Annotated in this window: 49 protein-coding genes (2 of these 49 cut by a window edge); 22 read left to right on the forward strand and 27 right to left on the reverse strand. The window is 67.7% G+C overall.

The annotated features are described in order from the left end of the window. The 3 genes in view from PQS31_RS14055 to PQS31_RS14065 are tightly spaced (at most 38 nt apart) and all read left to right on the forward strand, a layout consistent with a single transcriptional unit that may run on beyond the window. Nucleotides 1-418: the 3' portion of an ABC transporter permease gene (locus PQS31_RS14055; protein ID WP_272763359.1), read on the forward strand. It extends 413 nt beyond the left edge of the window; 418 of the gene's 831 nt are visible here — the last part of the coding sequence; its start codon lies off the left edge, out of view; it ends in the stop codon at nt 416-418. Continuing rightward, on the forward strand, nt 408-1,793 hold the full coding sequence (locus PQS31_RS14060) for an ABC transporter ATP-binding protein (protein ID WP_272763360.1): 1,386 nt from the start codon (nt 408-410) through the stop codon (nt 1,791-1,793). Before PQS31_RS14055 ends, PQS31_RS14060 begins: the two co-directional genes overlap by 11 nt. 38 nt (nt 1,794-1,831) lie before the next feature. Then, nucleotides 1,832-5,848: a glycosyltransferase gene (locus PQS31_RS14065; protein ID WP_272763361.1), complete on the forward strand. Its 4,017-nt coding sequence runs from the start codon at nt 1,832-1,834 to the stop codon at nt 5,846-5,848. 57 nt (nt 5,849-5,905) lie between these two features. Here PQS31_RS14065 and wecB read toward each other — a convergent pair whose 3' ends face one another. The 3 genes from wecB to PQS31_RS14080 form a co-directional block, all read right to left on the reverse strand. After that, nucleotides 5,906-7,039 (reverse strand): UDP-N-acetylglucosamine 2-epimerase (non-hydrolyzing), encoded by a 1,134-nt coding sequence (wecB, locus tag PQS31_RS14070; protein WP_272763363.1) that lies wholly within the window; start codon nt 7,037-7,039, stop codon nt 5,906-5,908. A 111-nt stretch (nt 7,040-7,150) separates the two neighbouring features. Then, a complete protein-coding gene (locus PQS31_RS14075; RefSeq protein ID WP_272763364.1) occupies nt 7,151-9,298 on the reverse strand; it encodes an LTA synthase family protein in 2,148 nt (715 codons plus the stop codon). Nucleotides 9,299-9,447: 149 nt separating this feature from the next. Next, on the reverse strand, nt 9,448-9,963 hold the full coding sequence (locus PQS31_RS14080; protein WP_272763365.1) for a hypothetical protein: 516 nt from the start codon (nt 9,961-9,963) through the stop codon (nt 9,448-9,450). Between the two features lie 78 nt (nt 9,964-10,041). On the opposite strand from PQS31_RS14080, the gene PQS31_RS14085 reads away from it, so the two are divergent. Next, the gene (locus tag PQS31_RS14085; RefSeq protein WP_272763366.1) at nt 10,042-10,506 is read left to right on the forward strand and encodes a hypothetical protein; all 465 of its coding nucleotides are present in this window, start codon (nt 10,042-10,044) and stop codon (nt 10,504-10,506) included. Here PQS31_RS14085 and PQS31_RS14090 read toward each other — a convergent pair. The 12 genes from PQS31_RS14090 to PQS31_RS14145 all read right to left on the reverse strand — a co-directional run bounded on the left by PQS31_RS14090 (nt 10,498) and on the right by PQS31_RS14145 (nt 21,955). Next, entirely contained in the window at nt 10,498-11,961 is a 1,464-nt protein-coding gene (locus tag PQS31_RS14090) for a hypothetical protein (RefSeq protein ID WP_272763367.1), read from the reverse strand. The two genes, PQS31_RS14085 and PQS31_RS14090, sit on opposite strands and share 9 nt — an antisense overlap. 40 nt (nt 11,962-12,001) lie before the next feature. Continuing rightward, complete coding sequence (gene rffA, locus PQS31_RS14095; RefSeq protein ID WP_336314356.1) at nt 12,002-13,192, reverse strand: dTDP-4-amino-4,6-dideoxygalactose transaminase; 1,191 nt, start codon at nt 13,190-13,192, stop codon at nt 12,002-12,004. Beyond that, nucleotides 13,161-13,526, reverse strand: a complete 366-nt coding sequence (locus PQS31_RS14100; RefSeq protein WP_272763369.1) for an EamA family transporter — start codon at nt 13,524-13,526, stop codon at nt 13,161-13,163. The genes rffA and PQS31_RS14100 overlap by 32 nt, the downstream gene beginning before the upstream one ends. 4 nt (nt 13,527-13,530) lie before the next feature. Then, nucleotides 13,531-14,754: an acyl-CoA reductase gene (locus PQS31_RS14105; protein WP_272763370.1), complete on the reverse strand. Its 1,224-nt coding sequence runs from the start codon at nt 14,752-14,754 to the stop codon at nt 13,531-13,533. Next, on the reverse strand, nt 14,751-15,827 hold the full coding sequence (locus tag PQS31_RS14110; RefSeq protein ID WP_272763371.1) for an acyl-protein synthetase: 1,077 nt from the start codon (nt 15,825-15,827) through the stop codon (nt 14,751-14,753). The genes PQS31_RS14105 and PQS31_RS14110 overlap by 4 nt, the downstream gene beginning before the upstream one ends. Before the next feature lie 23 nt (nt 15,828-15,850). Continuing rightward, complete coding sequence (locus PQS31_RS14115; RefSeq protein WP_272763372.1) at nt 15,851-17,212, reverse strand: AMP-binding protein; 1,362 nt, start codon at nt 17,210-17,212, stop codon at nt 15,851-15,853. A gap of 33 nt (nt 17,213-17,245) precedes the next feature. Beyond that, on the reverse strand, nt 17,246-17,992 hold the full coding sequence (locus PQS31_RS14120; RefSeq protein ID WP_272763373.1) for an SDR family NAD(P)-dependent oxidoreductase: 747 nt from the start codon (nt 17,990-17,992) through the stop codon (nt 17,246-17,248). A gap of 2 nt (nt 17,993-17,994) precedes the next feature. After that, a complete protein-coding gene (locus PQS31_RS14125; RefSeq protein WP_272763374.1) occupies nt 17,995-18,243 on the reverse strand; it encodes an acyl carrier protein in 249 nt (82 codons plus the stop codon). Beyond that, nucleotides 18,240-19,001, reverse strand: coding sequence for a hypothetical protein (locus tag PQS31_RS14130; protein ID WP_272763375.1), 762 nt, complete (start codon nt 18,999-19,001; stop codon nt 18,240-18,242). Before PQS31_RS14130 ends, PQS31_RS14125 begins: the two co-directional genes overlap by 4 nt. Next, nucleotides 18,998-19,969, reverse strand: a complete 972-nt coding sequence (locus tag PQS31_RS14135) for a glycosyltransferase family 2 protein (protein WP_272763377.1) — start codon at nt 19,967-19,969, stop codon at nt 18,998-19,000. Before PQS31_RS14135 ends, PQS31_RS14130 begins: the two co-directional genes overlap by 4 nt. A 230-nt stretch (nt 19,970-20,199) precedes the next feature. Next, complete coding sequence (locus PQS31_RS14140) at nt 20,200-21,141, reverse strand: electron transfer flavoprotein subunit alpha/FixB family protein (RefSeq protein ID WP_272763378.1); 942 nt, start codon at nt 21,139-21,141, stop codon at nt 20,200-20,202. A gap of 67 nt (nt 21,142-21,208) precedes the next feature. Beyond that, a complete protein-coding gene (locus tag PQS31_RS14145) occupies nt 21,209-21,955 on the reverse strand; it encodes an electron transfer flavoprotein subunit beta/FixA family protein (RefSeq protein ID WP_272763379.1) in 747 nt (248 codons plus the stop codon). A gap of 211 nt (nt 21,956-22,166) precedes the next feature. On the opposite strand from PQS31_RS14145, the gene rfbB reads away from it, so the two are divergent. Genes rfbB through rfbD form a run of 4 tightly spaced genes read left to right on the forward strand, consistent with a single transcriptional unit; the run spans nt 22,167 to nt 25,562 of the window. Then, nucleotides 22,167-23,222 (forward strand): dTDP-glucose 4,6-dehydratase, encoded by a 1,056-nt coding sequence (gene rfbB, locus PQS31_RS14150; protein ID WP_272763380.1) that lies wholly within the window; start codon nt 22,167-22,169, stop codon nt 23,220-23,222. Then, nucleotides 23,219-24,106 (forward strand): glucose-1-phosphate thymidylyltransferase RfbA, encoded by an 888-nt coding sequence (rfbA, locus tag PQS31_RS14155; protein ID WP_272763381.1) that lies wholly within the window; start codon nt 23,219-23,221, stop codon nt 24,104-24,106. Before rfbB ends, rfbA begins: the two co-directional genes overlap by 4 nt. Further along, nucleotides 24,103-24,660 carry a dTDP-4-dehydrorhamnose 3,5-epimerase gene (gene rfbC, locus PQS31_RS14160; protein WP_272763382.1) on the forward strand — a complete coding sequence of 186 codons (558 nt, stop codon included), beginning with the start codon at nt 24,103-24,105 and terminating at the stop codon, nt 24,658-24,660. Before rfbA ends, rfbC begins: the two co-directional genes overlap by 4 nt. Next, nucleotides 24,657-25,562: a dTDP-4-dehydrorhamnose reductase gene (rfbD, locus tag PQS31_RS14165; RefSeq protein ID WP_272763383.1), complete on the forward strand. Its 906-nt coding sequence runs from the start codon at nt 24,657-24,659 to the stop codon at nt 25,560-25,562. Before rfbC ends, rfbD begins: the two co-directional genes overlap by 4 nt. Before the next feature lie 69 nt (nt 25,563-25,631). Here rfbD and PQS31_RS14170 read toward each other — a convergent pair whose 3' ends face one another. Continuing rightward, nucleotides 25,632-27,044 (reverse strand): mannose-1-phosphate guanylyltransferase/mannose-6-phosphate isomerase, encoded by a 1,413-nt coding sequence (locus tag PQS31_RS14170; protein WP_272763384.1) that lies wholly within the window; start codon nt 27,042-27,044, stop codon nt 25,632-25,634. Between the two features lie 8 nt (nt 27,045-27,052). Then, entirely contained in the window at nt 27,053-28,408 is a 1,356-nt protein-coding gene (locus tag PQS31_RS14175) for a phosphomannomutase (protein ID WP_272763385.1), read from the reverse strand. 134 nt (nt 28,409-28,542) lie between these two features. Here PQS31_RS14175 and PQS31_RS14180 point away from each other — a divergent pair, with 134 nt between their 5' ends. From PQS31_RS14180 to PQS31_RS14190, 3 genes are all read left to right on the forward strand, one after another. Continuing rightward, nucleotides 28,543-29,277, forward strand: a complete 735-nt coding sequence (locus PQS31_RS14180) for a CoA transferase subunit A (RefSeq protein ID WP_272763386.1) — start codon at nt 28,543-28,545, stop codon at nt 29,275-29,277. After that, a complete protein-coding gene (locus PQS31_RS14185) occupies nt 29,277-29,912 on the forward strand; it encodes a CoA transferase subunit B (RefSeq protein ID WP_272763387.1) in 636 nt (211 codons plus the stop codon). The genes PQS31_RS14180 and PQS31_RS14185 overlap by 1 nt, the downstream gene beginning before the upstream one ends. Before the next feature lie 201 nt (nt 29,913-30,113). After that, nucleotides 30,114-30,704 carry an alpha-ketoglutarate-dependent dioxygenase AlkB gene (locus PQS31_RS14190; protein WP_272763431.1) on the forward strand — a complete coding sequence of 197 codons (591 nt, stop codon included), beginning with the start codon at nt 30,114-30,116 and terminating at the stop codon, nt 30,702-30,704. A gap of 301 nt (nt 30,705-31,005) precedes the next feature. Here the strand turns inward: PQS31_RS14190 and PQS31_RS14195 are convergent, their stop codons facing one another. The 4 genes from PQS31_RS14195 to PQS31_RS14210 form a co-directional block, all read right to left on the reverse strand. Continuing rightward, nucleotides 31,006-31,671 carry an ABC-type transport auxiliary lipoprotein family protein gene (locus tag PQS31_RS14195; protein WP_272763388.1) on the reverse strand — a complete coding sequence of 222 codons (666 nt, stop codon included), beginning with the start codon at nt 31,669-31,671 and terminating at the stop codon, nt 31,006-31,008. Further along, entirely contained in the window at nt 31,668-32,594 is a 927-nt protein-coding gene (locus tag PQS31_RS14200; protein WP_272763389.1) for an MlaD family protein, read from the reverse strand. Before PQS31_RS14200 ends, PQS31_RS14195 begins: the two co-directional genes overlap by 4 nt. Before the next feature lie 4 nt (nt 32,595-32,598). Continuing rightward, nucleotides 32,599-33,429: an ABC transporter ATP-binding protein gene (locus PQS31_RS14205; protein ID WP_272763390.1), complete on the reverse strand. Its 831-nt coding sequence runs from the start codon at nt 33,427-33,429 to the stop codon at nt 32,599-32,601. Between the two features lie 126 nt (nt 33,430-33,555). After that, entirely contained in the window at nt 33,556-34,665 is a 1,110-nt protein-coding gene (locus PQS31_RS14210) for an ABC transporter permease (RefSeq protein WP_272763391.1), read from the reverse strand. Nucleotides 34,666-34,783: 118 nt separating this feature from the next. Here PQS31_RS14210 and PQS31_RS14215 point away from each other — a divergent pair, with 118 nt between their 5' ends. After that, nucleotides 34,784-36,037, forward strand: coding sequence for a threonine/serine exporter family protein (locus PQS31_RS14215; RefSeq protein ID WP_272763392.1), 1,254 nt, complete (start codon nt 34,784-34,786; stop codon nt 36,035-36,037). 81 nt (nt 36,038-36,118) lie between these two features. Here the strand turns inward: PQS31_RS14215 and PQS31_RS14220 are convergent, their stop codons facing one another. The 3 genes from PQS31_RS14220 to PQS31_RS14230 all read right to left on the reverse strand — a co-directional run bounded on the left by PQS31_RS14220 (nt 36,119) and on the right by PQS31_RS14230 (nt 39,056). Then, complete coding sequence (locus PQS31_RS14220) at nt 36,119-36,496, reverse strand: H-NS histone family protein (protein WP_272763393.1); 378 nt, start codon at nt 36,494-36,496, stop codon at nt 36,119-36,121. A 179-nt stretch (nt 36,497-36,675) separates the two neighbouring features. Further along, nucleotides 36,676-38,370, reverse strand: coding sequence for a proline--tRNA ligase (locus tag PQS31_RS14225; RefSeq protein WP_272763394.1), 1,695 nt, complete (start codon nt 38,368-38,370; stop codon nt 36,676-36,678). 284 nt (nt 38,371-38,654) lie between these two features. After that, on the reverse strand, nt 38,655-39,056 hold the full coding sequence (locus PQS31_RS14230) for a DUF4124 domain-containing protein (protein ID WP_272763395.1): 402 nt from the start codon (nt 39,054-39,056) through the stop codon (nt 38,655-38,657). A gap of 93 nt (nt 39,057-39,149) precedes the next feature. Between PQS31_RS14230 and pssA the strand changes: the two genes are divergently transcribed. From pssA to PQS31_RS14250, 4 genes are all read left to right on the forward strand, one after another. Next, entirely contained in the window at nt 39,150-39,923 is a 774-nt protein-coding gene (pssA, locus tag PQS31_RS14235; protein ID WP_272763396.1) for a CDP-diacylglycerol--serine O-phosphatidyltransferase, read from the forward strand. Further along, on the forward strand, nt 39,920-40,168 hold the full coding sequence (locus tag PQS31_RS14240; RefSeq protein WP_272763397.1) for a hypothetical protein: 249 nt from the start codon (nt 39,920-39,922) through the stop codon (nt 40,166-40,168). Before pssA ends, PQS31_RS14240 begins: the two co-directional genes overlap by 4 nt. Nucleotides 40,169-40,171: 3 nt before the next feature. Further along, the gene (gene rimI / locus PQS31_RS14245; RefSeq protein ID WP_272763398.1) at nt 40,172-40,669 is read left to right on the forward strand and encodes a ribosomal protein S18-alanine N-acetyltransferase; all 498 of its coding nucleotides are present in this window, start codon (nt 40,172-40,174) and stop codon (nt 40,667-40,669) included. A gap of 70 nt (nt 40,670-40,739) precedes the next feature. Then, on the forward strand, nt 40,740-41,522 hold the full coding sequence (locus PQS31_RS14250; protein ID WP_272763399.1) for an NYN domain-containing protein: 783 nt from the start codon (nt 40,740-40,742) through the stop codon (nt 41,520-41,522). Nucleotides 41,523-41,691: 169 nt separating this feature from the next. Here PQS31_RS14250 and PQS31_RS14255 read toward each other — a convergent pair whose 3' ends face one another. Further along, nucleotides 41,692-43,920: a primosomal protein N' gene (locus PQS31_RS14255; protein WP_272763400.1), complete on the reverse strand. Its 2,229-nt coding sequence runs from the start codon at nt 43,918-43,920 to the stop codon at nt 41,692-41,694. Between the two features lie 516 nt (nt 43,921-44,436). On the opposite strand from PQS31_RS14255, the gene PQS31_RS14260 reads away from it, so the two are divergent. Further along, nucleotides 44,437-45,339, forward strand: a complete 903-nt coding sequence (locus tag PQS31_RS14260) for a hypothetical protein (protein WP_272763401.1) — start codon at nt 44,437-44,439, stop codon at nt 45,337-45,339. After that, nucleotides 45,326-45,955 (forward strand): DUF3106 domain-containing protein, encoded by a 630-nt coding sequence (locus tag PQS31_RS14265; RefSeq protein WP_272763402.1) that lies wholly within the window; start codon nt 45,326-45,328, stop codon nt 45,953-45,955. The genes PQS31_RS14260 and PQS31_RS14265 overlap by 14 nt, the downstream gene beginning before the upstream one ends. Nucleotides 45,956-46,070: 115 nt before the next feature. On the opposite strand, the gene PQS31_RS14270 is transcribed toward PQS31_RS14265, so the two are convergent. Further along, complete coding sequence (locus tag PQS31_RS14270) at nt 46,071-47,246, reverse strand: DUF3667 domain-containing protein (protein ID WP_272763403.1); 1,176 nt, start codon at nt 47,244-47,246, stop codon at nt 46,071-46,073. Between the two features lie 140 nt (nt 47,247-47,386). Between PQS31_RS14270 and PQS31_RS14275 the strand changes: the two genes are divergently transcribed. Beyond that, nucleotides 47,387-48,778 carry an MATE family efflux transporter gene (locus PQS31_RS14275; RefSeq protein WP_272763404.1) on the forward strand — a complete coding sequence of 464 codons (1,392 nt, stop codon included), beginning with the start codon at nt 47,387-47,389 and terminating at the stop codon, nt 48,776-48,778. A gap of 150 nt (nt 48,779-48,928) precedes the next feature. Continuing rightward, nucleotides 48,929-50,827, forward strand: coding sequence for a signal peptide peptidase SppA (sppA, locus tag PQS31_RS14280; protein ID WP_272763405.1), 1,899 nt, complete (start codon nt 48,929-48,931; stop codon nt 50,825-50,827). An 85-nt stretch (nt 50,828-50,912) separates the two neighbouring features. On the opposite strand, the gene PQS31_RS14285 is transcribed toward sppA, so the two are convergent. After that, nucleotides 50,913-51,935, reverse strand: coding sequence for a sugar kinase (locus PQS31_RS14285; RefSeq protein WP_272763406.1), 1,023 nt, complete (start codon nt 51,933-51,935; stop codon nt 50,913-50,915). A gap of 193 nt (nt 51,936-52,128) precedes the next feature. On the opposite strand from PQS31_RS14285, the gene PQS31_RS14290 reads away from it, so the two are divergent. Both PQS31_RS14290 and PQS31_RS14295 read left to right on the forward strand, forming a co-directional pair. Beyond that, nucleotides 52,129-54,939, forward strand: a complete 2,811-nt coding sequence (locus PQS31_RS14290) for a TonB-dependent receptor (RefSeq protein ID WP_272763407.1) — start codon at nt 52,129-52,131, stop codon at nt 54,937-54,939. A gap of 301 nt (nt 54,940-55,240) precedes the next feature. Beyond that, nucleotides 55,241-57,671 carry the 5' portion of a TonB-dependent receptor gene (locus PQS31_RS14295; RefSeq protein ID WP_272763408.1) on the forward strand. The gene runs 707 nt beyond the window's last position, so 2,431 of the gene's 3,138 nt are visible here — the first part of the coding sequence; it begins with the start codon at nt 55,241-55,243; its stop codon lies off the right edge, out of view.

The raw sequence follows: 57,671 nt of genomic DNA on the forward strand, positions 1-57,671 counted from the left end.
CTTCGCCGTATGGTTTGTATTCCACCTGATGATGATCGGCCTGCCGCCGGCGACCTTCCTGCTGACGCCGCTTGCGGTCCTGCCCCTGGTACTGATGGCGCTCGGCTTTTCCTGGCTGCTGGCGTCGTTGGGCGTTTACCTGCGCGATGTCGCCCAGGTGGTCGGTTCGCTGACGCTGGTGCTTCTGTATCTGTCGCCGATCTTCTACCCGATCTCGGTCATGCCGGAGCAGTACCAAGCCGTGATGCGGGTCAGCCCCCTGACGTCGACCGTCGAGCAGATGCGCGGCCTGATGATGTGGGGGCATGGATTTGACTGGCGTGCGTGGGGCATCTCAATGGGCGTTGCGCTGCTGATCGCGTGGCTGGGTTTCGCATGGTTCCAGAAGACGCGAAAGGGGTTTGCCGATGTCCTTTGAACCGGCGATCTCGATCTCGGGCGTGTCCAAGTGCTTCGAGATGTACAACTCGCCGCGCGATCGGCTCCGGCAGTTTTTCGCGCCTAGAGGTCGCAAGTACTACCGCGAGTTCTGGGCCCTGCGGGACATTTCCTTCGACGTGATGCCTGGCGAGACGATTGGCATCCTGGGGCGGAACGGCGGCGGGAAGAGCACATTGCTGCAGATAATTGCCGGCACGTTGACGCCTACGCATGGCGAGGTCCGCGTCAATGGCCTGCTTGCCGCGCTCCTTGAACTGGGCTCGGGTTTCAATGCCGAGTTCACCGGGCGGGAAAACGTGTTCCTGAATGGTGCGGTACTAGGGTTCAGCCAGGCGCAAATGAAGGAGAAGTTCGCGGAGATCGAAGCGTTCGCCGATATCGGCGAGCACATGGATCAGCCGGTCAGGACGTACTCCAGCGGCATGTATGTGCGACTGGCGTTCGCGGTGCAGGCGTGCGTAGACCCGCAGGTGCTGATCGTCGACGAAGCGCTCTCGGTGGGCGACGAGAAGTTCCAGCGCAAGTGTTACGAATACATCGAGGGGCTTCGGGCGCGCGGATGCGCGATCATCATCGTGACCCATGCGACGTCCACGGTGGAGAAGTTCTGTCAGCGCGCCGTGCTTCTGCACAAGGGACAACTGCACGGCATCGGCGACGCGAATGCGATCATCGATCAGTACCACGCCTTGCTGTACTCCGACGAGAAGGCCTATCTGCGCTACCTCAATGCCGAGGTGTCCAGCGACAATGCGGCCATCGAGTCGGTTGTCGTGGATACCACCACGGTGGACGCCGGGTCCGAAACCGACGCGCCGGAGCTGGCGGTGGAATCACTGGCGGCATCCGGCGAGCCGGACGGCGACGTTACCGATAACGCTGGATCGGCCCTTGAGGAGAAAGAGGCCGGCAGCGGCTTGCGCGCCTACATTGAAAGCTGGTCGGCTGAAGATATCCATGGCGAACGCTGCGAAGCGTTCATGGTCGGCGATTCGGCGGTCATCTCGGCGCGGGTCCGGGTGCTGGGCGACATTGATGAAATGCAGTTCGGCATCCTGCTCAGAACCGTCGAAGGCGTTTCAGCGTTCGGCAGCAGCACCATGTATCACGATGCGAACGTCAGGCCAGTCGTGACCGGCGGCACGTACGAGGTCAGGTTCAAGATCGATCTCTCGCTGTGCGAAGGCACCTATTTCGTGACCCTCGCGCTGGCAGAGGCCATCAGCCATGCCGATATGGCCTATCTGGACCGCAAGACCGACATCATCATCCTGAAGGTGCGCGCCCCACGCGCGAAAGGGACGGGCATCGCGGCTTTGCCGGTGTCGGTTGCCTTCACACAGCTGCGCTGAACGAGCCGTTCCCGGGCATACGCGGCGTCGGAGACATCATGGAAAAGTCGTTGTTGATCGTCACGGAAGCGTTCGAGCTCGGTGGCTTGGAAAGTTACATCCGGGGCGAGGTTGCGCAGTTGCAGCGGCTCGGCTGGAAGGTGCATCTCGCCTGCGGCCACCGCTTTTCCGAGGCGATGCTGCCCGAGGGACTGGCTTCGCTGACCACCGGCCTCGCGCTGGGGCCGGAGGCGGACATCGCGGCTTTTCTGGGGGCGGTCGATCATCTGGTCGAGCTTGCGCGACGGGAGCAGGTCTCCGCCGTCCATGCGCACCCCTTTACGGCCTTGCTGCCGGCCGTGGCGTGCGCATCGACCCTGGGATTGCGCTGCGCGATCACGCTGCATGGTCCCGATTCGATTTCCGGTAGCTACGGCGAAGCCTACGACTTCATGCTGACCTCGCTCGCATTGCCGTTTGCGAGTGCGGTCGTCGCGGTGTCGGAGGAGGTCGCCGATCTGGCCTGCCCCTACGTCGAGCCCCAGCGTTTGCGCGTGCTGGAGAATGCGATCGAGCCCGTAGAGGTGGTTGCAGGCGAGCGTCATGGGCGCTGGCTCGCGGTGAGCCGACTGGACAATGCAAAGATTGAAGGCGTCGCGGCCTTCATCCGCGCGGCGGCCGAGCTCGGTCTTGAAGGCGTCGACGTCTGTGGCGACGGTCCCGCGCGGGACGTGCTGGAGGCTTCTTTTACAGACATGATCGCCAGCGGCCAGCTCCGCATGCTCGGCGCACATGCGGACGCGAACGTACGCATGCGTGCTTATGCCGGTGTTGCCGGCATGGGGCGTGTCGCGCTCGAGGGGCTTGCCGCCGGTCTTCCCGTGGTCCTTGTTGGCTACAGCGGGGTCAAAGGGCTGCTGGACGACGCCCTGTACGCGACGGCGAGCCGCAGCAATCTGTCGGGACGAGGCCTTCCCGACGTTCCGGTCTCCGCACTGGCTAGGCAACTGCAGGCGCTTAGGCCTGGCGTGGTTCCGGAGATCTCGGTCCTTGCACGAAGCGAGCGCGACGCCGATGTGCTGTGGCGCCGGTTCACCGAGATGCTCGGCGATGCGGCGCCTGTGCGTTCGAGCGTCGTGGAGGATTACCTGCGCAGCCTCCGCACCCTGTATGCGGCCTCGGGCGCATCCGCGTACTGGTCGCGCGAAGTCATGGATGTGCTGTCGCGGCTGGTCGCGTCGCCCGCGCTTCACGGCACGTCCCTGGCGCAGGCATTCACGATCCATTCGGAGGCCTTCACACGCACGTTCGTCGAGCAACAGGTTCGTACGGTGCTGGATACCGTCGGGGCGTTGCCGGACGCGGTTGCGGAGCAGGCGGCTCTGCATTGCGGCTCGTCCGAATCACGCGACGAACTGGCGCGGATCGCCGGCATGATCGATGGCCTGGGCGAGGCCGTCGCGGCCTCCGGGGAATCGATGCGCCTCGAACTGCAGTCGCAGATGCAGTCTGCGCTTCAAGGCGTGGGATCGATGCGTCTCGAACTGCAATCGCAGATGCAGCATGCGCTTGAAGCTGCGGGATCGATGCACCTCGAACTGCAATCGCAGGTGCAGCATGCGATTGAGCGCGTGGAATCGATGCGCCTCGGGCTCCATTCCCAGATGCAGCATGTGCTTGAGGAGGTCGAGGCCAACGGGCGTGCTTCTAGGAGTGCCGAGCAGGCGCTCACGCATGCGCTGGACGCTCGCGAGCCACCGATTCTTCTGCGGCTCGACAGCATCGAGCGTTCGATCGGCGCGGTTGAAGCATGGATAGACGTCCAGGCGCAAAGCCGACAGGAGCTACAGGCGCTCCGCGCGCAGAGTGCAGCGCTTGAGGCGGAATTGCAGCGCGTCTACAGCAGTTCGTCTTGGACATTGACGCGGCCGATGCGCGCCGTGAAGCGCCTGCTGGTCGATCCGCGGGGCACCTCGCGTCATGTGCGGCGCATGATGGGGCCCGCCGCGAACGCACATCCCGAGCGACTGCCGAGGCGTAGCCGCGTTCGGCAGGCATGGAACTTCCTGCGCCGTACGGTAAGCACCGGCCAGATCAGCCCGGCGGACAAGGCCAGATTGCGCAGCATGTTCAGGGCTGGGTATGCGCGCCTGGGAGGCAAGCCGGGTCCGGGAGCCGATGCGCCTCCAGTGGCAGGTCCGGGCATGGAAGACGTCTTCGTCTGGTCGGTGATCGACTGGCACTTCCGGATGCAGCGGCCGCAGCATCTTGCCGCTGCGATGGCAGGCAAGGGGCATCGGGTCTTCTACATCTCGAACAATTTCGTGGATTCCCCCAAGGCAGGCTTTTCGGTCGAACCGCTGGACGACACCCAGCGGCTTTTCCAGGTCAATCTCAATGTCGCCGGCGCACCGGCCATCTACTTCGACATCGCAAGTCCCGCGCAGGTGGAGGCGATTCGTGCAAGCCTCGCCGAGCTGCTGGTATGGGCGGGCACGACGCGTTCGATCTCGCTCGTCCAGCATCCGTTCTGGCTGCAGCCGGCGCAGAGCCTGCCCAATATGCGGCTCGTCTACGACTGCATGGACCACCACGGCGGATTCGAGGACAACGCCGCCAGCGTGTTGGCCGGCGAACAGACGCTCGTCGAGAACACGGATCTGCTGATCGTCACCTCGCAGTGGCTTCACGACGAGATGGCAGACAAGTCGGCGAACCTGACGATGATCCGCAACGCGACCGAGTACGCGCATTTCTGCACGCGGCCGGCCGAGGTCTTCGTCGACGAAGCGCAGCGGCGGATCATCGGTTATTACGGCGCGATCGCAGAGTGGTTCGACGTCGACCTGGTGCGCCGTGTGGCGGTGGACCACCCAGACGCTCTGGTGCTGCTGGTCGGACGCGATACCGTTGGGGCGGAAGCGCGCCTGGAGGATCTGCCCAACGTGCGTTTCACCGGCGAGGTTGCCTACACGACCCTGCCTTACTGGCTGCATGCCTTCGACGTATGCCTGCTGCCGTTCCGGGTGATCCCGCTGACGCTGGCCACCAATCCGGTGAAGGTGTACGAGTACCTCAGCGCAGGCAAGCCGACCGTGTCGGTCGACCTGCCCGAGATGTCGCAGTTCGAGGACCTCGTGCTGCTGGCGGACACTGCGACCGGATTTTCGCAGCAGGTGTCGGCCGCCTTGGAACCCGCCAGCATGGAGCCCGCTGCGGTTGCGGCCCGCCAGGCATTCGCGCGCAACCAGACCTGGTCACACAGGGCGGCGGATCTCGACGCGGCGCTGGCGAAGATCGACGAACCCAGGGTCAGCGTGATCGTCCTGTGCTTCAACAATCTGGCCTTCACCCAGGCGTGCCTGGATAGCCTGGTGCGCTACAGCGATTATCCCAACCTGGAAATCATCGCCGTGGACAACGCCTCCTCGGACGGCAGCCAGGCCTATCTGGCGGAGTGGGCAGCGGCCGGAGAGAACCGTCGATTCATCGCCAACGAGGCCAATCTGGGGTTCTCGGCAGGCAACAACGTGGGTCTTCGCGCCGCCACGGGTGACTACCTCGTCATCCTCAACAACGACACCTATGTCACGCCCGGTTGGGTGCGCGGCATGCTGCGCCACCTGAAGCGGCATCCGGAGGCGGGCCTGGTGGGCCCGGTGACGAACAATATCGGCAACGAGGCGCGCATCGAGATCCACTACAGCTCGATGGAGGAGATGATCGAACGTGCCCGCGCCTATACCTTGCGTCATCCCGGGGTGTCGTTCGAGATGGCGACCGCAGCCTTCTTCTGCGTCATGATGCCCCGGCAGGCGTACGAGGCCGTCGGGCCGATGGACGAAGACTTCGGCGTCGGATTCTTCGAGGACGACGACTATTGCCGACGACTCGCGCTCAAGGGCTTCAAGGTGTTGTGCGCCGAAGACGTGTTCGTGCATCACCATCTGTCGGCGAGTTTCAACAAGCTCAAGAGCGAGGCCAAGCAGGTGCTGTTCGAACAGAACAAGGCGATCTACGAAGCGAAGTGGGGCCCCTGGTCGCCCCACGTGTACCGGGACCGCGGCACGCACTGAGTCCGCGGTTGACTTGGGCGGCGGCAGTCCTCCGGGAAGGCCGCCGGCCCGGCGGGTTCAGAGCTGCTGTCTGACCCGCTGCACGATCCGTGCGGATGCCTTGCCGTCGCCGTAGGGGTTGTGCGCACGCGACATCGCTGCATAGGCCTGGGCGTCGTCCAGAAGCCGTTCCGCTTCGGAGACGATGCGCCGGGTATCGGTGCCGACAAGGCGCACGGTGCCGGCTTCGACGGCCTCCGGGCGCTCGGTCGTGTCACGCATGACGAGAACGGGTTTGCCCAGCGACGGTGCTTCTTCCTGCACGCCACCGGAGTCGGTGATGATCAGGTACGCGCGCGACATCAGGTAGACGAACGGCAGGTAGTCCTGCGGTTCGATCAGCACCACGTTTCTGACCCCGGCGAGAATGCGGTTGACGGGCTCCTGCACATTAGGGTTCAGGTGTACCGGATACACCACTTGCACGTCACCGCGTTCGGCAAGCGCCTTCAGGGCGTGGCAGATCTGCTCGAAGCCTCCGCCGAAGCTTTCGCGGCGATGGCCGGTGACCAGCACCATGCGCAGGCCCGCGTCCAGGAAGGGCAGGCGCGCCTGCAGATCGGCGGACAGCGCGTGATCGCGTTCGATGCGTTCGGCGACGTCGAGCAGCGCATCGATGACGGTATTGCCGGTGACCTCGATGGTGCCTGCGCCGATGCCTTCAGCCAGCAGATTCGCGCGTGAGCGCTCCGTGGGGGCGAAATGCACGCTGCTCAGGGGCGCAGTGAGGCAGCGGTTCGCTTCCTCGGGCCACGGCGACCAGATGTTTCGCGTACGCAAGCCTGCCTCGACATGGCCGACCTGCACCTTGTTGTAGAAGGCCGCCAGCGCAGTCGCCAGCGTGGTGGAGGTATCGCCATGCACCAGCACGATGTCGGGGCGGTGTCGTGCGATCACCGCACTCATGCCGGTGAGGATGCGGGCAAACAGGTCGGGCAGCGTCTGCCCCTCCTTCATGACGTCCAAGTCTTCGTCGGGGACGATCTTGAACAAGTCCAGCACCTGGTCCAGCATCTCCCGGTGCTGGGCGGTCACGGCGACGATCGTGTCCAGCGACGTATCGGTCGAGAACGCCTTGACGACCGGCGCCATCTTGATGGCTTCGGGACGGGTGCCGAAGGCAATGAGGACTTTCTTTCGATCCACGGTCATCTCTCTGCGGCACGGCCGCGCTTGAAGAACAAGCGGCAGTCTAGTCGCTTGTGAGCGGACTCTTGATGTCGAACAGGTTTCTTGCGTCCTGGTCTGGGCTGCGGTCTGCCCCTAAGGGGAGGGCATTGCGTCCGGGGCCGCTGCCGCCATGATATGACCGATGGTCAATGGTGGTTTCTTCTCGCATTGGAGCGTGACAGGCAAGTCCCTGTCGATGGAACGCAAGAGATCGTCGTCGAACCTGGCGGTGATGACGCCGCTGCCGTACGTCGCTTCACCTTGAACGGTGCCGATGTGAACGGTGGGTCGCCCTCGCAGGCGCTTCATCGTGATCCAGATGTTGCTGGAGCCATCCGGCTGCAGGTTGTAGCCATCGCGTGCCGCTTGCTGTGGACCCCACTGATTGACTTCGAACAAGCAGCTTTCCCACGCCCCGTCGATGGTCATGTCGGTGTCCGCGCTGTGTACCAGCGTCAGGTGAGCATCCAGATTGCGAAGGAAGTAGCGGTTCCCCTGTATGGAGTCCGCACGCAACGTCCGAAGTTTCTCGAAGTGTGCACGTGCCGCTTTGCAGGACTCGCTATCAGCCAGCGGCGCCTGATGCGCGCAGTTGTGCCAGTCGCCATTTGCGTTTGCCAGCAGGTGGCCGAGAAACGGTCGGACAGACGAGGGCGCGGACTGTGAAGACTGGGGCAACAGCTCGCCTTCGCCCAGTAGGTCTGAGATCAGACCGGGAAGTTCGTAGAGTGGAACATCTCGAGTCAAGGTGACCGGCCCGCGGTCGCCATCGATCACGAGCAAGGGGGTGCGGGACAACGCGAGCTTGGCGCGCGTGTCATCGCTGTCGAAATGGCCGGTGTCGCTGACATTGACCTGGTCGTAGACATCAGGGGCTGTGCCGCCCGTCAATACAGGGGCATGGTCCCCCAGCGCGATGATGATGGCATCCGGGTCAGCGGACAGAATGGCCACAGTCCAATCCATCAAGGCACGTGTGCTGTAGGCCACCGCATTGACGTACGCGTTCAAGAGGGGGGAGTCGGCCGGCTCTACGGATACCAGGTCCGGACGCGCATCGTGGTTCCTTGAATATCCCCAATGGGACGACAGCGTGACCTGATAGTTGAGTACTGGAACGTCAGGTGAGAGCGCGGTCAGATAGTCGAGATTCTGCCGAAAGAAGGATCCGTCATAGAGGTAGGCGCCCTCCATGTCATCGAGCTCGAACGCGCTGACAGGCCGGTAAAACGAGAAACCGCTCGCCTTGTAGGCGTTGTTGCGATTCCAGTTGGATTCTTCGTGGGCATGGCTCGCAACCGTGTGATAGCCATACGCGTTCAGCGCAGCGGGCAGGCAGGGCGAGGGGCGTCGCAGCAGGCCCACGAACGCGACGGAGTTCCGCGGTGCCGGGAATCCGCAGAGCACCTCGAATTCCGCATTGGCAGTTGCGCCCCCGAAGACAGGCGACAGCGCATACGGTCTGCCGGCAACCTCCCACAATGCTCTGAAGCGCGGATCGAGTGGATCGGTGTTGGTGCGATGATGTGCGAGGGACGATACATCCCAAAGACTTTCCATCAGCACGATATGGATGTTCCGCTTCGGAGGCTGCGCGAGCGGCTGCCAAGGCTGCAGCGGGAGTTTCTCGATCTCGGCCCGCGTCGGGCCCTCGCGCTCGGCATAGCGATCGAGCCAGTCCTGCGCCAGATAGAGAATCGGGCCCCGTCCCTTCAAGAAAGCGATCGGATCTTCGTTCTGGCTGAGTTTGACGACCTCGCCGTCGTACATTTCATGCGACGGCAGGCCGACCGGCAATGCGACCTCGGCCACGGATGAGGACGCGCGCAGGGCTGATGGAATTGCAGCGATGTAGCCAGCGGCCAAGAGCACCGAAAGCAGCGTTCCTGCGCGAATCCTCAACATCCACGCAAGGAGAGCGAAGAAACCGCCTATCAGGGCGATCGCCACGGCGAGACGCCGACCGCTCAACGTATTGAGCAGGACAGGCAGAGCCTGCAGATCCTGGAACGACAGCGGCATCCGCATCATTGCGATCTTCAGCGGGTTGCCCAGCATGAGGATGCCGGCCAGCACGATGCAAAGCACAGCGCCCCAGTGGAAGCTGCGAAACGAGGGCCCCAAAGCGATCAGTACCGGCGAAAGAAGCAAGCCCGTGGCAATCGTGGCTGCGGCCGTGTAAGTAAAGTCGAAATAGTAGTGTGCTATCACTGCCATCAGGCCGCAGAGAGCCAGGCTCAAGAAAGCGTTGGCGCCTGCAAGCAACACGCATCGCGGCAGACGACTACGCGGTTGCGCGGCCGGATTTACGTCCATCTGGTTACACGTCCATGATCAGGCGGTCCGTTGCGCAGTGCTGCCGCTGCGCAAGTACTCTCCAAACGCGTTGTTCACTCGACGTTGAAAGTCACCGCGTCGCTACGGATATGCTTGCCAGCGGCATCACTGAGGCGGATCTCCAGCGCATACGCGCCAGGTGTCGTCAGGACCGTAGTGGACACCGCGCCAGTGACTGTGGAGCCCGAAACCGCGCGATTCGCCAGCAGTTCGCCGTCCAGCCACAGTGACGCGTCGGTATTTTCGAGGCTGCGGTCGGCCGATGCCCAGATGTTGACCGCTGGCCCGCCTTCATCGCTCTGTACAGGAATCGACTGCGGTCCGAAGTTCGCAATCTGCAGGCCATCGAGACTTGTATGGGATGCGGCGTCCTCTTCGGCGCTTTGCGGAGTTGGTGCCGTTGTGGGCGCCGCATTGACGACATCCCCGTCCGAAGGCTTGCAGGCGGCCAATGCCAGACCACTGAAAATGATGACGAAAACGAATCGACTCTTGAGCGTGTGAATGCACATGTTTTTAGGCGCGGACGATTGGAAACGGGAGCTGACACTGACGGTCGGAATGGCCATGAGAGCGAACAGGCCATTGGCTTTTTTGGGTGGCTCCGGGATATTGGTGGTCCTGACGCCGGAGGTGATTTTACATATATGTTGCAAATTCGTGAAATTAGAGTAGCGTCCGGCGCGCGTGCGGCAGTGGTGTTTCTGATGGCGCTCCCGCTGCTTGTGACAGCGTGTCAAAGGCCGCCGGCCGACCCATCAGGGGTTGGGTATCAGGTGGTTGACGAAACAACGTCCCTGGATGGCTGTGTGATCTGCGTCGTGGCCGCCCCGCGCGCGCGCTGCACCGATGCCACCGAGGCCGCCGAGCTGCGATGGAATGTGCCTGCAGGCTTGCGGCAGGGACACAGCGTGGCCATCGAGATCGAACGTCAGGCGGGCGCGCGTGAAGTCGTGGCGCGCGGCGGCTTCAGCGGCCACGTCCTGCTGCGGCAAGCCGTTTCACCCGGCGATCGGATCCGTGTCGTGGGTGCGGCGGATGCCGCACCTCTGCTGCAAACGGATGTCGACACATCTAAGGGATGTGAGATCCAGACGCCTGGCTCAGGGTGAGCCATCAGGGGCAGGCACAAGCTCCACAGGCCCCGCCGGTTCTGCCAGACGCTCCATCGCATAGCGGCTGCGCATCGTCTCCGAGAACGCATTGAGACGATGCTCGCGCAGCAACTCGATGGAGCGGATCCGCTCGTCGCGTCCGGCCTCGCAGATCACCAGGATGGGCGCGCACGACACAGGGCGCAGCGCCGGCGCCTTGCCCAGCAGGATCATCTGTCGCCCGAGGGTATTCCCGTAGGCCTGCACATAGGGCGCGGCGTTCCAGGTCGCCTTCGACAGCGGCACCTGGACGAGGATGATGCCGGCCAGCATCGCGCTGAGCAGTGCGGTCTGCATCCTGCCCCAGTGACGGCGATCACTGCCGGCCGACATGAGCGCCAGAGCCACGGTGCCCAGTTGATAGAGCATGACGTAGCGTGGCTGGAAGATGTAGTCAGGCCCGAACGTGGGCACGCGGCTGATGATGATGCCGGCAGTGGCGCCATAACAGAACAGCATCAGGCTGACCGCCAGGAACTGGGTGCGATTCCAGCTGTCGCGCAGGGCCCGCAGCCAGAACCAGGCATGCGCGGCAATCACAAGCAGACCGAGCAACTGGTGCGCCGGATCCGCAAGGACCGGCAGCAGCCTGGCCGCACCGCGGTCCACCACCGACTGCGCCGCCACCGACACCATCATCTGCAGCAGGGGCCGCCACCCCGCGTCCAGCATTGCGGTCAGCGGCGCCGCGGCCGGTGTTCCAAGGCCTGGATGCAGGTGCGCGAGACTGAGCCAGCGGTAGAGCGCGACGGTGACCAGCAGCAGCACCAGCAGGGCCAGTGCGCTGCGCCAACCCCGGAAGCGCAGTTTCGCTTCGCGCAGCATGACGGCGCATGCGACGGCGAGGACACAGATCAGGCCGCTGCCGTCCTGGGTGAACACCACCAGCGGCGCGATCAGGAGCACGGGGAGCCAGCGGTCACGTTCGATGACCTGCCAAGCGGCGATTGCCAGCGCGCACATGGCCAGTGGACCCAGGTAGCCCAGCGTGACCAGCGACCAGTTGAAGACCATGCCGCTGCTGAGCGAGACGAAACTCGCCGCACTTGCGACCATCGGCAGGATCCACCAGCGCCCTGCGCCCGACGCCAGGTTGTCGCGGGCTGCCACCCACAGCATCAGGCCCCAGGCGATCGCCGCGAAGCCGAGTCCGACGTAGGCTTCGATGACGAAATCCAGGTCGAAATACTCGGCGTTCCAGATCAGCAGGAGTTTCTGGATGGGCTGCGCGTGGTCGTCCGTACTGCGCTTGAGGTAAAGATCCTGCAGGCCGATGCCGCCGGTGTAGTACTTGTGCAGAAACGCGTCCACGAAGTACCACCCGTCCGAGGTCACGAACGGGATGGTCGCCTGCGAGATGTAGAGTGCGGCGTTGGCGAACGCGAGACCTGCAAGCGCCACGACCAGGAACATCGCACCCCGAGGCGGGAATCGTGGCCGCGTATGCATGTTGTCAACCCGCCAGCGCAACGTCGGCAGCAGCGAAGATCTCGGGGAAATGCGCTTCCATTCCCAGCCAGAACGGCATCCGGACGACGCGATCGCTGATGTCGTCCGTGACTGCCATCGTCGAGCCGGTCCGCCCGTTCTCGCGTCCAGCCGGCGACGAATGGAGTGGGATGTAATGGAACACGGCCTGCACACCCTGCTGGCGGAGCGATTGGATGAACTGCGTGCGCGCCTCCAGCGAAGGAAGCAGCAGGTAGTACATGTGCGCGTTGTGCACGCAGTCGGCGGGGATGGTGGGGCGGACAAGCCGGCCTTCGGCCTCGTGGCGCGCTGCCCAGTCCTGATAGCGGTCCCAGATGGCGAGGCGACGCTGGTTGATGAGGTCGGCATCCTCCAGCTGGGCGCTCAGGAACGCGGCCGTGATCTCGCCGGGCAGGAAGGAAGACCCGACATCCACCCAGGTGTACTTGTCGACCTGCCCGCGGAAGAACCTGCTGCGATTGGTGCCCTTCTCGCGCAGGATCTCGGCGCGCTCGGCGAAATGGGCATCCCTGCACAGCAGGGCGCCGCCTTCCCCGGAAATGATGTTCTTGGTTTCGTGGAAGCTCAGCGCGCCCAGCGCACCGATCGTCCCGAGCGGGCGGCCCTTGTAACTCGACAGGATCGCCTGCGCCGCATCTTCGACGATCGCCAGCCCATGACGGGACGCGATGTCCGACAGCGTGTCCATCTCGCACGCAACGCCGGCGTAATGCACCACACAGATCGCACGCGTGCGCTCGGTGATGGCGGCTTCCACCAGTCGCTCGTCGAGGTTCAGGGTGTCCGGGCGCACATCGACGAACACCGGGACGGCCCCGCGCAGGACGAAGGCGTTGGCTGTGGAGACGAACGTGTACGAGGGCATGATGACCTCGTCTCCGGGCTGCAGGTCGAGCAGCAGCGCGGACATCTCCAGCGCGGCGGTGCAGCTGTGCGTCAGCAGCGCGCGCGCCGCGCCGGTGCGCTGTTCGAGCAGTGCATGGCACCGCTTGGTGAACTGGCCGTCCCCGGACAGGTGGCCGTTCGCATGCGCCTGGGCGATGTGCGACAGCTCACGCCCGGTCATGAAAGGTTTGTTGAAGGGAATCAAGTGGGCCTCGCGGTAATTGGCATAAGGTGGATCAGGTAGCGGACCGCGACAGCACGACCACACCCAGCATGATGATCAGCGTGCCCGCGATCTTGTAGCTGTCCAGCTGCTCACGGAACAGCACGACCGCGAGCAGGGCGACCAGGAAAAAGTTGATCGCCATGTAGGGATAGGCGCGGCTGATGGGCATCTTGCTGATGGCCGCCATCCAGCACAGCGATGCGCCGAAAGCGGCCGCGAATGCAGAAATCACCCACGGCTTGAGCAGGAGCTGCAGCAGGTTCAACGGTTGCAGCGGCGCGGCAATCAGATGCCCATGAACGCCGACCTGCCACTTGAGGATCAGCTGGCCGTACACCGTCAGCAGGATGGTGAGTCCGATGAAAACGTAGCTCATGTCGTCACATCCCCGGCAGCGTGATCTTGCGGGTCAGGACATCCAGCAGGTCGGTGCCGTCCCAGACCGGGTGGAAATCCAAGGCGCGGCCGAACGGCACGATGCGGTCCAACGCCCGGTTGCCCAACTGTGCCAGCAAACCCGTCAGCGCCGCGCGCGTAAAGCCGTGCTGCACCAGGGTCTGGTCACGGTCGTCGAGCTGCGGGGCAAGTGCGGCGAGGGAATCGAGACGCACGTTGACCACAAGCCCATGTCCGCTCTGAAGCGCCCGCAGCTCGCCATCGGCGCGGCCGGCCCCGAGGGTCAGGGGATAGCTGTCCAGCGCACTGTCGCCGTGGACGCCGGGCGACAGGGCGGCCATCAGATGCGCGTCGGTCAACCGGGCCATCAATGCCGCGGGCTCGTCCTCGACCTGATGCGAGAGCGACCGCACCTTGGGCCAGAACCGGCCCAGCGCGGTCTCGATGGTGTTCTGCGACCCGACCCAGTACAGGGTACGGGGCGAGGAGCAGGCCTGCTGGCCGAACCACAGCACGTCGTTGATGAAGCGGTGTGCCAGCTGGTCGAGTTCCGCATCGGTCGCGGCCGCGACCGTCGCGGCGTCGATGGCGGCCACGCCGAAGCGGTCGGGGAACGCCAGCTCCAGCGCGAGGGGCGCCAGTGGAAGCGACCGGATCTTGGCAACCGTCGAATCCCCGCCCCAGATGATCCGCGCTTGGCAGTTGCGGGACACGAGCGTGGTCACCGCGTCGTCATGCGGATACGTGAGTAGCACGCTGCGCTGCAGGACCTCGCCGTGCACGCCCTCGGCGCGCATGGCGCTCAGGATCGAGATCAGGGCTTCGCGCTGGCCACTCGGCTTCTGTGAAAGGCGGGCCACATTGCGGTTGCCCGCGAGCACCGACATCAGCCAGGTGTAGGCGAACAGGACATCGACATTGGCCGGTGCGAGGTGGAACACCAGCCCGCGGGCCAGCAGATACTCGTTGCCGGGCGTCTCGACGCGCCGCGCAAGTTGCTCTTGGGCCGCGGGTCGGAACCAGTGCGCAAGCGTGGCCAGCTCGGGGTGTTCACGCAGCATCGGCAGCGCGAACACGCGGCGGGCGAAATCGGTGACGAACGCCCGTGCCTGCGCGCTGAAAGGCGGAAGCGGCGCGAGCTCGGACAGTCCTGCCAGCAGGGTGTCGAGCGGTGCGTCGTCGTGGACGGAAAACAGGATCCGGGTCATGCGCTGGGTACCGTCCGGGTATCACTGCAGCCGCGGACTTCGACATTCTTGAGGCGGCCAAGGACACTGAAGTGCTTGCCGAGCCGCCCGCAGGGGCAGTCGTCTTCGCCGTGCACGATGCCGAGATCCTCGGTGAGCAGGCTATGGCCGGGGTAGCTTCCCGGCAGCAGGCTCAACACCTGCAGTGCGCCCTCCTGTCCGTCGGCTGCGGGCGCGAGGGTCTGCAGGTCGCGAACGATGACATCTGCATAGGCGGGCGCGTGGAGGTGGCCTTGCTCGCACTCGAAGAAGATCGAGCCGACCTGTTCGACCATCCCGTAGTAGTTGTGCACCCGCTCGATACCGAAGACGCCTGCGAGCGCAGCCTTGTAGGCCGTGTTGTCGACCTTCTGCTCTTCCATCTTCTTCCAGCCGCCACCATGCACCAGCATGCTGCCGGGCGGGAATCGGAGGTCGATGCCATCACGCTGTGCGGCCTGGACGAACGATTGCCAGACGATGAAGGTGAAGCCGAACAGGAGCACGGGTTCGTCGGGGGCCTTGGCCAGCCATTCGGCCAAGGCGCGCCAGTCGGGCTGCAGGTCCTCGTCGAGCAGATACAGGTGGTCGCGCCCGAAGTTGGAGAAGCCAAGAATCCCGGCCGCGCGCGCATTGAACCGGCTGCGGTCGCGCAGGAAGCTTGCGTCGTCGACCACAAGCATGCGCATCCGCCGGTTGCCGGCGAAGTGCGAAAAAATGCGGGTGAGCGCACGCGTCTGCGCGCGCGCCGTGTCGGCGTCGAGAAAGATGCGCGAGACGGCCGCGCCGGTCGTGCCGCTGGAGACCAGCGTCCGCGATACCTGATCGTCCGGGATGCTCTTCAGGTCGATCTGCTTGAACAGACGCACCGGCAGCCAGGGCAATGCTTCCAGGTCGTTGGCATCTCCGCTCCGCCACAGGGCGTCGAGCATGGCCGAATAGGGTGCGCACCGCGCATGGTGGAAGCGGGTGAGCGATTGCAGGCCCTGCAACAACCACGCGCGTTTGGCGTCGCGGTCGAGACCGAATACGTCGATGTCGAGCGCACCCGCCACCGGTGATGCTTCCGGACTCGCGCTCATCTGTGATTACCCTCCGAGGCCAGCCGCAGCAGCGACTGGTAATCGACCTTGCCGCTCGCCATCAGGGGAAGCGCCTCCAATTGAACGCAGCGCACCAGGCCGCCAAAGATCTTGTAACGGGCCTGCAGAAGCTTGCGGACTTCGTCCTGTGGGACGGGGATGTCGCCATTGAACACCACCAGGTCGTCGTCACTGCCCGAGCATGCGATCTGGCTTGCGAATCGGGTCGAGAGCATGGCCTCGACCTCATCCAGATTGATGCGATTGCCGGACAGTTTCAGGAACCGCTTGGCGCGACCGACAATGTAGAAGTAGCCCTCGTCGTCCATGCGGGCCAGGTCGCCGGTCTGCAGACGGCCCTGCAGTGCGTCGGCGTCGGCCAGCTCCGCGCGGCTGCCGGCGTAGCCCATCATGACGTTGGGGCCCTCGTAAACCAGCTCACCGCTGTCCGCATCGATACGCATGCGGCCGCCCGGCACCGGGATGCCGATGCTGCCGACCTTGTCCAGCAGGCGATCGGCGGGGACGTAGCTGATCCGTGGCGACGCTTCGGTCTGCCCGTACATGACGAAAAACTGCAGGCCATGCGCGCGGGCGGACTCGCCGAAGTGGTGGACCAGCTCGTCGCGCAGGCGCCCACCGGCCTGGGTCAGCATGCGCAGCTTCGGCAGCGCCAGACGCGCCAGTCCGATCCGTCGCAGCATCTCGTAGGTGGCCGGCACGCCGGAAAGCGAAGTGACGGAATGGGCGCGCGCCGCTTCCCAGAATTCGCGCGTCATCAGGCTGTCTTCGGTCAGCACGACACACCCGCCGCAGCCGAGGTGACTGTTGAGGATGGACATGCCGAACGAGTACGCCAGCGGCAGCGTGGTGATGGCGCGGTCGTCAGCGACCAGACCGAGGTAGGACACGATCGACCCGGCGTTGGCTGCCAGGCCGTGCGCAGACAGGCGGACCAACTTCGATGAGCCCGTGCTGCCCGATGTGCTGAGCAACAGGGCCAAGTCGGCATGCGGTGCCTCGTGCAGGGCATCGCCGTCGCGGACGTGGATGCCCAGCTGGCCCGCGACATGGCGGGTCGTGTAGCCGGCAGGGGCGGGGCCGGGCAGTGCAAGCCAATCGGGCGCGTACTGCGCGATCAGCGATGCGAGCAGGTCGGGCGCGAGATCGGCCTGCACAAGCAAGGGGACCTGCCGTGCGCTGCGTAACGCACCGAGATACAGCGCGACCGCTTCGATCGTACTGGGCATCGAGAGAATGCCCATTCCGCGCCCGGCCGGCAGCCAGCTTGCGAGGCTGTCGGAAAGCTCGGCCAGATCGTCATAGCGGATCTGGCGCGACCCCTGGACCAGGGCCATGCGTTCGCCGTGCGGTAACTGCCAGAACTCCACTCAGACCACCATCTGGCCGTCGACGCCGATCACCTGACCCGAGATGTAGGTCGAGTGGTCGCCCAGCAGAAAAGCGACCAGATCGGCGACCTCCTGCGGCGTGCCCGCGCGGCCCATGCTGATGGACGCCACACGTTTGGCGTAGGCGGCCTCGGGCATCGTCCTGGTCATGTCGGTGTCGATGAAGCCCGGTGCGACCGCATTGACGCGGATGCCCCTGGCGACCAGCTCCTTCGATGCCGAGCGCGTCGCGCCGATCAGCGCGGCTTTGCTGGCGGCATAGACGCTGAGGCCTGCCGCACCGTTGGCGCCCATGATCGACACCAGGTTGACGATGCTGCCGCGCTGTGCGCGCGCCATCATCCGCGCCGCATACTGCATGGTCATCAGCGGCGCTTTGACGTTCACGGCCAGGACGCGGTCGATGTCCTCGCCGCGAATCATGCCAAGCAATCCCTCATGCAGCACGCCGGCGTTGTTCACCAGGCCGTCCAGCCGGCCGAAGCGACTGAACACCTCCTTGAACAACGCCGCGATGGCATCCGTGTCCGCCAGATCGATTGCCGCGACCATCGGCTTTGCCGCGCCACGTGCGTGCAGTTCCTCGGCCAGGGCTTCCAGGGCCGGGCCATCCCGCGCCACCATCACCAACTGGACGGAATCGGTGGCAAGCGATTCGCAGATCGCCCGCCCGATGCCGCGCGAGGCGCCTGTCACCAGGACCACGGGGGCGGTGGTGCGGTCCATCTTCAGACTTCGGCGCCGTGCTTGCGCAGGATCTCGCGCGCCTTGCCGACAGAGCTCATGTCGATCACGTCGTCCATGTCGATCATCACGCCGAAGGCTTCCTCCAGCGCACCAACGACCGACATGTGTGCGATCGAATCCCACTGCGGGATGGAGTTGTAACGCAGGTCGTCGGTGACCTGTGCCGCGTCGATGCCAAGCACGCGGGCGAACACGGCGGTGACCCGGTCTTCAGGGATTGGGTTGCTCATAGGGACTTCCGGAAACCAGTCAGTGAGGAATTGAATTGAAAGCCCAGCCGGGCATACAGGTTGAGAATGCCGGTGTTGGCAGCCGACACCAGCGTGGTGCAGCTCTGGATGTCGCGGGCGCCAAGGGCTTCCAGTGCGGTCACCCACAGTGGCACCGCGAGCATGGCATAGGGTGCGGCGACGCCGGTCAGCAGCAGTTCGGCGCAACGTTCGGCGGCATGGACGCGTTCTGCATGGAAGCCGATGATGCGTCCGCGCGACTCCGCAGTATAGGCGAGCCCGCCTGCCACCAGATCCTCGACCCAGTTCGCGGTGCGCGCTCGCGCCGCCCGCGTGTCGATTGCCGGATCCTCCAGGAACCGACCGTGGTGGAAATCATCCTGGGCGATACGCCGCAGCGTCGGGATGTCGTCCGCGACGGCGGGCCGGAGCGAGGGCCGCATGCCTTGCGGCACCGCCGGCAGGGTGTGCGCGCTGCTGCGCGATACCGTCAACGAGGTCTCCACGAACCGGAAGTCGCCTGCCGCCAAGGCGGCCCGCAGCAGTTGGTCGTTCGCGTCGACGCGCCCGAAGAGGTAGCGCACGGCCAATGCGCTGGCCCACTGCTCCAGGCCCGCGAGCAGCGCGGCCGCGTCCTGTGCCAGCTCGGCCTCGAAATGCGTGACTTCGGCGGTGACAAAGCCCAGCGCGCGTTCGTCCCACGGGGTCAGCCGTGCATCGAGTCGGCCGCTGCCCTGTCGAAGTGCGCAGCTGGTCATCGGGGTGTCGCCTCGTCGGTCGTCTCGGCGACGATGTAGTACGGGCGCCGCTGCACGTTGCGGAACACCTGCCCCACATACAGCCCCACAACCCCCAGGGAAAACATCATGAGGCCGCCGATCAGCCAGATCGTCGCGATGATCGAGGTAAAGCCCGCGACGCCGACATCGCCGTCCCACCAGCGCCAGACGCTGATCACGACCATGACGAATGCGACGAACGCGCAGAAGATACCGGTGACGGCGACCAGCCGCAGCGGCTTTTCCGAATAGCCTAGGGCGATGTTCATGGCCAGCTGCAACAACCGGCGCAGGGTATAGGACGATTCGCCTTCCGCGCGCTGCTGGTGGCGGACCGGAAGCTTTGCCGTGCGGAATCCGGCCCACCGCACCATGAGGGGGAACGAGCGGTCACGCTCGGGCATCGCGCAGACCGCATCGATGACCTTGCGATGAAAGATGCCGAAGTTCGCCGTGGACGGATCCTGTGGCACGCCGGTCAGCCAGCCCAGCACGGCGAAGAAACCCCATGACGACAGGCGCTTGAGCGGCGAATCCATGCGGTGCACGCGCTGCGCGAAGACGACGTCGATCTGCGCGTCCAGCGCCTTGCGATAGAGGCGGGGAATCTCTTCGGGAACATCCTGCAGGTCGCAGTCCATCACCACCGTCCAGCGACCGCGCGCCTGCTCGATGCCGGCGGAGATTGCCGAATGCTGCCCGAAATTGCGCGACAGGCGCAGGCCCCGCAGCCAGGGGCGATTGGCAGCGAGTTCCTCGATGCGCAGCCAAGCGCCGTCCGGGCTGGCGTCATCCACCAGGATGACTTCGAAGGGAATCTCCAGCGAGGTGACCGCAGTCTGGATCTGGTCAACCAGATCCTCAAGGCAACCCTTGCACCCGTAGACAGGAGCGACCACCGACAGTTCGATGGCAGTCGCGATGGGAGTGGGCAGAGCGGACGTCATGGGTAGGCGGCCTCGGGAGGCGGGCGTAACAGTAACGGATTGGATTATCAGCACGTCAGCCGCGCGATGGTGTCGTGATCGATCGGCAGGCTGCGAAACCTAAGGCAACGCAGATCAAGCCGCCTTCGCTCGTCATTCCCGCTTTCGCGGGAATGACGACTTCTTCAGCGTAGCCCTAAGGCGGTTCTATCCGCCATCATCGCGAGCACTGCCGTCGAGCTGTTCCGCTGTCAGAGCGCCGCTTCCAAATCGGGCAGAACTTGGAAGAGATCACCTACCAACCCGATGTCCGCGATCTCGAAGATCGCCGAGTCCGGATCCTTGTTGATCGCGACGATGGTGCCCGCGTCCTTGATGCCGGTCAGGTGCTGGATCGCGCCGGAAATGCCGATCGCGATGTAGAGCTCCGGCGCGATGATCTTGCCGGTCTGGCCGACCTGCATCTCGTTGGGGACGTAGCCCGCGTCGACCGCGGCGCGCGAGGCGCCCACGGCCGCGCCGAGCTTGTCGGCGAAATCGAAGATGATCTTGAAGTTCTCTTCCGAACCGACACCGCGGCCGCCGGAGACGACGCGCTTGGCGCTCTGCAGGTCGGGGCGGTCGCTGCGGCCGGCGGCGAGGCCGACGAAGCGGGTATGCGTGGGCAGGCTGGCCTGGACGGTGGTCGTCTCGACGGCGGCACTGCCACCGCGGGCAGCTTCCTGCCAGGACGCGGTGCGCACGGTGGCCACGACGACCTGATCGGCGGGCACCTCGACCGTGACGATCGCATTGCCCGCGTAAATCGGACGCTTGAACGCATGCGTGCCTTCGACGGTCATCAGGTCCGAGACCTGGTTGACGCCGAGCAGCGCGGCCACGACGGGCATCAGGTCCTTGCCGAACGTGGTCGACGGCGCGAACACGTGGCTGTAGCCGGATGCGAGCGCCGCGATCTGCGGGCCGAGCACCTGCGCGAGCGCCTGCGCATTGGCGGCATCCGCGACGGCCAGCACCTTTGTCACCCCGGCGATGGTCGCGGCCTCGGTCGCGGCGCCGGCGGGATCGGCCGCGAAGACGGCGACGTGGATGGCCTCGGGCGACAGCGCCTGGGCGGCGGCGACGGTCTTGGCGGTCGCGCTCGCGTTCAGGGCGCCGTCGAGGTGTTCGGCGATGACGAGGACGTTGGACATGGTGGTCTCCTGTACTCCGGCGCGGCCGGACGTCACTGGGCACCCGCGGTCGCGGGCGCAGCGGGGTTCAGAGCAGGCCCTTGGCCTTGAGGGCTGCGACGAGTTCGGCCGCGTCCTTGACCATCACGCCCTTGCCGCGCTTGGTCGGCGCCTCGTACCGGGTGGTCGTGAAGGTGTCGGCCGACTCGACGGCGAGGTCCGCGAACGGGATCGACTCCATCGGCTTGGACTTGGCCTTCATGATGTCGGGCAGCTTGATGAAGCGCGGCTCGTTGAGGCGCAGGTCGGTGGTGACGACGGCCGGCAGGTCGACTTCGAGCGTCTCGAGGCCGGCGTCGACCTCGCGGGTCACGGTGGCCTTCCCGTCCGCGACCTCGAGCTTGCTGGCGAAAGTCGCCTGGGGGCGGCCCCACAGCGTCGCCAGCATCTGGCCGGTCTGGTTCGCGTCGTCGTCGATGGCCTGCTTGCCGAGGATCACCAGGTCCGGCTGTTCCTTCTCGACCAGCTTGAGCAGGGTGCGCGCGGCGGTCAGCGGCTGGATCGCCGCGTCGCAGACCACGTGGATCGCCCGGTTGGCGCCCATGGCCAGCCCGTTGCGGAGGTGAGCCTGGGCGTCGGCAGGCGCGATGGTGGCGACCACGACCTCGGTGGCGACCCCCTTGTCGCGCAGGCGCAGGGCCTCCTCCAGCGCGATTTCGTCGAACGGGTTGGCGGACAGCTTCACGCCGTCGGTCACGACGCCCGAGCCGTCCGGCTTGACCTGGATGCGGACGTTGTAGTCCACCACGCGCTTGTAGGCGACGAGGATCTTCATCGTGCGGAGCTTCCTTGAAACGAGGGGAGCGGCCGACCGGGACTGCCGGGCCGACGCCGAATTCTAGCGGGGGGCGGCGCGGACTGCGAACGGCGCGCGGCGCAGGCTCCCCGAGCGCCATTCATCGTCGACCCGGACCCCGGGCAGGCGACCCGGTATCCTGTCGCACCACATCGTCGCGGTTTGCCCGACATCACAGGAGAAAGTGTCCGTGCCCACATGGCTCGTCACCGGCGGTGCCGGTTTCATCGGCGGCAATTTCGTGCTGGAGGCCGTGCGTCGCGGCGTCCGCGTGATCAACCTTGATGCGTTGACCTACGCCGGCAATCTCCGGACCCTGGCCTCGATCGAATCGGACCCGAACCACGTCTTCGTGCACGGCGATATCGGGGATCGCGCGCTGGTGGCCGGCCTGTTGGCCGAGCACCGGCCCGACGCGGTGCTGAACTTCGCCGCCGAGAGCCACGTCGATCGCTCGATCGACGGGCCGGCGGCGTTCATCGAGACCAACGTGGTCGGCACGCTCGGCCTGCTGGAGTCGGTGCGCGATTACTGGAAGGGGCTGGCCGACGATCGCCGCGACGCGTTCCGCTTCCTGCACGTCTCGACGGACGAGGTCTACGGCACGCTGGGCGAGACCGGCAAGTTCACCGAAACCACGCCGTACGCGCCCAATTCACCGTATTCCGCATCGAAGGCTGCGTCGGACCATCTGGTGCGCGCCTTCCACCACACCTACGGGTTGCCGGTGCTGACCACCAACTGCTCGAACAATTACGGGCCCTACCACTTCCCCGAAAAGCTCATTCCGCTGGTGATCGCCAAGGCGCTGGCCGGCGAGCCGCTGCCCGTTTACGGCGATGGCAAGCAGGTCCGCGACTGGCTGTTCGTGACCGATCACTGCGCGGCGATCCGCACGGTGCTCGAGAAAGGCCGGGTCGGCGAGACCTACAATGTCGGCGGGGATTCGGAGCGCCAGAACATCGAGGTGGTCGAGGCGATCTGTCGCCTGCTCGACGCGCGTCGGCCGCGCGAGGACGGCCAGCCGCGCAGCAGCCAGATCACCTACGTCAAGGATCGCCCCGGCCACGATCGCCGTTACGCGATCGATGCGTCGAAGCTGCAGGGCGAGCTGGGCTGGAAGCCCGAACACACATTCGAAAGTGGTATCGAATACACCGTCGACTGGTATCTCGCCAACCAGGACTGGGTGCAGGGCATTCTCGACGGCAGCTACCGTCTCGAGCGCATGGGAGCCGAGGCATGAGCGCACGCAAAGGCATCATCCTGGCCGGCGGCTCGGGTACGCGGCTGTATCCGATCACCAAGGGCGTCAGCAAGCAGCTGCTGCCGGTCTACGACAAGCCGATGATCTACTACCCGCTCAGCGTGCTGATGCTGGCGGGAATCCGCGAAGTGCTGATCATCAACACCCCGCACGAGCAGGGCCTGTTCCAGGCGCTGCTCGGCGACGGCTCGCAATGGGGTATGGACATCCAGTACGCCGTGCAGCCGAGCCCGGACGGTCTGGCGCAGGCGTATCTGATCGGGCGCGACTTCGTCGGCGGCAAGGCGAGCTGCCTGGTGCTGGGCGACAACATCTTCCACGGCCACGGCCTGACCGACACCCTCAAGCGCGCCGACGCGCGGGCCGACGGCGCGACGGTGTTCGGCTACTGGGTCAATGACCCGGAGCGCTACGGCGTCGCCGAGTTCGATGCGGTCGGCAAGGTCGTCGACATCGCCGAAAAGCCCGAGACGCCGCGTTCGAACTACGCGGTGACCGGCCTGTACTTCTACGATGGGCGCGCCAGCGACTACGCCGCCGAGCTGAAGCCCTCGCCGCGTGGCGAACTGGAGATCACCGATCTCAACCGGCGCTATCTCGAAGACGACGCGCTCTACCTCGAGCAGCTCGGGCGTGGATTCGCCTGGCTCGACACCGGCACCCACCAGTCGCTGCACGAAGCGTCCAACTTCATCCAGACCATCCAGGATCGTCAGGGCCTGCAGGTCTGTTGTCCCGAGGAAATCGCCTACGGCAATGGCTGGATCGATGCGGAACAGCTGTCCGCTCTCGCCAAGCCGCTGTCGAAGAATGGCTACGGCCAGTACCTGATGTCCCTCGTCACGCGTGGAGTGGTGCGTTGAAGCTCATCGAAACCAGATTGCCGGGGGCCGTCGTCATCGAGCCGGCCGTGTTCGGTGACGCGCGCGGCTTCTTCATGGAGACCTGGAATGCCGAGCGTTTCGGCCAGCATGGCCTGCCGACGAAATTCGTGCAGAGCAACGTCTCTTCGTCGGCGAAGAATGTGCTGCGCGGGTTGCATTACCAGTGGCCGCGCCCCCAAGGCAAGCTGGTCAGTGTGTTGCAGGGCGAAGTGCTCGACGTCGCCGTCGACATCCGCCGAGGCTCGCCGACGTTCGGCAAGTGGGAAGGCGTGGTCCTGAGCGAGGCGAACAAGCGCCAGTTCTGGATCCCGGAAGGCTTCGCGCACGGGTTCGCGGTGCTGTCTGACATGGCGGTCTTCAGCTATCTGTGCACCGATGTGTACGTGAAGGAAGCCGACGCCGGCGTGCGCTGGAACGATTCCGCGATCGGTGTCGAGTGGCAAATCGATTCGCCGCTGCTGTCGGACAAGGACACGCATGCGCCGCTGCTGGCCGACATCGCAGAAGACCGGCTGCCGGTACTCGGCGCATGACCATGCTGGTGTTCGGCGCGAACGGGCAGGTCGGCCAGGAGTTGCTGCGCGCGCTCGCGCCGTCAGGCGACGTCGTCGGCACGACCCGCAGCGGCACGCTGGCCGATGGCCGCGACTGCCTGCAGGCCGATTTCGCGGATGCCGAAGCCGTGCTCGCGGTGCTCGATTCGGTGCGACCGTCCATCGTCGTCAATGCCGCGGCCTACACGGCCGTGGATCGTGCCGAAAGCGAGGCGGAGACCGCGTTCGCCGCCAATGCGCACACGCCGGGTGCGATCGCCGGCTGGTGTGCGACGCACGACGTGCCGCTGGTGCATTACTCGACCGATTACGTGTTCGACGGTGCAGGGACGCGTCCCTACCGGCCCGACGACGCCACCGCGCCGCTCGGTGTCTATGGTGCCAGCAAGCTGGCGGGCGAAGAGGCGATTCGTGCAGCGGGCGGACGGCACCTGATCTTCCGCACCGCGTGGGTCTACGCTGCGCACGGTCACAACTTCCTGCGCACGATGCTGCGCGTTGGGGCCGAGCGCGACGTGTTGCGTGTCGTCGCCGACCAGGTCGGCACGCCGACGCCCGCGGCGTTGATCGCCGATGTCACCGCGCAGGCCCTGCGTGGCGACACGGTCACATCCGGTACCTGGCATCTGACGGCGGCCGGCGAAACCAGCTGGCATGGCTTCGCCGAGGCGATCTTCGACGGTGCGGTCGCGCGGGGACTGCTCGCGCGCGCGCCGAAGGTCGAGGCGATCACGACGGCCGACTATCCGACGCCGGCGACGCGTCCCGCCTACTCGAGACTCGATACCAGCTCGCTGGAGCGCGATTTCGGTATTCCGCTTCCGCAGTGGCGTGAGGCACTCGGCGACGTGCTCGATACGCTGGTCGCCGCGCCGCGCTGATCCCGAAACGACGCGATGGAAAGACGGCGCCTGAGGGCGCCGTTTCCGATCGGCCTGCTGACAGGCCGCTCAGGCGCGTCCGTAGGTATCATCGAACCGTACGATGTCGTCCTCGCCCAGATAGCTGCCCGATTGCACCTCGATCAGCTCCAGCGGCACCTTGCCCGGATTGCGCAGCCGGTGGGTCACGCCGAGCGGAATGTAGGTGCTCTGGTTCTCGGCCAGCAGCAGCACGTCATCGCCGCGCGTGACCTCGGCCGTGCCGCTCACCACGATCCAATGCTCGGCCCGATGGTGGTGCATCTGCAGGCTCAATGTGGCACCCGGCTTGACGGTGATGCGCTTGACCTGGAACCGCGGCCCGTTGTCGATCGAGTCGTATGCGCCCCAGGGGCGGTAGACCTTTCGGTGCCAGGCGGCCTGCGGAAGATCGCGCGACTTCAGCTCCGCCACCACCTCCTTGACCTGCTGGACGCGATCGCTGCGGCCGACCAGGATCGCGTCCGGGGTTTCCACGACGATCGTGTCTTCCAGGCCGATCATCGCGATCAGGCGCTCGCCGTAGGCGTAGGTATTACGACAGTCGATCGACACGACCTCGCCGTGGTGGGCGTTGCCGTCAGCGTCCTGTGGCGATACTTCGCGCAGGCTCGCCCACGAGCCGACATCGCTCCAGCCGGCGTCGAGCGGCATCACCACCGCGTCGGTAGTCTTTTCCAAGACGGCGTAGTCGATCGAGTCCGACGGACTGGCGGCGAATGCGGCGGCGTCGAGGCGGGTGAAGTCCACGTCCTGGCGCGCGGCCGACCACGAAGCACGGACTGCGGCCAGTATGGCCGGGGCATGACGTTCGAGCGCCGCGAGATAGGCGTCCGCGCGGAACAGGAACATGCCGCTGTTCCAGAAGTGGTCGCCGGACGCCACATAGGCCTGGGCGCGGGCGAGATCGGGCTTCTCGACGAACGCGGCAACGGGCGCCGGCCCGTCGCCGCCGCCCGGCGCGGCCTTGATGTAGCCGTAGCCGGTCTCCGGGCCGCGCGGGACGACGCCGAAGGTGACCAGCCGGCCGGCCCCGGCGGCGGGCAATGCGGCGCGCACGGTTGCGTGGAACGCGTCGGGCCGCTGCACCACGTGGTCGGACGGCAGCACCAGCAGCACGGCGTCCGGCGCGTCGCGCAGCGCTTCGAGCGCGGCCGCTGCGATCGCCGGCGCGGTGTTGCGGCCGACGGGCTCCAGTACGATCGCGGCCGGTCGCGCGCCGACCTGCTGGAGCTGCTCGGCCACTACGAAGCGGTGCGCCTCGTTGGCGACCACGATCGGTCCGCACTCCCCGGCCAGCGGCGCCGCGCGCTGCCAGGTCGCCTGCAGCATCGTCGCGTCGCCGACCAGGGGCAGGAACTGCTTCGGGTACATTTCGCGCGACAGCGGCCACAGCCGCGTGCCGGAACCACCGGACAGCAGGACGGGGACGATCTTCGACATGGCGAACCTCAGGCGTCGGCCGACAGCAGGGCGGAAACCTCGCGGGTCCGCGCCTCGAGCAGTGCGCGGTCGCCACGGGTCTCGAGATTGAGCCGCAGCAGTGGCTCGGTGTTAGAACTGCGCAGGTTGAAGCGCCAGTCGCCGAAGTCGGCGCTGATCCCGTCGGTGCGGTCGATCGCGGGCGCTTGCGGGGCGTAATGCGCCATCACGCGATCGACCGCCGCCGCCGCATCGACCACGCGGAAGTTGATCTCGCCGCTGCACGGGAACTTCGCGACCCGCTCGGCGACCAGATCGCCCAGGGAGCGCCTGCTGGTGGACACGAGTTCGGCGATCAGCAGCCACGGAATCATTCCGGAATCCGCGTACGCGAACTCGCGGAAATAGTGATGGGCGCTCATCTCGCCGCCGTAGACGGCGTCTTCGGCGCGCATCTTCTCTTTGATGAAGGCATGGCCGCTCTTGCACAGCACCGGCACGCCACCGGCGGCCTCGACCTGCTCGATAGTGTTCCAGACCAGGCGCGGATCGTGGACGACCTTGCCGCCGGGCTGCTTGGCCAGGATCGCCTCGGCCAGCAGGCCCACGAGGTAATAGCCTTCGATGAACGCACCGGTCTCGTCGAAGAAGAAGCAGCGGTCGAAATCGCCGTCCCAGGCGATCCCGAAGTCCGCGCCGTGTTCGCGCACCGCGTCGGCCGTCGCCTGGCGGTTCTCGGGGAGTAGCGGATTGGGGATGCCGTTGGGGAAATTGCCGTCGGCCTCGTGGAACACGCGGACGAACTCGAATGGCAGGTGGGGGGCGAGCAGATCGACGATGGCGCCGGCGCCGCCGTTGCCGGCATTGACCACGAGCTTGAGCGGACGCAGCGCCTTGGCTTCCACATAGCCCAGCAGGTGCTCGATATAGGCCGACTTGTCGGGCGCGGCAGTTTCGGAGCCGGGCGTCGCGACGGGCCCTGGCAGATTGCCGGCCTCGACTGCGTCCGAGATCGCGAACAATCCGGTATCCGAACTGATCGGCCGCGCTTGCTCGCGCACCAGCTTCATGCCGTTGTAGTCCATGGGATTGTGGCTGGCGGTGACCATGACCCCACCCGCCGCACCCAGGTGATCGACCTGGAAGTAAACCTCTTCGGTGCCGCCGACGCCGATGTCGATGACCTCGCGCCCCTGAGTGCGCAGGCCGTCCGACAACGCGGCCTGCAGCTCCGGGCTGCTCAGGCGCACGTCGCGACCCAGCACGATCGCACCCGGCGGCAACTGGCCGGCCAGTGCGATGCCGATGTCGCGGGCGAGGGCGGGGTTGAGCTCATCCGGCACGCGGCCGCGCAGATCGTAGGCCTTGAAGGCGGGCAGGGGCATGGGCGTTCCAGCGATGGGGGAGTCCGATTCTAGCGGTTCGTGTGAAGAGGACCGTGGCGCCACTGCACCTTGGTCCAAAGCCGCGTGCCCGCCCACCCGGTAGAATCGGAGTCCGTTGCGCCAAGAGGATCCCAATGAGCGAGCAGAGCCCCGCCGCCCGACGCGGCAAGCAGTACCCCGATGCCGCGACGGCACTGGCCGACATCGTCGCCGACGGCCAGACCTTCGCGGTCGGCGGCTTCGGCCTGTGCGGCATTCCCGAGGCGCTGATCGCCGCGCTGCGCGATTCGGGCGTCAAGGACATCACGGCGATCTCCAACAACGCCGGTGTGGACGGCTTCGGGCTCGGCCAACTGCTGGAGACGCGGCAGATCCGCAAGATGATTTCGTCCTACGTCGGTGAGAACAAGGAATTCGAGCGCCAGTACCTCGGCGGTGAACTCGAACTCGAGTTCAATCCGCAGGGCACCCTGGCCGAACGTCTGCGCGCCGGCGGGGCCGGCATTCCGGCCTTTTTCACCGCGACCGGCTACGGGACCATCGTCGCCGAGGGCAAGGAGACGCGTGAGTTCGGCGGCAAGCACTACGTGCTGGAAACCGCGCTCACCGCCGACGTCGCGCTGGTGAAGGCATGGAAGGCCGACAAGGCCGGCAACTTGGTGTTCCGCAAGACCGCACGCAACTTCAATCCGGCCTGCGCAATGGCCGGCAGGATCTGCGTGGCCGAGGTCGAGGAACTGGTCGAGATCGGCGACATCGATCCCGACCAGGTGCATCTGCCCGGCATCTACGTCGACCGCATCGTCGTCAATGCGACGCCCGAGAAGCGCATCGAACAGCGCACCGTGAACGCCGGAGGAGCGAACTGATGGCCTGGACCCGCGATGAAATGGCCGCGCGCGCGGCGCGCGAGCTGACAGATGGCGCCTACGTGAACCTCGGCATCGGCCTGCCGACGCTGGTGGCCAACCATATTCCGGACGGCATGGACGTGTGGCTGCAGAGCGAGAATGGCCTGCTCGGCATCGGCCCGTTCCCGACCGAGGACGAGGTCGACGCCGACCTCATCAACGCCGGCAAGCAGACCGTCACCGCGCGCAAGGGCGCGAGCTATTTCGGCAGCCACGATTCGTTCGCGATGATCCGCGGCGGCCACATCGATCTCGCCATCCTCGGCGCGATGCAGGTGACGGCCGACGGCGACCTCGCGAACTGGATGGTGCCCGGCAAGATGGTGAAGGGCATGGGCGGCGCGATGGACCTCGTCGCCGGCGTCAAGCGCGTGGTCGTGCTGATGGAGCACGTCGCGAAGGACGGCAGCCACAAGATCCTGCCCGAGTGCACGCTGCCGCTGACCGGCGTGGGCGTGGTGGATCGGATCATCACGGATCTGGCGGTGTTCGATGTCACGCCGGATGGACTGGTCCTGGTGGAAAGCGCCGACGGCGTGGACCCGGCGGACCTGCAGCGCAATACGGGTGTGCCATTTCGGCATCCGGCTTGAGTGGCAGGTGCTGACGGGTTTCAGGCCACAGCCGCCGGTGTGGCATGTGCACGAGCAGCGTGACGCCCGGCATGCGTCGATTCCGGAGGGCCCGGAGGCCAATGCCTCACGTGGTCGCCATCCGGTGATCGGGGCTGCGAGCGTGAGGTGTACGAGCCCCGCGCGTCCGGTGGGAGTCTGACGATCCCGACACTCGAGTCCATCCTGCTGCCGCACGCCGACCTGCGGTGGAGCTCGGCCTGGCTGCGTGCGGCAGATGCGGACCGTCTGCTCGCGGGTCTGCAGGCCTGCCTGCCCTGGACGCGACATCGCCTGCGCCTGTTCGGCCGCGAGGTCGAGGCACCACGTCTGAGCTGCTGGATCGGCGATCCCGGTGCGAGTTACCGGTATTCGGGTGCGACGTTCGCGCCGCACCCCTGGCCCGATCTCCTTCAACCCGTCCGCGAAGCGGTGTCGGAGGCGGCCGGGGTGCCGTTCAACAGCGTGCTGGCGAACCTCTATCGGGATGGCAACGACGCGATGGGGTGGCACAGCGACGACGAGCGCGAACTGGGGCCGCAGCCGGTGATCGCGTCGCTGAGTCTGGGGGCGACACGCCGTTTCGTGTTCAAGGCGCGGGCCGCCGACGCGGACGGCGACGTGGCCAGGCATGTGCTCGATCTGCCGCACGGCAGTCTGCTGGTGATGGCCGGCGACACCCAGCGCCGGTATCGCCACGCGCTTCCGCGCACGGCGCGGCCGGTGGGGCCGCGCATCAATTTGACGTTTCGGCGCATCCTGCCCCCGCACTGACCGCGGTCATGGCACCTCGGCGGCGTGGAGCGTTCCCCGGCATCGCGTTTCACCGCCATGGTTCCCTGGGCAGCGCTGCGCGAGGGGTGTCAGCTGTACGTCCCCGATGTGTCGTAGCGCCCGCGCAACCGATGCCGTCCAGGCCGTAACGGGGGGCGACATCGCGCCCCCGAGTGGCCGTGCCCGCGAGCGAGAAGGGACACGCCGCCGCGCGGCGCCCATGCGAGGCCCGCGGCCCCGGCTCGCGGGCCTGCAATCGCCGAGGGTGTCGAACTGCAGCGCGCTTCCGCGGACGATCGCCTCAGCGCCGCGCTCCCGGCTGCCCGGCATGCGTCGCCTCGTGCGCATTCCCCACCTCGAGGATCCAGCCCACCATCTCGCCGCTGATCGTCTGCAATGATGCGGTGAACGCGTCGACGACCTGCGCGACCTCGACGCTGCTGGCCGGCTGGGCCGCCAGGAACGTCCGCGAGCCCACCACGGTCTGGTCGATGTTGTGGATCAGCTTGGCGTTGACCTCGATGGTCGCGTCCGGCAGCGGATTGCCTCGGTAGTCGGCCTCGAAGCGGCGCAGGTCGATGACCAGCTTGTAGTCGGCGGTGATGCCGGCGCCCTGGCGGGCGACGGCCGGGATGCGGCCGGAATCTTCCAGCGTGCGCAGCACCGCGTCCTGCAGCATGTCGGTGGGCGTCTTGGCCCAGCTGGCGCCGCGGTAGACCTGCAGTTCGCTCGGCGTCGGCCGCACGGCGATGCGGAAGCTGTCGATCATGCGGGCGGCCGTCGGCGGACTCAGCGTGAGCTGCCAGTCGGCTTGCGGCCACGCGGGATCGGCCGCGACCCGCGGATCGGGTGCGTAGATGGTCGCGCGCTCCCGGTCGCCGCTGCCGCCGAGCAGGGACGCGCAGCCACCCAGCAACGGCAGCAGCAGGCAGGTGGCGAGCAGGCGGCGCATCAGGGACGTGGTCATTCGGGGTCGAACTCCTTGGGCGCGTCGCGACCGAGCAGGTAGCGCGCGGGATTGGCGTCGAGACGGTCGCTGATCCGGCGCAGGTCGCGCACCAGCGAACGCAGTTCGCCGAGCGTGGGGCCGAGCTGCGACAGGCCGTCGTTGGCGAAACTGCTGATCGCCGCACGGTTTTCGTTGAGGATGGTGTCGGCGCCGCCGGCGGCCGAATCCATGCGCGCCAGCGTGCTCTCGAGATTCGCCACCAGGCCGGGCAGCTTCTGCACCAGTTCGCGGTCGAAGCTGGTCATGGCCCGGTTGGTCGTGGTCAGCGTCTGCTCCAGCTGCTCACTGGCGCTGCGTGCGTTGACGATGATCGCCGCCAGATCCTCGCGCTGCCCGGCGACCGAGCCGGTCATGCCCTCGATGTTCTCGAGCGTGTTGGCGATGCGTGCGACGTTCTCCTCGCTCAGCACCTTGTCGAGCCGCTCGACGAGGCGGTTCGCGGTATCGGAGATGTTCTGCAGCGCGGACGCCTCGGTCTGGATCACCGGCACCTGGTCGCGATCGACCGACGTGAGCAGCGGCGCCTCGGGCGAGCCGCCGGTGAGCTGGATGATCGGCGAGCCGGTCAGGCTGGTCATCGACATGCGGGCGCGGGTGTCGGTCTTGACCGGCGCGTTGGCCTGGATGCGCAGCCGGGCGATCACCTGGCGCGGGTCCTCCGGAGCGAGCTGCAGGTTGTCCACCGTGCCCACGGCGATGCCGTTGTACTGGACGCTGCTGCCCTCGCTCAGGCCGGTGACCGGCTCGCGGAAGATCACGTCGAACTCGTTCCAGCTGCGGTCGGACGAATACTTGGCCGCCCACAGCGCGAAGCCGAGCAGGGCGAGCGAAGCGATCAGCGTGAACGCGCCGATCAGGACGTAGTTGGCTCTGGTTTCCATGGTGCTAGTCGGCTCCCGGGCCCGCGGCCCTGGCATCGCGTGCGGCACGGCCGCGCGGGCCGTGGAAATACTCCTGGATCCAGGGATGGTCGAACCGCTCGATCTCTTCCACCGGAGCGACCGCGACGACCCGCTTGTCGGCCAGGACCGCGATGCGGTCACAGATAGCGTACAGAGTGTCGAGATCGTGTGTGATCAGGAACACGGTCAGGCCGAGCGCCTCTTGCAGCGTGCGGATCAGGCGGTCGAAGGCCGCGGCGCCGATCGGATCGAGGCCGGCCGTGGGTTCGTCGAGAAACAGCAGCGGCGGGTCCAGCGCCAGCGCGCGCGCCAGGCCGGCCCGCTTGCGCATGCCGCCCGAGAGCTGGGACGGAAACTTGTCCAGCGCATCGGCCGGCAGGCCGGCGAGCTTGATCTTCAGCAGTGCCAGTTCGTAGCGCAGCGAATCGCGCAGATCGGGATGGTGCTCCTTCAGAGGGACCTGCACGTTCTCGCCGACGGTCAGCGACGAGAACAGGGCGCCGTCCTGGAACAGCACGCCGGTATTGCGCTCGATATGGCGCCGGTCTTCGGCATCGCGCGACAGCGCATCGGCGCCCAGCACCTCGATGCTGCCGCCCTGCGGCGGTCGCAGGCCGAGGATCGCGCGCATCAGCACCGACTTGCCGGTGCCCGACCCCCCGACGACCCCCAGGATCTCCCCGCGACGCACGTCGAGATCGAGCCCGTCGTGGACCGTCTGTTCGCCGAACCGGGTGACGAGGCCGCGGACGCGGATGGCCACGTCGCCGGAGGCGACGTCGGGATCCGGGATTCGGGAGTCGGGATTCGACACAGCCTGACCGTCCCGCGGAACGGGCCCGTCGTCGTGCGGCTGCTTGGTCGAATCACCAATCACGAATCACCAATCACGTTGTCCAAATCCCAAATCCCAAATCCCAAATCCCGAATCCCGGCCCCACTACCACCCCACGTGCATGAACCAGATCGCCGCGAACGCGTCGACCACGATCACCAGCGAGATCGTCTGCACCACGCTGGAGGTGGTGCGCTCGCCGAGCGACTGCGCCGTGCCCTGGACCTGCAGGCCTTCGAGACAGCCGATCAGCGCGATGATCAACGCGAAGATCGGCGCCTTGGACATGCCGACCAGAAAGTGGCGCAGCTCCATCTGCTCGTGCATGCGCGCGAGATACGCCTGCGGCGGAATGTCGAGGCTGAAGGCGCCGACGCTGAGGCCGCCGGTCAGGCCCGCGACCATCGCGATGAAGGTCAGCAGCGGCAGCATCACCAGCAGCGCGAGCACGCGCGGGATCACCAGCAGATCGATCGGGTCGAGGCCGAGCGTGCGGATCGCGTCGACCTCCTCGCGGCCCACCATCGCGCCGATCTGCGCGGTGAAGGCGCTCGCGGTGCGGCCGGCCAGCAGGATCGCGGTCAGCAGCACGCCGAACTCGCGCAGGAACGCGATCGAGACCAGCTCGACCACGAAGATGGTCGCGCCGAAATCGGCGAGCACGGTCGAGCCCAGGAACGCGATCACCGCGCCCACCATGAAGGCGAGCAGGGCGACGAGCGGCACGGCGTCGAGGCCGACCTGCTCCATGTGGTGCACGGTCGAGGTCACCCGCAGGCGGCGCGGCGCCGTCGCCAGCCGGCCCAGCTTGACCAGGGTCTCGCCGAGGAAGCTCACCAGCGCGACGATTTCGCGGCCGTTGTCGTGCATCCGGTAACCGAGCCGGCCGAGCGCCGCGGCGACACCGTATTCGCGCTTCTTCTTCGGTCGGTCGTCGGCGACATCCTCGATCGCTTCGACCAGGGTGTGGTGATCGTCGCGGAACTCGAAGCCGCCGAAGTCGAGCTCGCGCTTGTGCGCGTAGCGCATCAGCTGCAGTACGCCCAGCGAATCCAGGCGGTCGACGCCGCGCGCGTCGACGTCCCGCACCGCGCCGTCGACGCCGCGCAGCACCTCGTCGATGTCGCCGGCATGCTCGAGCGTCCAGTGTCCGCGCAGCCGCAGGCAACCGCCTTCGACGTCGGCGCTGGGCATCGCGTGGGACGGGGCGGTCATTCGGGCGGGACGATCGGTTGCGCGGATGAATTGGCGGAGGATACCGAAACCGGGTGTGAGTCCGTGCATCACGTCGCGGCCCTACCGGAGCGGACGAGCGGCGTGCGATCCTGTCGCGATGTCCCAGCCCGCCTCGCTCACGTCCGCGAATTACGCCGTACGCATCGCCTTCGTGGTCGAGCTGGCCGAGCATCTGCACGCCTACGGGACGACCGCCCAGCGTCTCGAGGGCGCAGTGATCGCGGTGACCCAGCGCCTCGGACTGGACTGCGAGCCCTGGGTGAATCCCACCGGCATGATCCTGTCCTTCAGCGATCCGCTGCGGCCGCCGGGCGACAGCGACACGACCCGCGTGATCCGCATGCCACCCGGCGATGTCGATCTGTACAAGCTGTGCGAGACCGACCGCATCACCAGCCAGGTGATGGCCGGCGAAATGGACATCGCCGAAGGGCATGCCGCCCTGCGCGCGCTCGATGCCCGGCAACCGCGGGCGCTGGGCAAGGCGCTGCAGGTGCTCGGCTTCGCGATGGTCGCCGTCGGCGTCGCCGGCCTGTGGCGCCTGCCGTGGGCCGATATCGCCACCGCCGGCACGATCGGCCTGCTGATCGGCCTGCTGGATCTGGCCACCCGCGACGGGTCACGGTTGAAGGAGGCGGGCGAGGCGATCGCCGGCATGCTCGCCGGCGCGGTGGCGATCGCCGTCTCCGCGTTTCTGGTGCCACTCAACCTCAACACCGTGATCATCGCCTCGCTGATCGTGATGCTGCCCGGCATGGCCCTGACCAACGCCATGAACGAGCTGACCAGCCAGCATCTGGTGTCGGGCACGGCGCGCTTCGCCGGCGCCATCACGACGGTCCTCAAGCTGACCATCGGCACGATCATCGCGCTGGCCTTGGCCCAGCTGGTCGGTATCTCGCCCAACGTGCGCGCGCTGCGACCGCAGCCGGACTGGGTGGAGTGGGCCGCGCTGCTGGTCGCGTCGGCCTCGTTCGCGATCCTGTTCCGCGCCGCCCGCCGCGACGTGCTGCTGGTGATGGCGGCGGCGGCGTCGGGCTACCTGATCTCGCGCTGGGTGGGCAATGCCCTGGGGGCCAATGTCGGGCTGTTCGTCGCGGCGCTCGTGGTCACCGCCGCGGGGAACGGCTATGCCCGTTGGGCCGATCGTCCGGGTGCGGTGATCCGGGTGCCCGGGATCATCATGCTGGTCCCGGGCAGCAACAGCCTGCGCGGGCTGATGACCCTGGTGCAGCAGCAGAGCGTCGAGGCCGGGCAGGAAGCCGCCCTGCTGGTGATGAATATCGTGCTCGCACTGATCGCGGGCCTGCTGTTCGGCAACGTGGTGCTGCCGGCGCGCAAGAATCTCTGAGCGTGCGGCACGTCCCACCGGGACATGCAAAAGGCGCCACGTGGGCGCCTTTTGCAGATAAAACCGATGGTTCCCGATCGCTTACTTGATCAGGAATTCTTCGATTTTCTTGCCCTTCTTGATCTGCGCGGCCAGCCACAGCGGCTGCTTGCCACGGCCGGTCCAGGTCTCGGCCTTGTTGGCCGGATTGCGGTACTTCGGCGGCACCTTGCCGAGCTTGCGGCCCTTGGTGGGGCTGCTGCGGGTGGCGGACGTGGTCGCCCGGGTCGCGGCGCCGGCACCACCGCCCGCGCCGAACAGTTCGGCCACGCTGTAGCCCTCGGCCGCCGCCAGCTCGGTGAGCTTCTTGCGCACCGAGGTGATCGGCTTGCGCTTCTTCAGCGTGGTCTTGCGCTGCTTGGCCTGCGCGATCAGCGCATCGAGCTGCTGCGGGGAAAATGCATCGAGATCAAACGCCATTGTGTGTCGACTCCGGCTGGATTATCGGGAAATACCAGTCCATGGCATGGCGCGCATCATAATCGCGATAAATGCGTTTCACAAATGCCGCGCGGCCGCAGCCGGCCCGCGGTGTGCAGGCCGGGTGAAACTCCAGAGGGAATTCCAGCTGCGGGCCGGCCCACGGCCCGCACGCGATCTCAGTGTTTGAGGCGCAGAAACAGCGATTCGCGATCGAGATTTTCCGAATCGCTCCCGGTGCGCGCGCGATATTCGTAGGTGCCCGCGCTCAGGCCGCGCGCGGAGACGACCACGCGATGCGGAATGCCGATCAACTCGATGTCGGCGAACATCGAGCCGGGGCGCAGGCCGCGATCGTCGAGCACAGTTTCGAAACCGGCCGCCTGCAGCTCGCGGTAGAGCGCATCCGCCGCCTCGGCCACGTGGGCCTCGTTCTTCGGGTTGATCACGCACACCGCGACCTGCCACGGCGCCATCGCGGCCGGCCAGACGATGCCGGCGGCGTCGTGGTTCTGCTCGATCGCCGCGGCGACGATGCGCGACACGCCGATGCCGTAGCAGCCCATGTAGGGCACGACCGCCTTGCCGTCCGCGTCCAGCACTTTGAAATCCATGGCCTCGGCATATTTCCGGCCCAGCTGGAAGACGTGCCCGACCTCGATGCCACGCACGAGTTTCAGTTCGCCGCCATCTTCGGCGCGATCGCCTGCGACCACGTCGCGGATATCGGCGACGACGTCCGGCTCGGGCAGGTCGCGGCCCCAGTTGACGCCGGCCAGGTGATAGCCGGCGGCATTCGCGCCGAAGACGATGTCGGCCATCGCCGCGACCTCGCGGTCGGCGATGACGCGGATCGGCGCGACCGGCGCGACCGGGCCGAGAAACCCGGGCTCGCTGCCGAGAAACTGGCCGATTTCCGCCTCGCTGGCCATGCGGTAGTCGGCCAGGCCCTCGACCTTCGCAAGCTTGATCGGATTCACCGCGTGGTCGCCGCGGACCAGGGCCAGCACGAAGGCGTCGCCGGCCATCAGCGCCACCGACTTGGCCGTGCGCGCCAGCGGGATCTGCAGCAGCGCGGCGACGTCTTCGCAGGTTTTCTGCGTCGGCGTCTCGACCCGGCGCATCGTCTCCGTCGGCGCGGGGCGCGGTGCGGGTTCGGCGGCGCGTGCGGTTTCCACGTTCGCCGCGTAGTCCGAGCCGGTGGAGAACGCGATGGCGTCCTCGCCCGAGTCGGCCAGCACGTGGAATTCCTGCGAGGCGTCGCCGCCGATCGCGCCGGAATCGGCCTGCACCGCGCGGAAATCCAGGCCCAGACGGGTGAAGATGCGGGTGTAGGCCGCGTGCATGGCCTGGTAGGAGCCGGCCATCGACGCCGCGTCGATGTCGAACGAATAGGCGTCCTTCATCAGGAACTCGCGCGAGCGCATGACGCCGAAGCGCGGGCGGATCTCGTCGCGGAACTTGGTCTGGATCTGGTAGAAATTCACCGGCAGCTGCTTGTAGCTGGCGAGTTCGGCGCGCGCGAAATCGGTGATGACTTCCTCGTGCGTGGGGCCGTAGCAGTACCAGGCGTCCTTGCGGTCCTTGATCTTGAGCAACTGGCCGCCGAACTTCTCCCAGCGTCCGGTTTCCTCCCACAGTTCGCGCGGCTGCACCGACGGCATCAGCAGTTCGATCGCGCCGGCGGCGTTCATCTCGTCGCGCACGATGCCCTCGACCTTGCGCAGCACGCGCAGGCCCAGCGGCGACCAGGTGTAGATGCCGGCAGCGAGCTTGCGCAGCATGCCCGCCTTGAGCATCAGCTTGTGGCTGACGACCTCGGCATCGGCGGGGGTTTCCTTTTCGGTGCGGAGATGGAACTGCGACAGGCGCATCGGCGGCATCTGCTCGGGACTGGGCCGCGCATTGTGCCACGCAGCACCGGCCGGACCGGGCCACTGCCGGCGGCGGTCACGGAGGCGGGACGCGCGTCAGCGCGGCCGTCCCGTGCGGCGATGGCGGCGCCTGTCTCGCGACGCAACCCGGAGCGCGATGATCCGACGACGGCACGCCGGGTTCGCTTCGACGGCGCGGATGCAGATCGGGCGAGCCGCGGTCGTGCAGGGGATCGAACCCGGCAGGGCGGCGCCGTCGGCCGCGCCGGCGCTAGTGACGCGGCTCAGCGGCAGTATGCGCGAACGGCGGCCTGGGCCAGTTCGAGCTGGCTGCGGCGACCGTCGGCGTCGAGTTCACGCGGCGTACCGTCGGCGCCGAGCTGCTGCACCGGTGCATCCCCCTGGAGGGCGGCGATGTTGGCGCGTGCCACCTCGCACTGGCTGGTGTCGCTGGTGGACGCGGCCGGTGCGGCGGCGGCCGTCGGCGTCGAGACCGGGGCCGGCGTCGCCGTCGGCGCATCGTTGCGGATGCCGCGCACTTCGAAGCGCGTGCCGGCGGGCGGCGGCGTCTGCGAGTAGTGGGTGACACCGCGGGCGTCCTTCCAGCTGTAGACCTCGCCGGCGGTGAGCGGCGGTGCGGCAGCGGCCAGCAGCGCAAGAAGAGCAAGGGCGTCGATGCGGCGCATGGCGAGGTCCGGGCAGGGCGGGCAGGAGCGGCGATTGCAGCACTCCGGCGCGGGCGGCGCAACCTCGGGTTCGGCGGCGCTACACTCGGCGGCATGAGCGAACCCAATCCCATGCCGCGCCGCGGGCGCGGCATCTACCTGCTGCCCAACCTGTTCACCACCGGCGGCCTGTTCGCCGGCTTCTTCGCGATCATCGCCGCGTCGCAGGGGCGGTTCACCGCCGCGTGCATCGCGATCTTCGTGGCCGGGATCCTCGACGGCATCGACGGCCGCGTGGCGCGCCTGACCAATACCCAGAGCGAATTCGGCGTGCAGTACGACTCGCTGGCCGACCTGATCAGTTTCGGCATGGCGCCCGCGCTGGTGATGTATCACTGGTCGCTGATGGGCATGCGGGTCGACGGCCCGACCCTGGGCAAGATCGGCTGGCTCGGCGCCTTCCTGTATGCCGCATGCGCGGCGCTGCGCCTGGCGCGGTTCAACAGCCAGGTGGCCACGGTCGACAAGCGGTATTTCGTCGGTCTCGCCAGCCCGGCGGCGGCGGGCCTGATGGCGAGTTTCGTGTGGACCTGCCACGAGCTCGGCCTCAATGGCCACGAGCTCCGCTTCGCGGCGCTGGGGGTGACCATCGTCGCGGCCTTGCTGATGGTCAGCCGGCTGCGCTACACCAGCTTCAAGGGCAGCGGGACCGGACCCCGCTCGGATCGCGTGCCGTTCGTGGCCCTCGTGATCGCGGTGGGCATCCTGATCGCCCTGTGGGTGGATCCGCCCAAGACGCTGCTGGCCACCGCGGTGCTCTATGCGCTGTCCGGCCCGGTGCTGTGGCTGATGCGGCGGCGCCCCGGCGCGGCGGATCCCGTGCCGTGAGCTGGGACGGCGTACAGATCGCCGCGCTCGAGGCGCTGGGCCACGTGCGCTACCGGGTCGAGGTGCCCGGGCAGACGCTGCCCGACGACGCCCTGCTCGATGCCCTGCTTCGCGCATCCGGCCGAAGCCGTGATGCCGACGACGCCTACGCGCTGTACCGGAGCTTCGGCGCCCTGGACGGCCTGCGCCGGGCCGAGGCCAAGCGCGCGCTGTGGCCGCGCCTGCGCCGTCTGCGTGCGCGCTGAACGATGCGTCAGCGCGCCTACCGGCCCGGTCTCGATTCCGTCGCGGTCGCCTTGCGACCGATGCGTGCGGGCGACCTCGATGCGGTGATGACCGTCGAGCGGCGTGCCTATCCGTTTCCGTGGACCCGCGGCATCTTCGACGACTGCCTGCGTGCCGGATACCCGGCCTGGGTGCTGCACGGCGCGGACGGCCTGCTGGGCTACGGCGTGCTGAGCATCGCCGCCGGCGAGGCGCACGTGTTGAACGTGTGCGTGGACCCGGCCCGCCAGGGACAGGGCCTGGGCCGGCACCTGTTCCGGGCGCTGATCGACGAGGCGATCCGTCACGGCGCCGTGCGGGTATTTCTCGAAGTGCGTCCGTCGAATCCCGCCGCGATCGCGCTCTACCACGACGAAGGCTTCAACGAGATCGGCCGTCGGCCCCGCTATTACCCCGCGCACGACGGGCGCGAGGACGCGATCGTGATGGCGCGCGAGCTCGCGATGCCCGACTGGGGCTGACGGGCCGCGGCGGCACGTCCACGCCGGGCCTCTTAGACTGGCGCGCATCCCACCGCACGACGGAGCCGGCATGAGTGACGCCCGCCACGACACCGAGACGCGCATCGCGCTGCTGATCGACGCCGACAATGCGCCGGCCGCCAAGATCGACGTGATCCTGGCCGAGATCGCGCGTCACGGCGTGGCCAACGTGCGCCGCGCCTATGGCAACTGGAAGAGCCAGCATCTCGCGGGCTGGGAGAAGGTGCTGCACGAATACGCGATCCGGCCGATCCAGCAGTTCGCCTACAGCACCGGCAAGAACGCCTCCGACATGGCGATGGTCATCGACGCCATGGACCTGATGTATGCGCGCAATCTCGACGGCTTCGCGATCGTGTCGAGCGATGCGGATTTCACACCGCTGGTGATGCGCCTGCGCAACGACGGCTACAGCGTCTACGGCTTCGGCCAGGAGAAGACACCGGCCCCGTTCGTCAAGGCCTGTTCGACCTTCCTGTATCTGGAGAAACTGCGCGCGCTCGGCGAGACGGAAAACGGCGGCGCGGCCACGCCCAGGACGACGGGCGAACTGCAGGGTGACCGCGAGTTGCTGCAGTTGCTGCGCAACGCCGTCGCCGCCGAAGCCGACGACGACGGCTGGAGCCACCTGGGCGTGGTCGGTACCCACCTGCGCAACCAGGGCTCGTTCGACGCGCGCAATTACGGGTATCGCAACCTCAGTGCGCTGATCGAGGCCACCGGACTGTTCGAGGTCCGCCGCGACGGCCAGGCGGTGGAGATTCGCGAGGCCCCGAAGCCGGCGCCCCGCGCCACGCGTGCGAAAGGCCGGCGCCCGCGCGCTTCGGCCTGAACCGAAGCTGCTCTCAGCCGCGTCCGAACAGCCACGCCCCGCGAAAGACCTTTCCCCGAGCGCGTGAACCTGCTCGCACAGGGAGGCGGTCGGACGGCAGCCGCACTCGTGTCTTTCCGAGTCCCCGTTCGCGAACCAAATCCCGAATCCCCAATCCCGAATCCCGCCCTCAGTACAGATCCACCGGATCGACATCCAGCGACCACCGCGCGCGACGCGCCTCGGGCAGCGCATGAATCGCGGGCAGCGCGGCATCGAGGATGCCGTGGAGGATCGGGCGCTGGTCGGCGGCCAGAATCAGCTGCGCGCGGTAGGTGCCCGCACGTCGCGGCATCGGCGCGGCGACCGGGCCGTCGAGCTGCAGCACCGACGCCCCCGCATCGCTCGATGTCGCGTGCAGTACCCGCCGCGCCGCATGCAGAAACGCCATCGGCGGCTCGGCCTGCGGCGATTCGGCGCGCAGCAGGGCCATCGGCGCGAACGGCGGAAAGCCCGCCGCATGGCGCTGTTCCAGTTCCGCCGCGGCGAAGGCGTGATAGCCGCCGTGGATCAGCGTCTGCAGCAGCGGATGCTCGGGGTGATGGGTCTGCAGCAGCACCTGGCCGGGGCGATCGGCCCGCCCGGCGCGGCCGGCGACCTGGATCAGCAACTGGGCGAGTTTCTCACCGGCGCGGAAATCGGCCGAAAACAGGCCTTCGTCGACGCCGACCACACAGACCAGGGTGAGGTTGTGCAGGTCGTGGCCCTTGGCCAGCATCTGCGTGCCGATCAGGATGCCGGGCCGCGCACCGAGATCGGCGAACAGGCGTTCCAGCGCATCGCGGCGCCGGGTGCTGCCGCGGTCGATACGCAGCACCGGCACGTCGCCGAAGCGTGCGGCCAGCAGTTCCTCGATGCGTTCGGTGCCCACGCCCTGCGGCTGCAGGCCGAGGCTGGCGCAGTCGGGGCAGGCCGGCGGCGCGCTGGCGCGGTGGCCGCAGTGATGGCATTGCAGGCGGCGCCCACCGGCGTGCACCGTCATCGGGTGGCCGCGCTCGGGCGTGCTGCAGCGCGGACAGTGCGCGCTCCAGCCACAGTCGTGGCACAGCAGCACCGGCGCGTAGCCGCGGCGGTTGCGGAACACCAGCACCTGGCCGCCGTCGGCCAGGGCCTGCTCGATCGCCGTCAACAGTTCGGGCGACAGGCCGGCGTCGAGCGGACGCTTGCGCACGTCGAGCACGCGTACGGCCGGCGGCTTGGCATTGCCGGCACGCCGCGACAGGCGCAGGTGGACGTGACGCCCGGCGATCGCGTTCTGCAGCGATTCCAGCGACGGTGTCGCGCTGCCCAGCAGGACCGGCACGTCGAGCGCCTTGCCGCGTACCAGCGCGAAGTCGCGTGCGTGGTAGCGGATGCCGTCCTGCTGCTTGTAGCTGCCGTCGTGTTCCTCGTCGACGACGATCAGCCCGGCCTGCGGCAGCGGCAGGAAGACGGCCGAGCGCGTGCCGACGACCACCCGCGCCTCGCCGCGCATCGCGGCGGCCCAGACCCGGGCGCGCTCGCCGTCGGCGAGCCCCGAGTGCAGGGCGTGCACCGGCACGCCGAGCCGGGCGCGAAACCGGGCCAGGGTCTGCGGGGTGAGGCCGATTTCCGGCACCAGCACCAGGGCCTGCCGGCCCCGGGCCAGGCAGTGCGCGATCGCCTGCAGGTAGACCTCGGTCTTGCCGCTACCGGTGACGCCGTCGAGCAGCAGCGAGGCGAAGCCGGTCTGCGTGGTCACGGCGTCGATCGCGGCCTGCTGCTCGGCGTTGGGCACCGGGCCGGGCTGGGGCACCGGCGCCAGTTGCGACGCCGGTACCGCGATGCGTTGGACCAGGCCGCGCGCGGCCAGCGTGCGCGCGGCGGTGCGCCAGCCCGCGAGCAGCAGATCGAGCGCGTCCTCGTCGCGTGGCGCGGTCTGCAGCAGATCCGCGAGGCGCCGCGGTCGACCGCCGGCCTTCAGCGTGTCGACGGCATCGCTGCCCGCGGGTGTGAGGCGCCAAGCCCAGGCGTGGGTGTCGGGCAGCGGATCGCCCCGGCGCAGCGTCGCCGGCAGCGCGGTCGCCAGCACCTCGCCCAGGGGCGCGTGCGTGTAGCGCGCCAGCCAGCGCAGCGAGCGGTCGAGTTCGCCGTGCAGCAGGGGGGCGGCGTCAAGCCATTCGACGACCTCGCGCAAGGCAGGCGCATCGGCCGTCGCCGGACCCACGGCGGCCACGATGCCGACCAGGCGCCTCGGTCCGAACGGCACCAGCACCCGGCGTCCCACGTCCGCAGCGCCGGGAGGCGCCGCACCGGCCGGGGCGCGATAGTCGAACAGCTGCGGCAGCGGGACCGGCAGGGCGACGTGGAGGGTGAGCGGGGCGTCGGGCGAGGCGGTCACGCACGCAGTGTAGCGGTCCCCTACATCGCGTGATCGGGCGGAAAGACTTGCAGGCCCAACCTGTCTTGAGTTGGATGAAAACGCTGCAAGTGCCCGAAATGAAAGCACTTACGGCTTATCCACACAGCCTGTGGATAAGCCTGTGCATGAACGTGCCGAAGCGGGTTTTTGTGCGGTGTTCAGGCCCCGATGGGGTCGGTTGGACAAAAAAGTGCCAAGTTCGAATTCTTGAGAATTATCAATCACTTGGCCGTGAAACATTGTTGTCATGCAGCATGCGGAGCCCGCGGCTTTCAGCGAAATGACAGCAATGTGAGTCCTGTGAACAACCCGCGGGGCAATGCGCGCGCGTGGAACGTGGGCACTCGCGGATGTCAAGCATGGGCGGGCGCGGCGGGGCGGCTATGATGCCCCGTCCGTTTTCCAGGTGGCAGGCGCATTTCCTCCCAGACCGTTCCGTCCGCCGTTTCGTCCGCGGCCGCCGCGTTCCTGCGTGGAGTCGAGCGCCGGGCCGCCGTGTTCGCCCAGTGGCAGAGCGGCGACATCGAGACCGGAGACGCGGCGCTGGCGCGCGCGATGGCGGGGTTCGTCGCGCTGGCGCCGAAGGCCGCCTTCGCCGAATGGCCGCGGCGCTTCTGGGGTCTGCTGCTCGCGGCCCCGGGCCTGCGCGCGCCGCATGCGCTGGGCGCCGAGGGCGACGGCCTGCCGGCGCTGGCGGGGCTCGCCGGCGGGCCGCGGGTCACGGTGCTGCTGCGGCTGGTGGCCGGGCTGGCCGAGCACGAGGCGGCCGCGGTGCTCGGCGTGTCCCGCGCGACCTACCGGCTGGGCCTGCAGCGTGCGCTGCCGCATCTGGCCGACGGCGCTCCCGATGCGGACGCCTGGCGCACGCTGTCGGCGTCGATCCAGGCCGAGATCCGCGCACTGCCGCCCGATCGGCTCACCCGCCTGGCGGGCCTGCGCGAAGCGGCCCTGCGCGGGGAAGCGATCCCGCCGCGCCGGTTCCCGCTCGCCGCGCCGCCCGTCGAGCCCGCGGGCGCGGTGGTGCCGCGGCGCCCGGCCCCGTGGATGTGGCCGGCCGCCGCCGCGGTCGTGATCGCCACCCTGGCTGCACTCGCCTGGACCTGGGTGGGGACGGGCAGCGACGGGCTGGACGGGGACACCCAGATCCGCATCGACGCGCTGCCCGACGCCGAGGCCCCGGCGGCCCGCTACGACGAGGCGCTGGACCTGCTGATCGAACCCGATTTCGAACTGCTGATCGCGCCCGAGGACGGCGCCGAGTGGCGGACCGATCCGGCCTTTCACGCCTGGCTCGCGGCGCGGCTCGAACTGCCGCAGGACAACACCGAGGATGTCCACCTCGAATCCCGCGACGACGGGGCCGACGATGCACCGGAGACCAGCGATGCGGATCTCTGAGGCCCTTCGGCGCACCGCCTGTGCGGCGCTGCTGCTGGTCGGCGGCGCCGCCGTGGCACTGCCTGCCGGCCTGCCGTGGGCGGCCCTGCCGGCCGCGGACCGGGATCGCCTGACCGCGCGTGCCGCCCGCCTGCAGGCGATGTCGCCGGCCGAGCGTGACGCGTTCGCCGCGCGTGTCGCGGCCTGGCGCGCGCTGCCGGCCCCGGAGCGGGAGCGGCGGCGGATCGCCTTCGAGGCCGTCGAGGCCATGCCGCACCCCGAGCGGGCGCGCCTGCAGCAGGCCGCCGCGCAGTTCGCCGCGCTACCTGACGACGCCCGGCAGGCGCTGCGCCTGGAGTTCGATCAGCTCGACCTCGGCCTGCGGCGCGGTTGGCTGCTCGGCCCGACCCTCGGAGCCGAATGGCCAGCGCTGCATCCGCTGTTCGCGGCGATGCCGGCCGAGCAGCACGCGCCGGCGATGCTCGCACTGCGGGCCGCGTCGACGCAGGCCCGCGCCGATCTCGCCGTGCTCGCCCAGCGCACGCCGCCGCACGAGCGCGACGCGTTGCGCGCGCAGTGGCTGGCGGTCGCGCCCGGCGCCCGCGATGCGTGGCTGCGCGCGCGCGTGGATCCCTGACGCGCCGGCCTCGCCACAGGCGACGCGCCGGTCGATGCGACCGGCACATCGCGGCTGCCGGCCGAGGCCCCTCGTACCGGCGCGCCACCGCGTCAGCGCGCACGCATCCGTCCGTTCAGAGGGCGTAGAGCGCGTAGCCCGCCATCGGGATCGCCACGCTGAGGAACAGCGCGAAGTAGAGCTGGCCGATCACCGCGAACTTCACCAGCGTCCAGGGCCAGGACTGGCGATAGACGCGCTTCTGCATCACCAGCAGATACACCGGCAGCGCCCACAGCAGCAGCGTGCGCACCCAGCCCAGGCCCTGCGCCGCCCAGGCGGCACGGGGCGCCAGCCATTCCGACGCCAGCGTGCAGGCGAAGGCGAGCAGCAGGCCGAGCATCAACGCCGCGTGGCTGTAGAGGCCGATCACCACGTGTTCGAGATACAGGCGGCCCCTGAAGAGGTAGAACAGCTTGAGCAGGACCGCGAACAAGGGCACGAGAATGAACAGCGCCGTCGGCGCGACGCCGAGCAGCGCGCGGCTGTAGGCGCCCGGATCGTCGCCCAGACGATCGAGATTGCGTGCGATCCGTTCTCCGACCGGTCCGCCCATCACCGGGGCATCGCGGCGTCGCGCCGGCCGGGTGTCGGCGGCCTCCGGCGCCGGCGGCGTCGTCCCCGCCGCCCGCTCCGCGCCCGCCGGCGCCTCGGGCGACGAGGCGCCGTCCTTCAGTGCGGCGAGCCGCGCCTCGGCGCGCTGGCGCACCTCCACTTCCGCGGCGTCGAGACGCGCCGACACCCCCGGCACCGCGCCGGTGATGCGGCGGGCTTCACGGATGTCGGCCAGCACGCCGTCGCGGATCGCCACCACGTCGCTGCCGGTCGCGGCCTGCGCGAGCGCCTGTTCGACGTCGTCGGTCTGCACCGTGTTGTCGGCATCGAAGCCGAGCATCGCGTCCTGGACGACGAACTTGGCCACGAAGAACGTCAGCAGGGTCAGGATCACGAACAGCCGCATGGGCGCCACGTAGCGCACGCGGTGGCCGGCGAGATAGCGGTTGGCGATGCGGCCCGGCACGAACAGATCGCGCACGGTGCGGAAGATCCGGCCGTCGAGATGCCAGAACGATTCGAACACTTCCTCGATCGCATGGCCCACGTGGCGGACCGGACTGTGCGTGGACTGGCCGCAGGCGTGGCAGTAGTGGCCGTGCAATGGCGTCGCGCAGTTCTCGCAGGCGGCCGGCGCGGCGTGCGCGTCGGCCACGGGCAGGGCCGGCGGGCCGTCCAGCGGTACGGGATGGGACATGGCGTGCCTCGGTTGGGATCGGGCGATGCACGGCGCTCCCCGGCGCACATCGCAGGCCCGGGCTAACATACCGGCCCTTCGCGCCCCGGCGCCAGCGCACGCATCGGGTCGTTCGCGCGGCCGCAGTCGCAGGCGTCGTCATGTCCAGCCCCGTCCCCGTTCCGCGCTTCGGCCACGAGGTGCGCAGAACCGCCGTTCTGTCCGCGCCCCTGGTGCTCGGGCATCTCGCCACCGGCCTGATCGGCTTCGTCGACAGCGTCATCGCCGGCCACCACAGCACCACCACCCTGGCCGCGGTGGCCGTGGGCACGGCGATCTTCTGGCTGCCGATGATGGTGCCGATGGGCACGCTGATGGCGGTGCCCCCGTCGGTGTCGCAGCTCGACGGCAGCGGACGGCGCGCCGAGGTCGGCCCGCTGTTCCGCCAGGCCCTGTGGCTGGCCGCGGGGCTCGGCGTGCTGCTGTTCGGCCTGCTGTCGCTGCTCGCCGGCGCGCTCGGACCGTTCGGCATCGCCCCGGAAATCGTGCCCGGCGCGACCGCATTCCTGCACGGCATCCGCTGGGGCGTGCCGGCGCTGACGCTGTACTTCTGCATGCGCTATCTCAGCGACGGTCTGCACTGGACCCTGCCGACGATGGTGTTCGGTTTCGGCGGCCTGCTGGTGCTGGTGCCGATGGGCTATGCGCTGGCGTTCGGCTGGGGGCCGCTGCCCGAACGCGGCGCCGGCGGGCTGGGCCTGGCCTCGGCGCTGATGATGTGGACGCAGACGACGGCCTTCGCGCTCTATCTGGCGCGCGCGCGGCGCTTCCGGCCGTATGCACTGTTCACCCGCTTCGATGCGCCGCAGTGGCCGGCCATCCGCTCGCTGCTGCGCACCGGGCTGCCGATCGGCGTGACGGTGACGATGGAAGGCAGCCTGTTCGTCGTCACCGCGCTGCTGACCGGCCGGCTGGGCGAGGTGGAGGCGGCGGCGCATCAGATCGCGATCAACGTGGCGGCGCTGTGCTTCATGGTCCCGTTCGGCCTCGCGGAAGCGACCACGGTGCGCGTGGGCCACGCGCTCGGGCGCGGCCTGGGCAGCGACGGCGTGCGCCGCGCCGGCTTCGCCGGGCTGGCCTTGGTGCTGGTCACGCAGACGCTGTCGGGGATCGCACTGCTGCTGGGCCATGACCACGTGGTGCGGATCTACACCCAGGACGCCGCGGTGGCCACGCTGGCCGGGACCCTGCTGCTGTACGCAGCGGCGTTCCAGTTTCCCGACGGCATCCAGGCGCTGTCGGCCGGCGCGCTGCGCGGCCTCAAGGACACCCGCGTGCCGATGGTGCTGGCGGCGGCCGCGTACTGGGGCGTGGGCATGAGCCTCGGCGCCGGCCTGGGCCTGGGCCTCGGCTGGGGGCCGCAGGGTATGTGGCTCGGCCTGATCGCCGGGCTGACCGTCGCCGCGGTGCTGCTGGGCGTGCGCTTCCTGCGCAGCAGCCGCCGGGTGGCCGTGCCCCTGCTCGCCGCGCCGGGCGGGGCGCCGTCAGGATGACGGCGTTCCCTGCGCCGCAGTGACCTCCGGCGCATGCATCCGGCCGCGCCGGCGGGTTAGGCTGCCGACGTTGCCACCCCCGGTGCACTGCGGTCGGCGCGGTTTCGCCGCGATCACCGGTTTACTTTTTCTGTTGGAGTCGTATCGAGCATGAGCACTGTGCCGCCGCCACGCGCGCCGTTGACGCGCGTCTTCATCGGCCTTTGGGACGGAATGAACTTCATCCGTCGGCTGACCCTCAATCTGCTGTTCTTCGGGTTGCTGCTGCTGATCGCGCTGGTGGTGCTGGTGGCGATGTTCGGCCGCGGCTCGCGTCCGGCGCCGCTGCTCGAGCGCACGACGCTGGTGCTCGCGCCCGAGGGGGCGCTGGTGGAGCAGTACCGGACCGATCCTTTCATGCGTGCGCTGGCCGAAAGCGGCGGCGGTGGCGTGGGCGAGGTGCAGCTGCGTGACGTTCTGCGCGCGCTGGAAGCGGCGAAGACCGACGACCGGATCGAGCGCGTGCTGCTGCGCACCGACCGCCTGACGTTCTCCGGCTATGCGGCGATGCGCGAAGTGGCCGACGCCATCGGCGAGGTGCGCGCGGCCGGCAAGCAGGTGGTCGCGTTCGGCGAGTACTTCGGGCAGCAGCAGTATCTGCTGGCGGCGCAGGCCGACGAGGTCTACCTCGACCCCGAGGGCGGCATGATGCTCGAGGGTCTCAGCGGCTATCGCCAGTACTACCGCGAGGCGCTCGAGGACAAGCTCGGCGTCGACGTGCACCTGTTCAAGGTGGGCGAATACAAGTCGGCGGCCGAGCCCTACATCCTCGACGGCGCCTCGCCGGAATCGAAGGAAGCCGATCTGTACTGGATGAACGACATCTGGCAGCGGCACATCGCCGATATCGCCCGGGTGCGCGGCACCACGCCCGAGGCGCTCAATGCCGGCATCGCCACGCTGCCGCAGGGGATCGCCGCAGCGCAGGGCGACCTGGCGCAGTACGCGCTGGCGCAGAAGTTCGTCGACGGCCTCAAGACCCGCGAAGAGGTCGAGCAGCTGCTGGTCGAGCGCGGCGTCGCCGACGAGGACGCCGAGGGCGGCTTCCGCCAGGTCTCGATGCGCAATTTCCTGGCGCACGTGACGCCGGCCGGCGCGGCCGCGGAACGGCGCGCCCAGGTGGCCGTCGTCGTCGCCGAGGGCGGCATCACGGGCGGCGACCAGCCGCCGGGCACGATCGGCGGCGAGTCGACGTCGGCGCTGCTGCGCGAGGCACGCGAGGACGAGCACGTGAAGTCGGTGGTGCTGCGCGTGGATTCGGGCGGTGGCGAAGTGTTCGCGTCCGAGCAGATCCGCCGCGAGGTCGACGCGCTCAAGGCGGCCGGCAAGCCGGTGGTGGTGTCGATGGGCGACGTGGCGGCATCCGGCGGCTACTGGATCAGCATGAACGCCGACCGCATCTACGCCGATGCGTCGACGATCACCGGCTCGATCGGCATCTTCGCGCTGGTGCCGACCTTCCCGCGCACGCTGGAGAAGATCGGCGTGCGCACCGACGGCGTCGGCACCACGCCGTACGCGGGCGCGTTCGATCTCACCCGCGAGCTGCAGCCCGAAGCCGGACAGGCGATCCAGGCGATCATCGATCGCGGCTACCGCAACTTCATCGGCAAGGTGGCCGACGCACGGGGTCGCAGCGCCGACGACATCGACCAGGTCGCCCGCGGACGCGTGTGGAGTGGCACCCAGGCACTGGAGCGCGGCCTGGTCGACGAACTGGGTGGGCTGCGCACGGCGATCGCCAAGGCCGCCGAGCTGGGCGGACTGGAACCGGACCGCTTCCGCGTGCGCTATGTCGAGAAGTCGGCGACGCCGTTCGGTCGTCTGCTCAGCGGCTTCATCGCCAGCCGCGCCGGCGGCTTGCTGGTCGGGCACAGCGATCTGGCGCGCACGCTGCTGGCGCGCGCGGTGCCGCGTGCGGAGCAGGATCTGCGCCTGCTCGAGAGCGTGATGACGCCGCAGCCGGGCCGCCCGGTGAAGGCGGTCGCCTACTGCTTCTGCGAACTCTGAGTTCGCACACGCATCGAAATGCGAACGGCCCGCCAATGGCGGGCCGTTTCGCGTTCTGCGGATGCGCCCTCATGCGGCGCGCGGATCAGCGCCTGACGTCGAGCCGCCCGCTGTCGACGAGGGCAGCGACGTCGTCCACGCCGACCAGATTGAAGTCGCCCGGCACGCTGTGCTTGAGCCGCGCGGCGGCCAGGCCGAACGCCAGGGCGCGGCCGTCGTCCATGCCGCTCAGCACGCCGTGCAGCACGCCGGCGGTGAACGCATCGCCGCCGCCGATGCGATCGACGATGCCGTCCACCGGCTGCGGCGCGATGTGATGGACCTGGCCCGTGCGATGCACCAGCAGCGCGCCCAGCGTGTGCGCGTCGACGCTGTGCACCTCGCGCTGGGTGCAGGCGATGCGCTGCAGATGCGGAAACGCCGCGAACGCGCGTTCCGCAGCGGCCCGCGTCCGCTCGACCGATGTGTCCGCCGGTGCGCCCTCGGCGCCGAGCACCAGATCCACGTCGCGATGGTCGATGAAGGCGATATCGGCCTCGGCCAGCAACGCATGCAGCAGGGGCGCGGGGCGGTTGTTCCAGGTGGCCCAGAGCTTGGGGCGGAAGTTACCGTCAAACGACACCAGCGCGCCGGCGGCACGCGCGGCACGTACCGCCTCGGTCGCCGCCTCGGCGCTGTGCGGGCCGACGGCGGCGGTCACGCCCGAGACGTGCAGGCAATCGGTGCCGGCGAGCAGGGTCGGCCAGTCGTAGTCGGCAGCCGGCGCGAGTGCGAACGCCGAGCCCGCGCGGTCGTAGACCACGTCGCTCGGCCGCACGCCGGCGCCTGCGGCGAAGAAGTACAGCCCCATCCGTCCGCCGGACCGCCGTATCCGGGAGACGTCGACACCGTGGCGGCGCAGTTCACCCAGGGCGGCCGCGCCCAGCGCGTTGTCCGCCACGGTGCCTGCGAGTGCACTGTCGTGGCCGAACCGGGCCAGCGACACCGCGACGTTCGCCTCGGCCCCGCCGATGTGCACCTGCAGCCGGTGCGACTGCAGCAGCAGTTCGCGGTCCGGCGCACCGAGGCGCAGCAGGAGTTCGCCGAAACACAGAATGCGCTTGCCCATCGTCCCGCTGTCCTCGCCTCGTGCCGCCGACGCGGCGTTAAAAATGTGTCGCGCCGCAGCATGCTTCTCAGAAAACGTTCTGATAGCGTTTGGCCCGCGGTGTCATTCCGGGCACCGGCGGCCACCTTAGCAAGCGCGCCCTCGCAGTCAAGACGCGCCACACAACATGCTTCGCACCCTGGGAGGGGACGAGATGACGCAGTCGCTCCGCAGCAAAAAGACACCGGTTACCGTTCTCGCCGCGAGTATCGCGGTGGCCCTCCAGGTCGCAGCCCTTCCGGCGCTCGCACAAACCGCCACCGGCGACACCGCGTCGGCACAGGCCACCGAGACGCCCGCCGGTCAGGCGTCCGAGCTGGACACCATCCGCGTCGTCGGCTACCGCGCCAGCGTCGAGCGCGCGCTGGACATCAAGCGCGGCGAAGCCGGAGTGGTCGACGCGATCGTCGCCGAGGACATCGGCAAGTTCCCCGACCTCAACCTCGCCGAATCGCTGCAGCGCATTCCGGGCGTGGTCATCGCCCGCGACGCCGGCGAGGGCCGGCAGATCTCGGTGCGCGGTCTCGGCCCCGATTTCACCCGTGTGCGCATCAATGGCATGGAAGCGCTGACCACGGTCGGTGCCTCCGACCAGAGCGGCGGTTCCAATCGCGGTCGTGGTTTCGACTTCAACGTGTTCGCCTCCGATCTGTTCTCGCAGCTGATCGTGCGCAAGACCGCCTCGGCCGACGTCGAGGAAGGTTCACTCGGCGCGACCGTCGATCTGCGCACCGCGCGTCCGTTCGATTACGACGGCCTGACCATCGTCGGCAGCGGCCAGGCGAGCTACAGCGACATGGCCGAGAAGGCCGATCCGCGCGTCGCCGGCCTGATCGCCAACACCTGGGCGGACGGCACCTTCGGCGCGCTGCTGTCGGTGGCCTACAGCGAGCGTCAGGCGCTCGAGGAGGGCAGCGGCACGGGCCGCTGGGCGAACGGTCCCAGCAATGGCGGTTTCAGCGCGGCCTCGCCGTTCGCGGCCGCGCGCGCCGCCAACGTTTTCCATCCGCGCTTCCCGCGCTACACGCTGATGGAGCACGACCAGAAGCGCACCGGCGTCACCGCCTCGCTGCAGTTCAAGCCCAATGACCGCAGCGAGTTCGCACTCGATGCGCTGTACTCGAAGATCGATGCGGTGCGCGACGAGAAGTACATCGAAGCGATCTCCTTCAGCCGCGGCAACGCGAACCCGAACCCTGCGACCAACCCGCTGACCGGCAAGCCGCAGACCATCGTCCGCGACGGCGTGATCGACGGCAACGGCGCGCTCGTCTACGGGTTGTTCGACGGTGTGGACATCCGCTCGGAAAGCCGCCACGACGAGTGGAACACCGTCTTCAAGCAGTTGACCCTCGACGGCAAGTTCGACGTCACCGACGATTTCACCCTGTCCGGAAAGATCGGCAGGTCGAGTTCCGTACACGAGAACCCGATCCAGACCACGATCATCATGGACAAGTACAACGTCAACAACTACAGCTACGACTACCGCGGCAACTTCTACAAACCGGTGTTGAACTACGGCATCGACCCGCTCGATCCCAGCGGCTGGACGCTGGCGGAGATCCGCCTCCGTCCGCAGTACGTCGAGAACGAGTTCGACAACGCGCAGCTGGACTTCAACTGGTATTTCAGCCCGGGCTTCCGCCTCAAGGGCGGCGTCCAGGCCAAGGACTACACCTTCTCGACCCGGGAGTTGCGCCGCGGCTCCGAGTTGGCCGTGCCGACCTTTGCCAACGGCACCCGCTTCGTGCCGGTGGATCTGACCAGCCAGGCCGCGCTGAGCGGGATCGACGGCTCGCCGGGGCGCTGGGTCATTCCCAGTTACGACCGCATCGCCGACCTGTTCGACATCTACAGCAATACCGGCACGTTCGCGCTCGCCGAGCGCGCGGTGAACACGCGCAGCGTCGAGGAGAAGGATCGCGGCGCTTACCTGCAGGGTGAATTCTCGACCGATCTGGGTTCGATTCCGTTCTCCGGTAACATCGGCGTGCGCTACGTCGAGACCGAGCAGACCTCCACCGGGACCGCAACCGCGAGCGGCACGCCGATCGTCTCCAGCGTGACCCGCAAGTACAGTGACACGCTGCCGTCGATGAATCTGGTCGCCGAGATCGCGCCCGACTTCCTCGTCCGCTTCGGTGCAGCCAAGGTGATGTCGCGTCCGGGTCTGGGCTCGCTCACGCCGGGCGTGACCGTCAATGTCAGTGGCGGTGCACGCACCGTCAGCGGCGGCAATCCCAACCTCGATCCGATCCGGGCCAAGACCGCCGATCTCGGCTTCGAGTGGTACTTCGACGAAGGCGCGATGCTCGGCCTGGGCCTGTTCTACAAGGACATCGACACCTTCGTGCAGACCACCCGCGAGGTGCGCTCGTATGCGTCGAGCGGCTTGCCGGCCGCGTTGCTCGACGGCACGGGCGCGAACGTCAACGACGATTTCGTCTTCACCGTGCCGGTCAATACCCCGGGCGGCCCGCTCAAGGGCTTCGAGGCGAACTACGTGCAGCCCTTCACCTTCCTCTCGGGCGTGTGGAGCAACTTCGGTGTGCAGCTCAACTACACCTACGTCGACTCGCAGATCCAGTATCTGACCTCCAGTGGCGCCAATTCGCTCCGCACCGACCTGCTCGGACTGTCGAAGCGGTCCTGGAACGCCACCGTGTTCTACGAGGGCGAGCGCTTCTCCGGTCGCGTCTCGGCGACCAACCGTGACGACTACCTCATCCAGGTGCCGGGCACGGAGGCAGGCTTCACGGAGGACGTACACGGCCAGAACGGCACCACGATGCTCGACGCCTCACTGCGCTACAAGATGAGCGAACAGATCGAGATCAGTCTGGAAGGCATCAATCTGACGAACCAGCCGCAGGAGTCGTGGGTCGGTGCGAGCTCGCGCCTGCCGCTCGATTACAGCGAGACCGGCCGCCAGTACCTGCTGGGCCTGCGCTACAAGTTCTGATCCCACTCTCCCCCGGGATCGTGTGCGACGCCGGAGCGGGCGACTGCTCCGGCGTTTTTTTGTGTGCGGGCGCCGCCGCGTGGCCCCCTGCGCGCGCGTTGGGCCGCGCGGCGGCAGCGTGCACGTCGCGATCGTCCTGCGTCGAAACCAATGAGTTCTGCTGCGCTGCAAGATGCCCGCCGTCCACGTGACTGTTACGTTACGCGCCACTTTGACCATCGGTGTCATCCGATGATGGCGATGGGCCGATTCCCAGGCGCCCGCGCACACTCCGCACGGATCCAACCAGGAGGGGACGTCCATGGATCGCAACTGCCCGCATAGAAAGACACCGGTTACCTTGCTCGCCGCCGGCATCGCCATCGCGCTCACGCAACCCGCATTCGCCCAGCAGCCTGCCGTCGACGACGCGCGCGCGGTCGACATGGCCACGGTCACCGTCATCGGCTACCGCGAAAGCCTGCAGAAGTCGCTCGACGAAAAGCGCTACAGCGTCGAGCAGGTCGATGCGATCTTCGCCGAGGACATCGGCAAGTTTCCCGACCAGAATCTCGCGGAGTCGCTGCAGCGCATCGCCGGTATCTCGATCGACCGCGAAGGCGGCGAGGGCCAGCGCATCTCGGTGCGCGGTCTCGGCTCGGATTTCACGCGCGTGCGTCTCAACGGCCTCGAGGCGCTGGCCACCGCCGGCAGCGGCAGCGCAGGCGTCAACCGCTCGCGCGGCTTCGACTTCAACACCTTCGCCTCCGAGCTCTTCAGCCAGGTCAAGGTCAACAAGACCCAGTCGGCGCAGATGGACGAAGGCTCGCTGGGCTCGACGGTCGACCTGCGCGGCTCGCGCCCGTTCGACTTCGACGGCTTCCGCGCATCCGCCAGCGGCCAGCTCGGCTACAACGAACTTTCGAGCGAGAACGATCCCCGCGTGTCCGGCCTGATCAGCAACACCTGGGCCGACGGCCGCGTGGGTGCGCTGCTGTCGGCGTCCTACAGCCAGCGCACGATCTTCGAGGAAGGCTACAACCCGGTGCGCTGGGAGCACGGCAACCATCGCAATTCCAACCAGTCGACCGCGGCCAACAACGGCACCTACGGCTTCTGCTCGCCGCTGGGCTACAACCCGCAGACGCCGCGCAACCCGGTCGCCGGTGAGCTCTCCAACCCCAACACCAACAACGGCTACGGCACCTGGGGTGTCAATGCGGCCAACTGCGGCACCGGCCTGCCGCGCCCGGCGGCGACGCCGGAGAACATCGCCGCCTACGAGACCGCGACCAATGCGTGGATTCCGCGCTACCCGCGCTACATCCGCACCCAGCACGACATCGAGCGTCTCGGCGTCACCGGCGCATTCCAGTTCCGCATCAGCGACGACACGCTGCTGAGCTTCGACGCGATGTACTCCAAGCTCGACAAGGACCAGCGCGAGGATTCGCTGGGCGCCAACCTGCACCGTGCGGCGAATCTCGGCGGCAAGACCCAGATCATCGTGCGCGAGGCCGAGGTCGACGATCGCAACCGCCTGCAGTACGCCGTGTTCGACAACGTCGACTTCCGCACCGAATCAAGCCAGATCGAGGAGTCGACCGAGTTCAAGCAGTTCAGCCTGCAACTCGAGCACCGCTTCAACGACGCGGTGCGCCTCGACGCGACGATCGGCCGCTCGACATCGGATTACGCGCGGCCGGTGTTCTCGATGGTCAGCTTCGACAATTCGAACCTCGACGGCTTCGTGCTCGACCTGCGCGGCAATCCCGAGATGCCGAGCATGACCTTCCCGTTCGACACCAGCAGTCCCGATGCCTGGCAGTGGCTGGGTTACGGCGCCGTGCCGGTCAACAGCAACGGCACCGCGCGCGGTTCGAACATCAGCGAGGTGCGTCTGAATCCCAACTACGTCAGCAACGCCTTCGACACCGCGAAGGTCGATCTCGCGTTCGACGTCAATCCCGGCCTCACCTTCCGCACCGGCCTTGCGTGGAAGGACTACGACATGAGCACCGAGGAATACCGCCACATCAGCTACGGCCGCCTGCCGCAGGCCCTGCCGGCCGGCGTCACCCTGGCCGATCTCAGCACCACGCTCGACGGCTTCGGCCGCAACCTGAGCGGCAACATTCCCGGCAGCTGGCTCATTCCGGATTTCGACCGCATCGCCGAGGCGCTCAACATCTACAGCAATGCCGACAACGGCATGCCCGGCGGTGATTACCGGCTGGCCAGCATCGGACACTTTGGTGCGTCCAACAACAACTTCGCGGTCAACGAGCGCAGCCTGGCGACCTACGCCCAGCTCGACTTCAACACCGATCTGTTCAACCGTGCGCTGCGCGGCAATGTCGGCGCGCGCCTGGTCAAGACCCAGATCTCGGCGTCGGGCTGGGCACCGTGCCCGACCGGCGGCGAGGCCAACTGCACGCGCGTGTTCGGCGTCGCCAATGCGACCTCGGCGGCGGGCGACCGGTTCGTCGTGGGCACCACGGTCGATCACAGCTACACCGACGTGCTGCCTTCGCTGAACCTGTCCTGGGACGTCGCCGACAGCGTGGTGCTGCGCTTCGGCGCCGCCAAGACCATGGCCCGGCCGACGCTGGCCTACATGTCGCCCTCGGTCAGCGGCGGCCCGACCAACTTCTTCGACGACGGCCGGTTCTACTCGATCAATCTCGGAAACCCCAAGCTCGATCCGTTCCGTTCGACCAACTACGACCTCAGCGCCGAGTGGTACTTCGCCG

The sequence above is a fragment of the Luteimonas sp. BLCC-B24 genome (genome assembly GCF_028550595.1).
Taxonomy (GTDB): domain Bacteria; phylum Pseudomonadota; class Gammaproteobacteria; order Xanthomonadales; family Xanthomonadaceae; genus Luteimonas.

Coding starts and splice junctions, on each gene's coding strand:
- PQS31_RS14060 (WP_272763360.1), top strand. CDS start 408: ATGTCCTTTGAACCGGCGATCTCGATCTCGGGCGTGTCCAAGTGCTTC.
- PQS31_RS14065 (WP_272763361.1), top strand. CDS start 1,832: ATGGAAAAGTCGTTGTTGATCGTCACGGAAGCGTTCGAGCTCGGTGGC.
- wecB (WP_272763363.1), bottom strand. CDS start 7,039: ATGACCGTGGATCGAAAGAAAGTCCTCATTGCCTTCGGCACCCGTCCC.
- PQS31_RS14080 (WP_272763365.1), bottom strand. CDS start 9,963: ATGGCCATTCCGACCGTCAGTGTCAGCTCCCGTTTCCAATCGTCCGCG.
- PQS31_RS14085 (WP_272763366.1), top strand. CDS start 10,042: ATGTTGCAAATTCGTGAAATTAGAGTAGCGTCCGGCGCGCGTGCGGCA.
- PQS31_RS14090 (WP_272763367.1), bottom strand. CDS start 11,961: ATGTTCCTGGTCGTGGCGCTTGCAGGTCTCGCGTTCGCCAACGCCGCA.
- PQS31_RS14100 (WP_272763369.1), bottom strand. CDS start 13,526: ATGAGCTACGTTTTCATCGGACTCACCATCCTGCTGACGGTGTACGGC.
- PQS31_RS14105 (WP_272763370.1), bottom strand. CDS start 14,754: ATGACCCGGATCCTGTTTTCCGTCCACGACGACGCACCGCTCGACACC.
- PQS31_RS14115 (WP_272763372.1), bottom strand. CDS start 17,212: ATGGCCCTGGTCCAGGGGTCGCGCCAGATCCGCTATGACGATCTGGCC.
- PQS31_RS14120 (WP_272763373.1), bottom strand. CDS start 17,992: ATGGACCGCACCACCGCCCCCGTGGTCCTGGTGACAGGCGCCTCGCGC.
- PQS31_RS14125 (WP_272763374.1), bottom strand. CDS start 18,243: ATGAGCAACCCAATCCCTGAAGACCGGGTCACCGCCGTGTTCGCCCGC.
- PQS31_RS14130 (WP_272763375.1), bottom strand. CDS start 19,001: ATGACCAGCTGCGCACTTCGACAGGGCAGCGGCCGACTCGATGCACGG.
- PQS31_RS14135 (WP_272763377.1), bottom strand. CDS start 19,969: ATGACGTCCGCTCTGCCCACTCCCATCGCGACTGCCATCGAACTGTCG.
- PQS31_RS14140 (WP_272763378.1), bottom strand. CDS start 21,141: ATGTCCAACGTCCTCGTCATCGCCGAACACCTCGACGGCGCCCTGAAC.
- PQS31_RS14145 (WP_272763379.1), bottom strand. CDS start 21,955: ATGAAGATCCTCGTCGCCTACAAGCGCGTGGTGGACTACAACGTCCGC.
- rfbA (WP_272763381.1), top strand. CDS start 23,219: ATGAGCGCACGCAAAGGCATCATCCTGGCCGGCGGCTCGGGTACGCGG.
- rfbD (WP_272763383.1), top strand. CDS start 24,657: ATGACCATGCTGGTGTTCGGCGCGAACGGGCAGGTCGGCCAGGAGTTG.
- PQS31_RS14170 (WP_272763384.1), bottom strand. CDS start 27,044: ATGTCGAAGATCGTCCCCGTCCTGCTGTCCGGTGGTTCCGGCACGCGG.
- PQS31_RS14175 (WP_272763385.1), bottom strand. CDS start 28,408: ATGCCCCTGCCCGCCTTCAAGGCCTACGATCTGCGCGGCCGCGTGCCG.
- PQS31_RS14180 (WP_272763386.1), top strand. CDS start 28,543: ATGAGCGAGCAGAGCCCCGCCGCCCGACGCGGCAAGCAGTACCCCGAT.
- PQS31_RS14185 (WP_272763387.1), top strand. CDS start 29,277: ATGGCCTGGACCCGCGATGAAATGGCCGCGCGCGCGGCGCGCGAGCTG.
- PQS31_RS14195 (WP_272763388.1), bottom strand. CDS start 31,671: ATGACCACGTCCCTGATGCGCCGCCTGCTCGCCACCTGCCTGCTGCTG.
- PQS31_RS14200 (WP_272763389.1), bottom strand. CDS start 32,594: ATGGAAACCAGAGCCAACTACGTCCTGATCGGCGCGTTCACGCTGATC.
- PQS31_RS14210 (WP_272763391.1), bottom strand. CDS start 34,665: ATGACCGCCCCGTCCCACGCGATGCCCAGCGCCGACGTCGAAGGCGGT.
- PQS31_RS14215 (WP_272763392.1), top strand. CDS start 34,784: ATGTCCCAGCCCGCCTCGCTCACGTCCGCGAATTACGCCGTACGCATC.
- PQS31_RS14220 (WP_272763393.1), bottom strand. CDS start 36,496: ATGGCGTTTGATCTCGATGCATTTTCCCCGCAGCAGCTCGATGCGCTG.
- PQS31_RS14225 (WP_272763394.1), bottom strand. CDS start 38,370: ATGCGCCTGTCGCAGTTCCATCTCCGCACCGAAAAGGAAACCCCCGCC.
- PQS31_RS14230 (WP_272763395.1), bottom strand. CDS start 39,056: ATGCGCCGCATCGACGCCCTTGCTCTTCTTGCGCTGCTGGCCGCTGCC.
- pssA (WP_272763396.1), top strand. CDS start 39,150: ATGAGCGAACCCAATCCCATGCCGCGCCGCGGGCGCGGCATCTACCTG.
- rimI (WP_272763398.1), top strand. CDS start 40,172: ATGCGTCAGCGCGCCTACCGGCCCGGTCTCGATTCCGTCGCGGTCGCC.
- PQS31_RS14250 (WP_272763399.1), top strand. CDS start 40,740: ATGAGTGACGCCCGCCACGACACCGAGACGCGCATCGCGCTGCTGATC.
- PQS31_RS14265 (WP_272763402.1), top strand. CDS start 45,326: ATGCGGATCTCTGAGGCCCTTCGGCGCACCGCCTGTGCGGCGCTGCTG.
- PQS31_RS14270 (WP_272763403.1), bottom strand. CDS start 47,246: ATGTCCCATCCCGTACCGCTGGACGGCCCGCCGGCCCTGCCCGTGGCC.
- PQS31_RS14275 (WP_272763404.1), top strand. CDS start 47,387: ATGTCCAGCCCCGTCCCCGTTCCGCGCTTCGGCCACGAGGTGCGCAGA.
- sppA (WP_272763405.1), top strand. CDS start 48,929: ATGAGCACTGTGCCGCCGCCACGCGCGCCGTTGACGCGCGTCTTCATC.
- PQS31_RS14285 (WP_272763406.1), bottom strand. CDS start 51,935: ATGGGCAAGCGCATTCTGTGTTTCGGCGAACTCCTGCTGCGCCTCGGT.
- PQS31_RS14290 (WP_272763407.1), top strand. CDS start 52,129: ATGACGCAGTCGCTCCGCAGCAAAAAGACACCGGTTACCGTTCTCGCC.